This window comes from Bradyrhizobium sp. WSM1743, from assembly GCF_000473065.1.
GTDB lineage: Bacteria > Pseudomonadota > Alphaproteobacteria > Rhizobiales > Xanthobacteraceae > Bradyrhizobium.
In genome coordinates, this window is the sequence record NZ_AXAZ01000024.1 from 57,672 (window position 1) to 102,540 (window position 44,869).

Sequence of the window (44,869 nt, forward strand, 5' to 3'; positions counted from 1 at the left end):
GGCGATCACCTCCCTGCAGCTGATGATCGACACGGGGAAGGCGTATGGCTTCGCGCCGCGCTATGCGGGACGGCTCTACCGTGGCCAGGACACCCAGGCCAAGGTACCGCATCCCGGACTCGTGCAATTGCCCTGGGCGGTGTCCGGGTTCTTCGACGAAGCCTTGATCCGTCTCTACGGAACAACGCCATTCAAGCCGCACCTTCAGGCGCCGTTTTTTCTCGGCGGCAGCGCAGCCTTGTTCCCGTATCGGGCAGGGGCAGAGCAGTGCGCCGTTACGGCGGTCGTGCCTTGGGCGGGTCTCGACGCGACCTTGCTCGGCGCATTTGGGTCGCTCACCCAAGCCGATGGGCAATGGGAAGTTGCCGCGCCCGATTTGTGGGGCGGCAATGCCCAGGTCGGACCGCCGGCACCGCGCACGATGGTCATTGCAAGCGGGTCGGAGGCCGCGCAGGTCCTGTCCGCCATCGGCGGCGCCGGCCTCGCGCCACTCGCGGAGACTGCAGCGCTCGCGCGCGTCATGCCGGTCGAGCAGTTGTTCTTCGAGAACCTCCGGCAAGGCAGCAAGGGGCAGCTCGAGAGCAGCGCCGATATCAAGGCTGCGCCGTTCTTCCTGCGTGCTCTGATGGCGATCGAGGCCCGGTGGAACGCGACGCCGGCCGCGAATGGCCAGGCCACCTGGCGGGCGCTGTCGCTCCATCCGGCTCGAGGCGAGAAGGGTGGCACGAAGGTCGGTCCGGTTGTCGGCATCGAGATCAAGCCGTCGCCGTCGCAAGCCGCTGACAGCCGCGACTTGGTGCCGGCGGACCTCGTCGCATTGTCCGCGCGGCGCGCGGTGCACGAGTCCGCCTACCGCCTGGTGCAGGCCGACCGCGCCGATGACGCCGGCGAAATGGCGCCGCGCGCCGAGCTCGTCGCCCGGGCGCGCGATCTCGACCGCTCCGCCGAATGTGCGATCCGGGAAGTGGATCGCGAGGGCCGGATGCCAGGCGTCACGGTCGTCGAGATCCCGAGTCCGCGGATCCTCCGAGGTCGCCGGGACGGGATCGCAACCGATCATCCGGTGCTCGCGCCGTCGCCATCGCTTGGCTGGCCGAGCCCGGAGGCGATCGACGGGCTCGACAAGCTCGCGCCGCGGCTCGGCGCCGAGCGTCCGGTGCAGTCGGCGGAGGCGGGCTTTGCGGCGCGCTTCTGGCAGATCGGGCTCCCGGGCCACACCACCAGGGCCATGAACTATCTCGGCTTCAACCATCGCGGCGCCTATCAACGCGACTTGCACGTGCCGTTCGAAGGACCGGCCGCGCGACATCTTTCGCCCGTCAACACGAGGCTGCGCGCTCCCATCGACGAGGCACTCGGTGCCCCGTCTGACACGGGGCCGATCCTGCCTCCTTATTTCGAGCTTGCCACGGTCGGGCGGCGCCCGGGTGTGTTCGAGGTCGTCACCGCGGCGGTGATCGTTGCGGTCGACGAGAACGCATTCGATCCGGAGCATGCCCGGTTCGGACGACCCGCGAGTTCAGGGCCGGTGGTCGCGCATCAACTGCGCACGCCGCGCTCGCCTGCGCTCCCGCGCGACATCGCCGATATCAGGGTCGCCGGTCGCGAGAGCGACGCTCTCAAATTCAGGCGGCGTACCTATCTGTCGCTCGCCGATGGAGGACGTGCCGATCCGAAAGCGGCCTTTATCCTTGACAGGTTCGGCGTCTTCGCGGAGAGCGCTGATGTGGTGCGCCAAAAGAAGGGCGACGAGCACCTGCGGGTCGCCCTGTCGCTGACCGTCGTGCCGGACGCGCCGCCGGCCGCCAACGGACTGCTTGGTCCGAACTGGGATGGCCTGCTGGCGATCAAGGTCGATGCGGTCGCAGCGAACATCAGCGATCCCAAGGCCGAGCTCAATGGGTTGATCGCGATCCGCACGGTACGCCTGGAAATCGGCGCGGCGTCGTTCGACATGAAGGATAAGACGGCGCCGGTCGTGGCCTGGCCCACCTTCACCTGGACCCTCTCGGTGACGGACCAGTTGCCGGCGGCGCGTGACGCGGTGCGCCGCGCGACCGTCGATGTACCGATCAGGCTGGTGATCACGTTCGGTCACATCGACCCGTTGTCGCCCGCGCCTCGCCTGAAGGCGATTTTGCCGCTGGCGCTCGATCCAGGTGACCGGCGCGTTCTGCGCAGCCGGACACGTACCATCGCGTTCGGCGATCCATCCTATGACCGGCAACTTGGCAGCACTGCCGAAGGAGACATCAAGCCGGTCGGCGGCGCCCGCGCGCTGCTGTCGGTCGACCGGGAGGAGTACGATCCGGGCGCGACGCTGTACTTTGCTTGCGACACAATCGATCCGGTGAGCGGACTGTTTGCGAGCGATTCGCCGGTTCCGAAGTTTACGGCGCGTTTCCGCCGGTTCGGGCGGCCGAATCCGGACGGAAGCGCGCGCGCGCCCGAGAAGCTGTTTGTTGCCCGCGGGCCGCAGGCTGGCGAGAGCGGTGACGGCTATCAGCTCCCACGATACGTGCCTTACGAGCTCTCGCTGCGCCTGCTGCGCCGCGTCGGCACCGGCGTCGACGACGTGTCGCCCCTCGAGCCCGGAGACCGGCTCGAGGTCAGTGCCGATCTGGAAAACGGCGGCGAGACCAGGACGCTCGCGGTGTTCGTCAACATCATCGCGGCGCCCGTGATCGCGCCGCCGCCCTGCGTCTATTCGGTGATCGAGTCGGCGGCCGGCGCGCAGGACGCCTCGCGCGTCGTGTTACATGCGGCCGCGCCGTTGCCGCAGCACATCGAGCACCCGGAGCTGCGTAAGGATCTGGCGAAAGGCTACGTCAACCGGCGCGCGCTGTTCGTCTGGCGCTTCGCGCGCGTCGGCGGTGGCGACGGCGAGATCGAGCTCGTGAAATACGATCGATCGGGCGGCGCGCAGCTTCCCGAAGGGGCTGACGGCGCGACCGATCAAAGCTGAGGGGGATGGAAACATGGTGACGATCGCGGTGGCCGCGAGTGGAAGTCCCGCCGACTCCGGGCTCGACCGGCGCGCTAGACGGGTCGGGCGGATGGTGGCCGAGCTGGGATGCGACCTCCTCACCGGAGGTGGACATGGCGCGATGGAAATCGTGGCTCGGTCGTTTTGCGAGACGCCGGGACGATCGGGCCGTTCGATCGGCGTGATACCAGGCGAGGGCACCGGCTTTGCCGGCGCGACGGTGGGAACGATCACGGAGTATTCGCTAGCGCCGAAGGACCATTATCCCAATCAATATATCGAAGTGCCGATTTATACACACCTGCCCGGTACCAGTCCCAAGGGGGCCAACTCACGCAACTTTCTGAACATGGCGTCGGGGGACGTGATCGTCATCCTGCGGGGCGGACCCGGCACGCAAGCCGAGTTCGAGATCGCGGCCGGTCTCCGCAAGCCGGTCGTCGCCTTTGTCGGGCGCGGCGATCGCGTCGGCGGCTATTCGTTCGATGGGCTCGCGCCGCACGCCGAGGTCGTAGACGACGACGACGCCTTGTGGGAGACGCTTCGCGAAAAGCTCCTGCCGCTCTCGTTGCCGAGACCGACCTACACCAAACTGCGCGGCGTGTACAAGACGGATCCGACACAGATCCATTCCTGCTCCATGCAGTTCCCCAACACATGTGCGATCCGGATGAGCGAGGCGCTCACGCAGGTCGTCACCGGGATCAAGGACAAGTTCAAGACCGGCGGAGTCAATCTCTGCCCGCACGACTACGTCCGGGGCGCCGAGGATCTCGCACGCGTGCTGCGCAAGGCGGAGGTGTTCGGACTTTACGATTACGGATTCTCGAATCCGGGATCGGCACCGTCATCGGTCAATGGCAAGAAGGGGCTCGTCGCCTATATCAACGTGCCCGGCTTTCTGGGCCAGGGTCATATCGACCTGTGGGACGGTACGGCGCCCGCCGGAGATGCGTATTGGAACGCTGATCCGATCTGGTTCTGGAATCTGGCCCCCTGATCATCACTCGTTTGCACCACGCACGGACGGATCGAGAAAGGATACAGCAATGGCCTACTGGACAGTGATCGGCACGGGAATCGAGGGCGATGTTCAAGGCAAGACCTTCGGCGTGACGCTCGATACCGACACCGGCAAATGGACCGTCGGCGGCGCCAGCGTCGACAAGTTCTTCATCACCAAGAACGGGACATTCAAGTTCGTCGGCGTTCCCGAGAACGGCACGCAGTTGCTCAGTCCCCAGGTGGCGGAAGTGGCATTCTTCAAGGCGCTCAATGGAAGCTCTGCGGTCGGCAGCACCGGTACGGGCCGGGCGTCAGAGAAGGGCGTCAATTTTAATTGGAAGCTGGAAAGCAAGTAACGCAGACAAGGAAATACCACAGCTATTGAATTTGTCTGGAACAGGTTGTAGTGTAGGTCAACCGCTACCGATATCAAGACAATATTTGGTTCAGGTCATATTTCTAGGCTGCGACGCGTGTCGCCCGGTTGTCGCTCGTTGATCATGCAAAGTCCGAAGTGCGCTTAGATCGATAGTCCGCGACAGCAGCGTACCCGTTAAGCAAGCCGAAAGTATCGAACAAGCTTCACTAAGATGAACTTCGAGGACAAATCCTGTTCTTCGTCATCAGCGGTGCGGGAGAAGCAGATTTTGGCAAACTCATAAGACGCAATTAGGAATATAATGCCGAGAATGCAAGTTCGCTGGTCTGTCCGAAAACGGAAGCAGAGATGTGCATTGTGGTGGCTGTCTGTCTTCCACACTGCGACAGGGTGCGTCACCAAAAACTGTTGACGCTGTTGAAGAAAATGCGAAGCTAAGTTTTACAACCTTGCGGGGATTGTCGGCTTCGAAGCAGGCTGGTCGACCAGGAACACCTGCTGATCCAGGAAAGCGCTAGCATCGCCAATTTAAGCGTGGGGTGCATCAAGCGATTGATGCGAGCATCGCAGAGATGAGTAGCTAAAGAGCTGTATTAGTAAAAGCATTTTCCCAGCGTCACGAGTTTGTTCAAGCAAGAGGGAAATGCCCTCAATCATTTCTTGAATGGCTCGCGCGCGAACACCGGGCCTTAAACGATATCTATTCAGATGCTGAGTTCGGAGAGCCCCACATGGGCCACAACGCAAATTTGAGGTTCTGGAAAGCCTGGGAAGACCGCCGTGAACCGGGAAGTGATCTCGATACGAACAAGCGGACGCTCATTGTCGCCGGCGAGGTGGAAGTGGACACCCCTACATTGCCCATACTGGAAGAAGATACAGGACGAAGTGCCGGGTCAAAAACACTTTACTTGAGTTTCAATTTTGGCCGCTTCACGGGCGCGATTCCTGGAAACCGGTCTGGTTTAAAAGAGAGATCAAATCGAGGGAATACGAGAGGATCCAGCTGCTGATAGACGGACATCCGGCAACTGGAGGTCACCTCGAGATTGAACCGAGCCCTGCAATCTCCTCGCAAGATGGGTAGAGGTCATTACTTGGTGAGGGAAAGCATCCAGAGCGTCAACTCAACATCTGCTCCAGTGGGCGACCGTTCTGAGCTTGCGGGAGGACGATCTCATCGAAATGGGGCTCGCCCCGATTTGTGCCTGGCGAAGGGATGAGCCGATGCATGGCTCAAGCATCATTGCGGCTATCATGCCGGCTTTGGGGGCTGCATCGGTCGGCGCTGTCGTGGCTCTGATCGTCGCAGACCGGATCGTTCGCGCCCGGCCGGTCGAAACACGGACACGACTTGTTTCCGCGGCCTGGGCGCTGGCGCTCGTGGTTGGTGTAACGGCGCAGGCGGCTTGGCTCGCCGGCCCGGGCGTGCTGCCGTGGCTGGCCGCCGGCATGGCGATGGGCGGATCGACGCGGCTGACGGTGCTGAAAGCCTGGCACCGGCTGCCGTAAAACGGAACGAACGCGTTAAGGGGAGAGCATGGACTGGAAAATCGCAGGTGCCCTGGCATTCGGCCTGGTGCTGGGCTGGAACGTCTATTTCGTCAACCGCTACCGGCGCGGCGACATCAGCTTCGGCGACCTGACGACGCTTATCGGCGTCGTGGGCGGCGCGGCCGTCCTGGCGCTCTTTCCCAACGACACAAACCTGTTCGGCGCCTATGGCGTCGGCCTCGGCATCGGCTTCTTCGCCTATTTCCTCCTACTGCTCGGCTTCGTGAAGATCTCGCCCAACTTCGATTCCGACTGGTTCCTCGACGGCCGGCGCAAGAACCCGCAGGAAGGTTTTGGATACGGCGCGGATACCCGCCCGACGCTGGCGCCGATGTATCCTGAGCCGCCGCGCCTGCCGCAGCCCAAGCCCGAGGCGTCGAACGTCAACATAAACTTCCATGGCACCAATCCAGGCGAGGGCTCGATGGTGGCGCCGAGCTCGGCGGCGCCACGCACGCTTTCGGCACCCAACCCGGATGCGACGCGGGTGCAGCGGGCCTGCGCCGAGGTCTGGTCGAAAACCGGCCCCTCCGGTCCGTTCAAGGGGGCAAGCTACCTCTTCGTTATAGAGGTGGCGCATCGCCTGGGCATCAGCCTGTCGGGCACCTCGGACCAGATTATCGACGCCATCACCGGCAGCGCGTCATGGACAGCACTGGCCGACGGCTCGGCGGCGCGCGAAGCGGCCGCGCAGGGCAAGCTGGTTATCGCCGGCGTCAGGTCGGATGCTGGCTCGCCGCCGCAAATGGACGGGCAACTCGCCATAGTGACCGCCGGCTCGATGAATGCCGGCGGCTGGGCGCCGTCAGGCTACTGGGGCAGCACCGATCCCGAGATTGCTGACCTTGGTGGGGCCGCAGCGCCAATCAGCGACCGCTTCAGGGCGGAGCTGAAGGACAAGATCATCTACCGCTGCCGCGACATTTGAGGGCTGATACGATGTCCGACACAAACATTCACGACCATCGGTTCTGCTCGTGCATGGAAGACGCAGGCTTCCAGCCGCCCAGCGCCAACGGCCTCAACGCGCGTGCCGCATTGCTGAATGCCGCCTTCTGGGGGCGTGGCGTGAAGCTGCGCGTCTCCTTCATGGAGGGCGCGACCGACCTGAAGCGGCGCGTCGCCGCAATCGCCAGGGCTTGGCCCGACGAGACCGGGGCGAACTTCGGCCTTGAGTTCTGGATCGACAACCACCTCGATCCTGCGGCGGCCGATATCCGGATCACCTTCACGCCGGGCATCGGCAGCTTTTCCAGGCTCGGCCGCTTCGCCCAGGCGGTCGACCGCACGCAGCGCACGATGAACCTGGGATGGATGACGATGGCGCTGCCCGAGCCCGATGCGCGGGCCGTCGTCCTGCACGAATTCGGCCATGCGCTCGGTCTGGTGCATGAGCATATGAACCCGGCCAAGGCCATCCAATGGAACAAGGAAAGGGTGCGGGCCGACATGCGGGCCTCGCAGGGCTGGTCCGATGAAAAGATCGACGCGAACATGTTTCACCGCTACGACAAAAGCGAAGTGTTCAACACCGACGTCGATCCGACATCGATCATGATGTATCCGATCCCTCCCGAATGGACGCAGGACGGGTTCACGGTCGGCGAAAACACGCAGCTTAGCGCGATGGACAAGGCCCTGATTGTCAAGGCATACGGCAAGCGTCCGGTGTTTGGCGGGTAGTAGCCATGGCTGCTAGCGCGATCGTGGTGGGCATTGGCAGCTACCCGAAATTCGGGAAGGACGGGGCTTCGCCGAATGACCTGCACGGGGCCGTGGAGGATGCCAAGGCGGTAACGAAATGGCTGCTCGAAGTCGCCAAGGCCGAGGTGACCCTGATTACATCTGACGGTTTCAACGGAAAGGCCTGGACGTTCGACCACATCCTGCCCATCCGGCCGATCGGTGCGGATCTGAATGCGGCCTTCGACCCCTTCGCGAAGTCGAATGCGCCGGCCATGGGCGACCGACTCTACGTCTATGTGGCCGGGCACGGCCTGGCGCCGAATCCACGCACGCGCTGCCTGATCACGGCGGAAGCGCAGCTCCCCTTGGTGCCCAATCTCGAGGTGCCGGCATGGATCGACTGGTTTACCACCCAGACCCGCTTCGATGAGCTGGTGTTGTGGATGGATTGCTGCGGCACGCAGGCGCTGGACTATACGCCGACCAAGCCGACGGGCCTGGCCAATGTCGCCAGCCGCGCGGGGCAGCCGGCCAGAGTGTTCATGGCGTTCGCCTCCGGCTTCGGGCGCGACTCCTATGAAGGGCCGATCGGACCGGGCGGCGAGATGCGTGGCCTCTTCACCGCCCGCCTGCTCAAGGGCCTCGAGGGCGGGGCCGCCGACGACAATGGCGAGGTGCGTTCCGCCTTGCTCGCCAATTTCCTGCGCAACGGCTCGCTCAACGCTGCGGGCGGCGAGGCGCAGTTCGCCATGGTGCCCCACGAAGACGACATGGTTTTTGCGGCCAACCAGCCTCACCCGATCTACCGGATCCGGGTGCAAGTGGCGGACGGCACTGATATGCTGCTGACCAGCCCGCCGGGGCCGCTTTCAAAAGCGGCCAAGGTTAAGGACGGATGGGTCAGCTTCGCGCTCGGTGTCGGCCTTTACAAGCTCAAGGGAGGCGGGCTGGAGCGTATTTTCGAGATCGGCGCCACCACGCCGGCCGATATCGAATAGGGAAGGCTGCACCATGCCGCAGCTCGATGTCTACACGAACGACGACGCCGAAGTGTTCGTCATGAACGCCGCGCTCAGCCGGGTGGCGCGATCGGTCGGGGGGTTCAGCGACAGCCTGAGTGCTGGGCTCTACAAGATCCGGGTAGTCAGGGCAGGCACTGTGAAGGAGCAGCTGATCGAGCTCACAGCCAAGCCTCAGCAGCTCCATCTGTTCGTCAGCCAGTTTTCCGCGATCGCGCCGATCGGACCGATGCTGACGGATGTTGCCGCCGTCCAAACGCTGGCGCAGAAGGCACTGGGCAAACAGAGCAAACCCTGCATCCTGGTGCTTGCGCATCAGCGCGCCGAGACGGCCGATCGCGAGAAGCCCTTTGGCGGCGCTTCGATCTTCCCTTGGCGCAGCACAAGGCGCGCCGTCAGGCTGGACAATCGGCGCCGAAACGCAAGCATCGGCGATGAACTCTGGTCGGCGGTGGCCGTCAGGGCCGATCCGGCGGACGGGCCTTTCGTGCTGGAGCTCAACCAGGGCGCGCAGGTTTCGCGGCAGGCCGTATTGGTGGCCGAGGGCTGGCAGACGCGCATCTTCCTGCGGGCCGGCAATGCCGACACGGCGGTCGGCGCAGCAGCATCCGCGACCGAAATGCACGGAGCTCGCGCGAAACAAGGAGACACGCCGCAGTTCGATGTTTCGATCCAGATGGCGCGGCCGGGTGCCAGTGTCGTCTATTCCGACCATTGGGAAACCGTGGAAGTGGCAAGAAACGCGCTTGAGCGGGGTAGGGCGATCTTCACCGGGGAAACGCTGGTGTCTCAGCTCCTCTACGAGAAGTTCGACAATCCGATCACCGGCTTGACCGGCCTGCACCTTTTCCTGGACGCCAAGGAAAGATCCGAGGCGGGCGACGCAACTTACGAGCTGAAATCTACTACGAAAAAGGCACTTAGCCGAGAGGGACAAGAAATTGCGGACGAGGTGTTGGCGAACCTGACGAAGCTGCTGCATCCTGATCGCGCCGCGGCTGCGGAGAAGCAATTGAAGGACGACGGCACCCGACGGGAATATTGGGAAATCGAGGCAGCGCTGCAGGAGGTGCTGCTTTATCCGGACCCCGACTGGCCGGAATCTCCCGACCTCACTGCGCTGCGGCTGCGTGCCGGGCGCTGCAAGCAGCAAGTGTTTGTGCCGAGCCCGGCAATGTTTCGGGTGAGTTGGGACGTGTTGAAGGCGAATGCGGCACGCGACGGGCTGACCTGGATCAGTCGGGAGCTGTGGAGCAGCACCGGCGCGGCGGGCTCTCGTGGGCCATATCTTGCCTGGGCGCGCGGCCGTCATTCGGTGGAGCGCACGCTGCAGCGTGTCCGCGACCAGATTGAAAAGCAGTCGTATGCGCAAGTATTCATTCAACAGGTTCTGGCGGAGGGGAGGACGGACACTGCCCACCCCGGAGCAGCTCTGGAGGCGGTTATAGCCGATCACGGGGGGCTTCCCCTGGAGTCGGCAGCGATCCGGCCGGATCTGGAGGCGATCCTCGACAGCGGGGAAGATATGGCTACCGAGACCGCCAAGCATGAACTGGCCGCCAGTTTCAGCCTCCCGCTTTCCATCCTGCAAAAGGCACCACGTAACAAGTTGTGAGGTTGCGCCATTGGCAGCCGCGGCGAACGCTTGCCCCACATGACTGGTGCGGAGGCGCTGGGAGAGGAGAAAGCCGATGGCACGCAAACCGGAAACCTGACAATGGGCATGGCGAGATCGATGCCGGCCAGCGACGAGAGCGAACGAAAAGTCACGGTCCCTGAGCAACAGCATGGGCCTTCCGCCGTTCGCTCTCAGCGTGCAGGGCACTTCGTTTGATCTTGTCCGTGAATTCGCCGATAAGTAGAGCCTGGATGAGGGCTTGCAAATGCAAGTGCGATCACTCGCTGACCCCTGCTTCGTTGGCGCAGATCTCGAAACTTGAGGCTACGCATTGATTTGCGTGATGGGAGAGTTGGGCAAGATTTCAGAGCGTTTCTACTGGCGCGAGGGGCGGGCCCACTCAGACCTTGACAGGAAGACGCGCCGTGCGATCACTAAACCGTTCTACCTTGGGCGATCCTCTGCAATCGCCCGATCGACGGCGCGAATGATATCGGGCATGGCCGCAAAAGAATGCGCGTAGTTTCGGCCCCGATACTCTATTTCATCCGGGCCATAGCGGACTTCGTAGCCGCTGAAATGAAGGCCGGCGACCTTAGGCTCGCCCATGCTGTCGAAACCGAGCAAGACCGAACCGGAGCTGCCGCCCAGCGTCGTCGCATCGTGCCCGATCGTTCGTTTCGTGCCGTTGTCAACGCCTTCCAATCCCAGCACGATCTCTCCGGGCGATAATCGCTTGACGCCCAGCTTGTCGTTAAAGAGCCGAAGCAGCGTTGACTGTGGCAACCGCGAGCTGGCGGTCGTTCCGGGATAGCCGATCGCATACAGATCGCTGCCGACAGTCATTTCTTCCGATGGCACGAGGACCGAAGGGAGCGGCGACGGGAGATCATTCTCATTTGTGTGCTTCAGTTTCAGGATCGCCAGATCCAGAAGCGTCAGATCCACATTCCGACGATCGATATGTTTGTCGCCGCAGTAGACGATCTTGCTGATGGCATGTTGTGGACGCTGCTTCGGTTCATCGGCTTCGAAGCCGAAGCAGATTGTTGCCTTGCGCAGGGGGCTAAGCTCCAATAGCGGCGCGGTTGGATCGTTGGACAATTCCTGGGCGACATGTCGGTTGGTGACGACATAACCCGGTCGAATCATCCAGCCGGTTCCGAGCTGACGGCCATGGTTGTCGATCCGGCCGACACGCGGTGAAATCTCGGCGATCGCCTTTGCGTAGGACTTCAACTCGTCCGCCCAAGCTCCCGCCATCGGGTCGTCGGGCGCGATCGCATTTTCCTTGATGAGGAGAGGCGGGCGGGTTCCGTCAGCGATCGCAATCGCCTCCAGCGCCGTCTCGTCAGCCGGGCTGAGCCCCGCGGTAACGCCTTCGGCGAGAAGTTTTTCGCCAACCTTCCCGCATTGCGAGATAACGAGGCGATCGGCATCAGTCAGCCGGTCGCGCCCGCCTGCTGCCTTCGTGAGTTTCTCTTCCAGCGTTGAAATCGCCTGCTCAACGGTCTCTCGGCTGGGCGCATCGCTTCCGTCAACGGCCTCGATGGCGGTGGCGTTTTCGGTGTTTGCCTTCCTGTTGCGGATCGCGGCGTTGACGTAGCGCCGAAGCGGTCCAGACATATGCTCCCCCGTTCGATACGCATCGGACAGCTGTGTTGCCCCAGCATGCATCAGATTGCATTCCGGATTGTCTTGCAACCGGAAATATGTTCCGATGCGAGGATTGGAATTTTGAAATTATTTATTTTGGGGCGATGACTGTGACGAACGATGCAGGATCAACGTCTGTTGCCCGGGTCTTGGCCAATCTTGAAGCCTCTGAACCAGTGGTCGTCCTCGAAGGGGCAAGCGTCATCGCTTCGCCCTTCAGCAAGGCGCAGCTTGAGGCGGAAACCGGTCACGAGCCCGAATTTTTAGGATCCGGGGCGTTGGCACCGCTTCCGGACCTCAAGCACCCCGAGGACATTGCTGCTCGTCGCGACAAGCTGATTCGCTGGCTCGATTACCGGCACTTCTCAATTCTGTTCGACGCCCGCAAGAAGCAGGCGCTGGCGACGATCGTTGATATCGACGGTGAGAAATTTGAACCGATCAAGCGGACGAAAGGCGACAAGTGGTATCATGATCCTCGCCTTGCGACAGAAGACCAGCCGCAGGCGCGTCACTTCTCGAAGCCGGACCCGCGCATCGATCCGGACAAGAACCACTTTGCCTTCGGCCATCTCGTGCGCCGCTTGGATCCTTGCTGGAATCCGAAAAGAGCCAAAGGCGCCGCCAAGATCGGTGAGCTGCAATCATTCTTCCTGACCAATGCCTCGCCGCAGGCGGAGGACCTGAATGAGGGCATCTGGAACAATCTCGAAGACCTGGTGCTGAATGATCTGACCCAACGGTTGAAGGTGCGCGCTGTCGTGATCTCCGGACCGCTGTTCGACGATGTCGAGCGTCGGCGAATTCATGACGAAATGCCGGTGGCCAGCCAGTACTTCAAGATCGTCGCCTGGAAATCTGACGATCGCCTCGTTTCCGTCGGATGGGTTCAGCGCCAACCCCCGGACCTGTTGCCGCCCATCGTAGCTGAGGCGCTCCCCTTCGAGGAGCCCGACAAGAAAGGTAAGACGAAGGCCAGCCTGATGTGGCTGCGACCGATCTCCGAAATTGCGGCCATGGCCAATCTCGACCTTTCAGCATACGAGGCTGGCGACACGTATTCGCTGCGCAAGCCCCGGGTATCGCTCGAAACGGTCGTTGCGAGCGAGTCAGCCGACATCTTCAACGCGGATGATTTGTTGCTCACTGGCGTGTTGCCCCTGGACGACGCGGAGGCCAGGTCGCCGATCGTCGGGGTTACTCGCCCGATGCTCGCGTATCGGGAGCAGGAGGAGGGGGATCCGCGGTCTGGCACCGCGCCATCAGCGAGTGCCGTGCTTGAATCGATTTCGGCCTCGCGCGCTTCGGAGAAGGCCTGCAATCTGATTGTCGAGTACGAAACCGGCGGGCGTGCGTATTACGAGAACCACTACAAGAAGCGCCCGGTCTGGCCGAAGGAAGCATCCGGCATCACGATCGGTTTCGGGTATGACCTTGGCTATGTCAGCAAAGACGAGTTCGAGCGCGACTGGGCGCAACTGCCTTCCGACGACCTTGCACTGCTGGCGACTACGCTTGGAATGCGAGGCAAGAAAAACTCCGACGACGACATGAAGGCTGCGCTTGCGAAGGTGAAGCGCGTTGTCATCGAGTGGGAGCTTGCTGAGACCGTGTTCAGGAAGGCCACCCTGCCAAAGTTCGAGACGCTCACGAGCGAAGCGCTTCCCAACGTCGCCATGTTGTCCGGCGACAGCTTCGGCGCGCTGGTCTCGCTCACGTTCAATCGCGGGGCTGCCTATTCACGTCAACCCAAGCATGAAGAGCAGGACCGCTGGGTGCAGATGCGCGCAATTCGCCAGGCGATGCACGACCGGCGCTTTGAGAAAATTCCTGCGCTGATCATCGCCATGATTCCGTTGTGGAAGGGGACGGATATCGAAAAAGGAATGACCCGGCGGCGGACCGACGAAGCGGCGCTATTCCTGGGAGGCTTGTCCGCCTCACCGCTTCCCGAAAGCTTAGAAGCGCGTATCGAGGCGGAGAGCGCTGAACCCCTCGACGATGCGGAGCGCTGGCCGGATCAGACTGAGGAGGATATTGCCCAAGCGGAAGCGGCCGGACCGGTCATCACGCTGGAGGCTTCGGGCGTCAGCTGGGGTGCGGATGTGGAGTCAGCTGACTATGCGCATTTGAAGCAGCCGCCGGGCATCGGCCTGTCGTTTTCGCTTGTAGCGGCGGACCTCGAGCTGCTTGCGAAGCTCAATGACTTCGCGCTCGATCAGGCGGGCGAGCGTGTCCTTTTCGGACTGCGCGGTGCAATGATCGTCACCGACCACACCAGTGCGTCGGGCATAACGCTGAAAGACCTGCGACCGGATCACGAGACGCCGCGCTGCGTCCTCGGAGTCTGGGATCGTGCGGCGGGGACCGTCTCGGTCTTTCCGGGGTCGACTGTTCCAAACTCTGCAGCCGTACGGCGCTGGCGCGCATCGCGTGACATGGGGAACCTGCTTGCGACAGGGTGCTACGGTTACGTAGCAGGAACGCATAACGGCAAGCCTGGCTGCCTGCTTCTTCGGGAGACGATCGCGAAGAGGCGCAAGGTCGTCGTCAGGCGCTCCAGCGAGGATCTGACGTACGATCTCTCTGACCTCGCCGATCCATGCGCACCGGGCGACAACATCCATCCGACGTTCCGCCTCAACATGTCGAGTTTTTCGTCGGTCGGCTGTCAAACCGTGGTCGGCATGGCAACGGTGGGCGGCGACCACAGCGGTCCGTGGGCGAAGTTCAGGATGGCCGCCGGCTTGCCGAAAAGCGACGGAACGCCGTTCGTGTACATGCTCCTGACCGGCGCCGAGGCAAGGCTCGCATCCGGCTTGAGGCGCAACGGACTTGCGGATGACCCAGTCTCGCTCGCGGGACTGAGTCGGTTGCGGTTCGGCTCGAACGGCGAAGCAGTCAAGCGCCTGCAGCGAAAACTCGGGATCGAATCGCCCGACGGCGATTTCGGACCGACGACTGCGATGCGTTTGCACGAGCGACAGCGCAGCTTTCCCGGTGCGTCGGGAAGTGACGGGATCTACACGCGCGAACTGGACGTTGCGCTGGGCTGGGCGGTGCTGCAGGCATGACAATGGAAGTCGTCCGTAATCGTTGAGGAGCCGTCTGAGCGTGAACAACCAGGCGCGGAACGGATTCGAAGTCTCAAGTCCGGCGTCGAACGAGGATGCGCTGCAGGCCCTTGGGAGTGGGCGCATTCTGCCGGCCAGGCAGCAGTGGGTGCTTGAGATGAGGCGGTATGCCTGCGCCTGCTCCGTCGTCGTCGGCGGGCAAGGTAACGGTTCCGGACTTCTGGTCGGACCGGATCTGGTCCTCACCAATTATCATGTCGTCATGACTGACAACGGAGATTTGCACGCGGCAAGCAACATCAAGTGTCGATTTGGGTACTTCGAAACTGGAGAGTTCGCCGATGGCCAGCATAACTGGGCAGACGTGATGGGGATTGTGACCTTCAGCGGCGTTGCACCGGGAGACAAGGAGCTCAAGACCGCTGCTTCGGACTTTGTCGACGCTGCAAGCGACGATTTGTACGACTACGCGCTGCTACGATTAGCCAAACCTGTCGGCGCATCCGCCGGAAAGGCATTGACGGGCAATCTCGACCCGCTCGGATGGGTGCTGTTGGTCCCGGACCAGGAATTGCCCGCGCAGGGCCAGCCGGTTTCTGTCGTCCAGTTTCCGGAGAGAACAGGGGCCGCGGGCCGAGGCTACGCGCAGGAGGCCAGCAGTATCGGCTCCGGCAAGCTCATCGCCCTGATCGCGGACGGTGTCCGTGTAGAGCATAGCGCGCCTACCCGCAAGGGCGCATCTGGAGGAGGTGTCTTCGATTCCGAGGCCAGACTCATCGGCCTGCATGTCGCTGGCAAGGATCGGGCGGACAAGACCGCCGAAAATCGTTTCATTCCGATCAGCCGGATTCTCAGCGACATCAAGCGCAAGAACGAGGCCGTTTTCAAGGAAATGGTTGCTGCCAATCCGCCTGATCCGACTGTCTTCGGGCTCTCGCGAAAGATGAAGAACGCAATCGAAGAACGCGTCGCTGCGGCCAAGGTCGTCCTCGGACGCCAACTGGAGCACGCAAGGATATTGCAGGCGTTTGCGAAAGAGACGGTCGTCAATCAGGTTCTCTACCAATACAAGCTCGACGGGTTCGACTACTTCGTGAGGCGCATCAGGGAGATCAGCACAGCCCGCCTCGAGAACCGCACGATCGCGGATGTCCAATCCGAATTTCTGCAGGGTAAGTCCGGCAAGGGCGACGCCTTCATTGCTTGGGAGAATGGATCGTTCACCTGGCCCAGATTCGACGCCAGCGAGGATGAAGCCAGGTCCGATATGCAGCTCATGCTTGAAAATTATGGATACAAGCCGCGGACTCTGCTTGTGATTGACGTTGGCGATCTCGAATGCAGGAATCCTGCGACAGAACGGCAATTCATCAAACTGTTCGGTGAGGTGTTATGGGAATACGCTAGCCGGCAGGCGGGTGGTGCGACCTCAAGGCCGATGTATCAGGCCCTCGTTGCCTATCGGCGTCCTGCCAGCGCGTTTGACATCAAGCCTTTTTCACCGCTTTGGAAAGACACTGCCGCACCCCAACGATGTGGTGTCAGCGTTACTCTGACCAAGCTGCAACTCAATGACGTTCTGGCGTGGGCGCAGGCGTTGAATTCTGCGTGGTCTCCCGAACAGGTTGACGTTCAGGAAGACGATTTCGGGCTTGAACTGGACATGTCTGCGGCCCTGGAGATTCTCAACAAGACGATCAGCACGGCTGCGACAAAGCTCGTCGAAAGGACACTGGAGGCCGCGGGATGACGCTCTTCAATGTTTTCAGTTCGACCTCCGGCATGCTCGCGGAGTCTGAACTCGCCGAGAACGATGAGCCTACGGGGAAGGGGTCGATCTATCGCTTCAATCCTACGATCGAAGCCGCCGTCGACGTGGCCATCGGATTGGGCAAGCCTTTGCTGGTAGCCGGCGAGCCGGGATGCGGCAAGACCGAGCTCGGTTATGCCATCGCGCGGCGCATGCGAATCAAGAATCTTTACTTCTTCGCAGTGAAATCATCATCGGAGGCGACCGACCTTTTTTATACCTATGATGCCATACGCCGCTTCCGGGAAGCGCAGCTCGCGGAGATAAGAGCCAGGGCGGCGTCCTCAACCGGCGGCGGATTCAGAGAGCCGGAAGTCGGCGACTTCATCAAGTATCGTGCGCTCGGACGTGCCATTCTCGATGCTCACCCGCACGAAAAAGTCGCATCCTTGTTGCGAGGGCGCAGCGCCCCGAAGCAGCCGAGTGAACCGCGGCGCTCCGTAGTCATTATCGACGAGATCGACAAGGCGCCGCGCGACTTCACTAATGATCTCTTGCGGGAGATTGAAGACGTCAGCTTTCGTGTGCCGGAGCTGCAGAACGAGGCCGGTTTACCTGATGCGACGCCCTCCGGCAGCACCATACCCGGCGGGCTGAAGCCGATCATCGTCATCACCTCAAACGAAGAGAGCCAGCTTCCCGACGCGTTCCTGCGCCGCTGCGTGTTTCTTGCGATCGACTTTCCTGACGACAAGTTGCTGCAGGATATTCTGGAGATGCACCTTGGCAACAAGCTGAAAGGGGCCGGGCCCAGCCTCTCGGGAGACGACCGCGCCATCCTGCTCAAATTCTTCGGCCGCTTGCGCGCACAGAACATGCAGAAGAACCCCGGCATTGCCGAACTGGTCGACGCGGGCCGCGTCCTTGCCGCGCGGCCGAATGGCAAGCTGGCGGAAGAGTGGTTGCCGCAGCTCGCCCCCGCGCTTGTGAAGCTAAAGTCCGATCTTGCGACATTCAAGGCGGTGCTCGGTGAGCGGGCCGCATCGAGGCCGACACAGGAGGGTGACACTTGGCCGTCACCACCGATCAGCTAAGTATCGATCCGGAGGAATTGATCCGAGATTACGAAGGCGCTCGGCGTGCAGCCGGCATCGGCCACCGGGAGTGGCGTCTGACGCCCGGACAGCACCTCGATCTCCACCGACTTGTTGCAGCGATGCGCGCACAAGGAGGGGTTGCCGCCGGCGGAGCCTCGGTTGATGTTTGGGTGAATTACCTTGCGCCGATCATCGCTGAGAGCGGGCCTGCAAGGCGCTTGTTGCAAGACGTTCTACAGTCGCAGCTCGCTCAACCCAATAGCGAGATTTCTGGAGGCGGGACCGGTTCGACATCGGAAGGAGCTGGTCTGCTCGCCAAGACGCGGCAAATGATGCGTGGAAGATCCAATGCCGCATGGCTGGCGCTGTTTCTTGCAGCCGCTGTCCTGATCAGCGCCGCGATCGCCCTCTATCCCCACATCTTTTTGCGCACGCCTAGCCGAATAGTGACCACCGTTCCTCCAAGCCGCGGCAATGTGCCGACGCCGCCGACGCCAGCTCCCCCGGCTCAGGAGGCCGCCGCAGCCGCGTTTAATCAGGCATGGAACGTGACGCTTGCGGTGGTCAGAGATCGAGACTTCATGGCGCAGGGGCTAACGCCGAGGCGTTTCGCGGCGGTTCACGCCGGTTTGGACCCGCGCCTTGGTACTCCTGACGTTCTGCTCGCGAACCTGCTTCGTACCTGGCCGTGGCCGCCTGACAAGTCCCTTGTCCTGTCAACGTCCAACGATCCATCCCAGCAAAATCCGATCAGGCCCCGCATCGATGGGCCGGCATTTGCCGCGTTGCGCCGCTTGACGGCCGAGGTTGCGGTCCTGCGCTCCGGGCTTCCGCGCGTGTTGTTTGAAGATCTCCGTCCGGAACTGTTGACATCGACCGACGTTGCAGAGACGGCGGCCGGTGCTGTGGCGAGTGTTCGGCCCAACAGGTGGAGCAATGCCTGGCTGCTGCTTTCTGGTGTACCGCTTTTGATCTATTGCCTGTTCGCCGCTGCGACGCATCGCAAGAAGGTCCAGCTGCTGGTTGACCGGTGGCTCGTCAGCGAACGACGGTCGATGCGCTGGCCCCGCGCGCTCGAAGGCATCAAGCAGACGAGCGCGCCACTTATGGAGGCTTCGCTCCCTCCGTTCGTCGACAGGCGCTCCTTGCGCGGCCTCATACGTTATGAACCGGCGCCCGGTAGGCGGCTCGATGCCCCGCGAAGCATCGCGGCCCTGATTCGCCAGGAAGGTATGGCTGCGCCTGTCATGCGTCCGGTGCGGCGCGCCGTCAGCTACGTTGTCATCGTCCAGCGTCGTCAGCCGCACGATCATGAACGGTTGCGTGTACGCCAACTGTTCGCCTATCTCGCCGATCGTGGCCTTCCCTTCTTTGCGTACGACTATGACTTTGACCCGCTGACGGTCAAACGCGCAGCGGCTGCTGCCGGCGACCAGCGCTCGGACGGTGTCAACGGTCGCGAGGAGCTGGTGCATCTGTCAGCTCTGCGCGACCTTCATCCGAAATCTCGCATGGTGCTGGTGACCGATGGGCGCGATCTGGTCGACCGCTTCAGCGGACGCGTCCGAGCCGATATTGCTCGCGCATTCGCGTTCTGGCGCGATCGCATGGTCCTGACGCCGGTGCCGATCGGCGACTGGGGCGAGGTGGAGCTGGCGCTCTCGCGCGATATCGGTGCGCCTCTTGGCCGGACCGGTGAGGAAGCTGTTGCCGATCTCGAGCAGGGCTTCCGTGCAGCCACGGACACGCCGCCCTACCGGCTGGCGCTGTTGCAGTCTCGCTCAGTGCCAAACGCCAGCGGCCGGCTGGATGCCTGGTGGCAAGCCGTCTCCGAACGCTTTGGCTCCTCCGCATTCCTGTCGCGGGGCGACGCGTTATCCTTCGACCAGCGCATGCTTACGACGGATATTCCGCCGCCCAACGAAACGATCGAGGCGATGGTTGACGATCTCTATCGCTGGCTCGGCGATCGCGGGTTTTACTGGCATGCCGCTTGCGCGATCTATCCACAGCTGCGGTTTGACCTGACCGTGCATATCGGTCGCGTCCTGCAGGCGGGACCGCAGCATGACGCGCCAGTGCTTCTGCAGGACACGGCGGAGGATCGTCGCGCATTCGAACGGATGACGGCTTTGCCTTGGTTCCGTTCGGGGCGCATGCCGGAGTGGCTTCGCCGAAGAGTTCTAGCTGCACTCTCTCGCGAAGATCTCGATCGCGCAACGGCCGTCATCGCCGACCTGTTCCGGAATGCGCCTGCGCGCGAAGGACCGTTGGCCGTATGGTGGCCGCGAACCGGCGCGCTTGCGATTCCGCCGGACGCCGTCATGAGTGAGGCGTTCCAAGGCGACATCAAGCACGAAGCGGAGCCCATCATCGTTTCCGAGGCGCGCAAGGCAGAACTTCTTCGAGCTGCTCGGCGCATGCAGCTGAAGCGCGAACTCACGACAGGGACGTTCTTTCTTCTTGCGTGCATTGGCCTTTGGCTGCTGATGCCTGACTTGACCCAAGCGCCGCATGTGCGCGGTGCGTGGTTTCCTGCGCTGGGTTTCGCAGTTTCTTGTGTCGCGGTGCTCACCACCTTCGTCTTAGTGCGGCGGGTATTTCGGACCGAGCCGCCACTTCCGCAGCCCCGGCCAGTGTCGCTACCACCTTCTGGTTCGCCGACGGTCGAACAGCATTCCAACGATTCGGAGTCGCAAAGAACAACGGGGGGGACGACGAATGCCGCGCCTGGCTAACGGGTTTGCAGGCGTCTGGAAGATGGCAACGGCATTCGTGCTGGCGGATGCCGTTGGCCGCCTCATTGTGATTGGCGGCGCCTTCCTAGCGGTACTGAGCGCGCTATGGTCTCAATCATACATCAATTCGGTGGCACCGCTGATTTCGCAAGAAATGTGGGACTCGGGGCCGATGGCGGGAGAAGTGAACCTGCCTGGTGTTGATTGGAGCAGAAGTGAGGCTGCTGTGACGGGCATCTTCTGGACCCCCGACGGCGCTATCGCTGTGGGCCGCAGAAGGTCCGGTACGCCGGCTTTTTTCAATGTTGACGGACAGCGCAGCACTCCTCCCGGCGCCCGCGGATTTAAAATCTGGTCGACCGGCCTCGCTGCTCCTGACGGAGAATTCTATTCAGCCAACGGATCAACTCAGATACTGACGCCAGGTGGTCTCTTCGCCGTGGATGCAAGCGGTGCCTTGGTGGTCACAGGCGCGGCCTCCGTCCGCAACCCTGATGGCTCGGCAGCACGTAGAATCGTAGGTCCAGGTCTGGAGAATGACGCCGTGTGGCGCATCGATCCGAACGAACCAGCTGCCGGTGGTGGAGCTCGCGCACGGCAGATCTCCAAAAGCGGATCGCAGATCACGGCACTGGCCGTTGCGCCATTCGAGGTGATTGCGGCTACAGTCGTCGGCCAGCTCGACATCAATCGAAATGAGGAGAAAGGGCCGGCGGTTGCGGCCGGCGTCCCTGGGCACAAAGCGCCAGTGTTTGCACTTGCGGCGGCGGATCCAGGGCGGCAAACCGTATCGGGCGCAACTCTCGCTTCGATTGCCACCGATCGATCAATCAAACTCTGGCGTTGGGGGCCGAATGAGCCGCTCGTGTCTCTCGACGTTTCGCTACCGGAGACCAGTCCTGAACTTGTTCTCGCGCCCGGCGGCCTTGCGCTGTCCCAATCGGGCAACACGTTGATGGTCCGCACGCCGGCAGGCGCGATCTTTGTCGCACGAACGACTGGTGAAAGCCGGGTTTCGCCGTCGCCCGACCCCAAGATCGCCGCTGAACGACGTTACCGGGTACAGTTCGTGGTCGATCATCTGGACCGTCGTGAGGTTACCACCAAGGAACTCGAGCGCGCGATCGCCGGCCAAGTCGTTTCCTTTTCCACCGACGAGGTGCGACGAGTGCGTGAGGCGATCGAGAAGGCAGTACCGGCCGCTGTTCTCTCGGAAGCCAGCGTGGATGAGCCGACCGCACTTTCACTTGCCGCCAGCGGAATTCCGTCCCTGTCGTTCATCCCGACGCCGCTTCGGCTTCGCGAAGTCGTCCTGCCCGCGCGCGTTACGGCAGCCACGTTATCGGGCGATGGGCGATGGCTCTATGCCGCCGGCGTCGATTGCAACATACGTGAGGTCGACGTTGAGGCCGTACTTGCATCGACTGAGGCGGCTCGCGAGACGCTCGTAGTCTCCGAATTTTCGGGACACGGCGGGATCGTGAATTACCTCGCGTTGTCGCCGGACGCGAAGTCGCTGGCGGCCGCCAGCATCGACGGCCGGGTCCGTATTCACCGGATCGGACATGGGCGGATCATATACGGCCTCCCACTGTCGGACGTTCCGACCGGACCGCATTGCCCGTCAACGGTTCCGATCACGGTCAACGTGCCGCCAATACAGCCTGCGCAGCAACAGCAACGGCAACAACAACAGCAGCAGCAACAACTCGCGGCGAGGGCGCCTGCGAGGGTCTCTATCAATTTCGCCGGAGATGTCGATCGCAAGAATGTGGTCGCGTTCGCCAACATGCTGCGCGATGGAGGTTTTGACGTGCTTGAAAAATATCCGGACGGACAGCTGGGCGGCAACAGGACAACCGGCGCCATCAATCTGAACGTCGTGCGCTACGGATCGGCCGACGATGAAGCTGACGCGCAACGGCTCGCAGCACTGGTCAGCGACAGGAGCCCGGCCGGCCGGCCTGTGAGAATTGAAAGGGTACCGACGGTGCAGCCACGCACGCTTGAGGTTTGGGTGAGTAACTGAGGATGTGACGGGGTCAATGGTATCGGGGTTACACGCTCAGTCGCGGCCGATGCCCTCGCCTGGAACGCTCTCTAAAGCGTTGCAACGAAGGCGATCGCCTCCGCAGTTGCTTGCACGTCATTTGGTAGAAATTCGCACTGATGACCAATCGATGTGTTAAGATGCGGCATATCTAAGACGACTAGAGGCACGACAATGGGCACAATCGAGGCAGTCGGGCGCGCCTGTATTGGAGCAATTTCGAATTCGGAGAGATGTAATCGACAAATCACTCTTCCGATTCCCCCTCAGCCAGTCAGGATGATTATTTACCTGATCTGTGCGTTCACCATTGCTTCGAATACGATGATAGGGCCAGCTTTGGCTGCTGATACCCCACCATATGTACAAATTTCGTTGGCCCTTATGACCGGCCTCTTAGGATTCATAGGCTCATGGATTGGCGCACAAGTAGCACTTGGCAATTTCAGAAAGCAGCGCGCATTCGATAAACAATTGGATTGGTACGAGCGGGCTGTGACCGCCATTCATGCGATGGCGGAGAAAATCATCATAGCTGTAAATTACGAGGATGAGCAAAGGTCCTCAAAGGTATTAGCCGCACAGTGGCGCGAGGTACAGCTGGCTCACAGAGCGATCGACCGCGTGGCGCAGGAGGCTCCTCTTTATGCGACGGATAACGCCTTGGCTGTTATTGCGGAAATTCAAAAGAAGGTTCAGGACGTCGCAGATAAGACAACGGCGTTCGATCCACCAAAATTTCCCGAAGGGGCCGACAAATACAAGCTGTTGAAAAAGATATACGCACTTGGCGAATTTCTCGAAGGAGCATCGCCCCCTTTGCTTCGCGAGGGTCGTCTTCACCTTGGGATTGGACGGACGAATTTCTGGCAGCGCATATCAGGACGCTCCAACGCGCTGGCAGCACCCGTAAGTGACCCGCCGGCGAAGGTTCGCAAGAACGATGGAAGCGCGTAGGAAGGATCCGGGCAGGGAGAACCCGCACTCGAAACTCGCGACGTCATGGCTGCACGGTGACGGCACCATCGGCGGAGCATCATCGGCAGCGAGCGGCAGCTTCTGGCGCGCAGCGGACCTACACGTCTAGGGTGGGTGGTCGAGTGAGTGGCGCGAGCGATCATCGTACAAAATAGGCGAGCGCACTCCCGATGATTGACGGTACCGGAAGCTACGCCGCGCGAGTATGAGCGGGTGTCTCGGCCTAGCACGCGGCCGTTCAGTCGATTGACTCCGATAGTTACCGAAGTCGCCGTCCGTTCTGGCGCCGTGAATTTTCCTGTGAATTCAAGATCAAAAAGCTGGCGCGGATATGCGGATATATTGTCGGGATCTGTCCGCCAGCTTTGAAAGTTTGTGCGTGCAGATCAACGCCGTAATGTCGTCCTAAATGATTGAGTGGGAGTAGTGCGGCCGGCTGGCATCGCGCAGTTTGGCGTAGTTTGGTCGAGTTGTTCTCGCTTCCTTCGCGTTGAGGATTCTGACCGTAGTAGTGAGCTTGGCTTATCCCAGCAGGGGTCCGAGATCCATTGCGTCTTCACTGATGGAGTATCGTAGCGCGAGCGATCGTAGAGAAGGGGCGGACGCTCAAAGCTAGCTGGGAGCACCTGCAGGTTGTGGCGCAAAACGGACCACTCATTATCCGCCCCGATCGCGTTGGCCGGAACTAGCTCAAATTGCCCCATGATGGATTCGAGCGAAAGCTAAAATCTTCAATAGATTAGAGGGCGGCGCGTGCACCGACATATCAAGAAAGATCTCCTCACAGCCAACGTGAGGAGGTTCGTGGCGCATGTGCAGGTCTGGGCTTCCGAGGGCAGGTGGCCGGCGAGTGCTTACGAGCAGTGTTCAGGTGTTCGGAAGTGGGACAATCGACAATCGTGGGTTTGACTTCCACTCTCTCCGCCATTTCTACGCCACAGCTCTCCCCAGTATCCGATTGTTCGAGTCTACCGCGAAATCAGCGAACAACCTCGCTATCTTGCGCTAATTCTCCGCGAAGGCTGTAGTTTTTCGCTGTGCTTTTCTTGAGATGCGCGGGCCGTTGTAGCCGATCGGCCGCGACGCCCAACGCCTCGCGCCGACCGGCAGCAAACGGGAAGCTGTAAACCATTCGATCGTGCGCGACCACTGAGCAGAAGCGACACGCTCCCGGACGCGGAGAGGACAGCTCTCTGCTCAGAAGGGATCGTCGCCCCGTTGATGATCACCACTCCCACATTTCGCGACAAATCCAGTGACGGGATGTCACTGGCGAGATCTGCCTGTTCGAGGCGCTCGATCCGAGCGTCATCGCCGCCTCCAGCGGCGTCGCGACCCGAACGAAGCATGCGATCAACTCAAGCACCGGCGCGCCAGCGGTGAAGAGTTGCGATGGATTCGAGCTTCCTGGCTGGCACCATTGCTAAAGCATTGGGTGGCTCTGCTCCGACACGAACGAGATGTCCTACACTCGATAAGTGTAAGGCCAGTTTGGTCTGGTCGCCGTCAAGCGTCTGTTCGATACCTTCCTGTTGAACCGGAGAAATCCAATGAACCCAGTTGCAAGGCTTGCGCTTGTCATAAGCCTGCTTGGTGCACTTGCGACGTGGCTCTTTCTGGGGCCCCTTGCTGCGTTGGGTCTCCAGATCTGGGCTGCATTCATCATGTGGGGCTGCTTCTATCATTGCGGAGGAGGGCTCTCAGGTTTGAAGGCGGCCGTGGCCGGCGGCGTTTGGGGAGCGACAATGGCCGCTGTGGCGCTTGCATTGATCGCGAAAGTTGGCGGAGGTCCGTTGGGAGCCGCCATTTGCGTGGGTGTGACGGTCGCTATCTTTATCCTTGGCGCGAATATCTCTTTGCTATCGGTGATTCCGGCCGCCGTGTACGGCTATTCAGCGGTCGCAGCATTGGCTCTGCTCAAGCCTGGCGAGGACATTTTCTCAGTCGACATCGTGAGCAATCCCGCCGTCAACATTATTGTTTCCATGATTATCGGATGCTTGTTTGCCTTTGTGTCCGAGAGGATCGTCGAGATGCTGCGAACACCATCCGGCGCGCCGATGAAGATCTGAATTAATGTAGCGAACTGCCGCCAGCGGGGAGCTCGGTGCTGATCGCAGCGCAAAGCGACCATCGACTTGGATGGTCTTTCGGAAGGCGCCGCAACTGCCGGAGGATCGACGTATGAAATCCTAGATAAAAATAGTGCCCGGTTCAGGACTGTCGTGGTCACGAATGGCCGGCCACGACCTGAATTGCTGTTGTGATAGAATGAAGCTTTCATTCTACACTCGGGTCGGCAGCATCGCCGGCCGAACGAATCGGGTAATTTCCATTGATGCATATCGCGCTTCACCTTGATCCCAAGAGCACGATCAGTCTGCAGATGCAGATCTACGAGCAACTTGCGGCCCTGATCCGTAAGGGCCGGCTCAAGCCGGGTGGTGTTCTTCCAAGCTCGCGAGACCTCAGCACACAGTTAGGCGTCTCCCGGAATACGGTCTCGGAAGCTTACGAAAAACTGGTAGCTGACGGTTACATCAACACGGCGCCTAAACGGGGTACCTTCGTAAGCAAGACGATGCCTGAGGACGCGATGTCGACGGGCGCGAGACCGCTGCTCGAAAGGTCGAATTCGATGACCTCGATCAATCTGCCGCTTCCATATACGGGCCGGGGCTCGCCGGGATTATATGCGCCTCCCGACACGCAAATCCGCATTGACTTCCGATACGGGCGCTCCGATGCGCATTCCTTTCCCGAGAAGACATGGCGCCGTCTTCTGCTGGAATGCCTTGGCGGCGCGTCCGAACGCATCACCCAGTACAACGATCCCGCTGGCCTACCTGAACTTCGAGAGCTTATCGCAAGCTATCTCGGACCCTCGCGCGGAATGTCGGTCACTGCCGAGCACGTCATCATCGTGGGAGGTTTCCAGCAAGGTATAAACTTGGCCGCGCACCTCATGGTCGGGGTCAAGACGCCTGTCGTCATGGAGGCGCCTTGCTACCGCGGGGCAGCGTTCCTGTTCGAGACATATGGCGGCAAGGTCATTCCGGTACCCGTCGATCAATTTGGTATCGATGTGACGCGGCTGCCGGATCATCGGGTCAAGCTCATCTACGTCACGCCGTCGCATCAGTTTCCGACCGGAGGGACGATGTCGCTGGAACGGAGAACGGCGCTGCTCGACTGGGCCGCCCGGACCGGCGCATATATCCTGGAAGTCGACTACGATTCCGATTTCCGATACGAAGGATCGTTGCTTCCATCGCTGCAGTCATTGGATCGCAATGGGTGCGTCATCTACCTGAACTCCTTCTCGCGCTCGCTCGGTCCCGGATTGCGACTGGGCTATATGGTTGTTCCGCGTGATCTTCTCCGGGCTGCGACGACGCTCAAGGCTCTGATCGACAACGGTTCGCCGTGGTTGGAGCAGGCTACGCTGGCTCAGTTCATCCGGAACGGGAGCCTGACGAACCATCTGAAGCGTCTTCGAAACACCTACCAAGGCCGCCGAGACGCCGTGAGGTCTTCCTTGAAGAAGCACTTCGGAGAAGCCAACGTATCCGGCGATGCTGCCGGGACCCATATGCTTTGGGAAGTGCCTGGGCACTGTCCACCCGCTATCGAGCTCCAGCAACTGGCACGAGGCGTCGGAGTCGGTATCCACCCGCTTCATTCCGGAACCGTTTTGCACGGCGATTCGCTACCCGGTTTCGAACGCCACGTACTCCTCGGCTACGTGCACCTGACGCCGGCCCAGATCGATGAAGGCTTCGCGCGAATGGCGACCGGCTTGGCGAAGAATCGCTGATCGTCCCGGCGACACGACGAGCTGATTTATCAAGCACATTGCTGCAACAGCAGGCATCAATGAACGCTTTTGAGGGCAGCGAAATACCCTTTGGCGTGAACAACTTGCTGGCGCCAAGCCTCTGTTAGCGACTGGCCCTACATGCCTCATGGCCCGGCCCTAATGTTGCATAGTTCTCGGCACGGATGCGCAGGGGAATGTGTCCCTTCAGCGTTTCACCGCCAAGGTGAGATCCGGGCTCAAACTGGCGCCGATAGGAGTGTCGCGATGTCCGTTCAATCAGCCGAAGCGAAAACCGTACGTGGCGCGTGCCCGCAAGACTGCCCCGACACGTGCGCTTTCATCTATCATGTCGAGGACGGAAAGTTGGTCGAGGTGACGGGCGACCCGGCTCATCCAATGACCCGCGGGGGCCTTTGCGTGAAATTGAAGGACTTCGCCGAGCATCACTACAACCCGGACCGTCTTCTCTATCCAATGAAGCGGGTCGGGCCGAAGGGATCGGGAAAGTATGAGCGCATCAGTTGGGATGAGGCGCTCTCCACGATCAAGAGCAAATGGACCGACATCATCGACCAGTATGGAAGCCAGGCGATCATGCCGCATGCCTATCTGGGCAACCAGGGCACGGCAAACGGCCTCACGGCGGGCGACGCGTTCTTTAACCGCCTCGGATCGACCGTTGCCGAGAAGACCTACTGCGAATCCGGGTCTTCGACGGCGTGGGTCATGACGGTAGGGCCGACCGGCGGCCTCGACGTCGAAAGCCTTGCCTACGCGAAATACATCATCGTGTGGGGCATGAACATGGTCTCGACGAATCTCCATGCATGGCCCTTCGTGCTAGAGGCCAAAAGCAAGGGCGCCAAGATCGTCGTCATCGACCCCTACAAGTCGCGAACGGCCAAGCAGGCCGATTGGCATATCGCCATCAAGCCCGGCACCGATGCTGCTTTGGCGCTCGGGATGATGAACGTGATCATCCAGGAAGGGCATGTCGACTACGACTACGTCGAGAAATACACGCTGGGCTACGAAGAGCTTAAAGCGCGCGCCGCAGAATTTCCTGTGGAGCGGGTGTCCGAGATTACCGGTATTCCGGCGACCGATATCGTGAAACTCGCGCGCGAGTATGCCACGACACCGCCCGCCGCAATCCGCGAAGGCGTGGCCGTCGAGCGTTGTCCTGGCGGAGGCGATGCAGTCCGTGCGATCACCTGCCTGCCCGCGTTGATCGGCGCCTGGCGCCATGTCGGTGGCGGCGCGGTAGAGATGCCCATCTACGAATTCCCGATGAGCGTCGCCCATGTCTCGAGGCCCAACTGGATCCGGCCCGGGACGCGGGTCATCAACGAGCTCGATCTCGGGGCCGCACTCACCGGCAAGATGAAACTCGATCCGCCGATCAAGTCGGTGTTCGTCTACAACTCAAACCCGGTTTCGCAGGCCCCGGACGCCGGCGAACTGGTCAGGGGTCTTCAACGCGAGGATCTCTTCACGGTGTGTAGCGAGCTCTTCATCACCGACACCGCGAAATACGCCGACATTCTGCTACCCTCGACCATGCAGGCGGAGCAGTACGACATCATGGTGACCTGGGGTCACCTCTATATCATGTTGAATCAGCCAGCGATTCCGGCTCCAGGGGAGTGCGTTGCCAATATCGATCTCTTCCGCAGGCTGGCAAAGACCATGGGGTTCGACGACGATTATTGGGATCTGACTGACGATGAATGGTTGACTCTCGCCTATGACTGGAAGTCGCCGGCGCTTGAAGGCATCACGCTCGATATCCTGAAGAAGGATGGCTGGAAGCGCCTCAACGTCGGCATGCCAGAAGTCCGCGCGCCACATGCCGAGGGCAACTTCAAGACGCCCTCGGGCAAGTGCGAGTTCAAGTCGAGCATGGCCGAGGGCGGAAACATGGTGCTCGACGTCTGGCGATCGGGCTATACGGAGATGCAGGTGGGCGGCTACGTCGATCCCGTTCCGAACTACATAGCTCCGGTCGAGGTTATCGACGGCGCACCGGAGAAGTCAGCGCAATTCCCGCTGAACCTGCTTTCTCCGAAACCCCACGCCTTCCTGAATACGCAATACGGCAATGAGGCCCCGCAGATGAAACGGCAGGGCGAGCAGAGGATCATGATCAATCCATCCGATGCGGCAAGCCGATCGATAACGAATGGAGCCTACGTCCGAGTCTTCAACCAGCGAGGTACCTTCGAAGCAAAGGCCGATCTCACTGATGATGTCGGGGCAGGGCTCATCGTGACGAACGTTGGCCATTGGCCAGGACTTAACCGGACCGGGACGGCGGTGAACTCGACGACCGCGCCTCGCCACGCCAATCTCGGGCAGGCCGGTGTCTATTCGGACAATCGCGTCGAGGTCGAGCGGATCTGACAATCTCACTTCTGTTACGTCGACCGGCCGTGCCGGCCGACGTAACACCTGTGAATTTCAGCTAGAGGGACGCCACAGACTATGCCACACGTCGTAACTGACAATTGCCGGCTCTGTCTTTTTACAGATTGTGTCGAACACTGCCCTGTCCAATGTTTTCACGCCGACGATGAGCGCAGTTATATTGACCCCGACGTATGCATCGATTGCGGAGCCTGCATTCCGGCATGCCCAGTGCAGGCAATCCATGAAGTCTTCGAGCCGGATGATGAACGAGAGCTCCTGGACTTGAACAAACAGCGTTCGCACGCGCTCCCGGTGATTTCGGTCAAGCGGTCTCCGCTATCCTCCGCGGCCGCCCGCCGGGCCGAACTTGGCTTTTAACCCGGGTCAACATGACCGCCATCAGACATGCCGCAATCGTTGGAAGCGGTCCGAGCGGCTTCTACGCCGCCGAGGCGCTGCTGAACGCCTTGCCCGACATTGTCATCGATATGTTCGAGCGGTTGCCGACGCCATATGGGCTGGTACGTAGCGGCGTAGCTCCCGATCATCCGAAACTCAAGCAGGTCACGCTCGTCTTCGACAAGATCATGCAGTCGAAGCGTCTCAATTTTCTAGGAAATGTAGAGATAGGGACTGACCTGTCGCTCGACGCGCTCCGGGACGCCTACGATGTCGTCGTTCTGGCTTACGGGGCGAGTACAGACCGTAAAATGGGGATCCGAGGCGAGGAGCTCGAGAACAGTCACTCCGCCACCGAGTTCGTGGGATGGTACAACGGACACCCCGATTTTCGCGACTGCAAGTTCGATCTCAGTCAGGAAGTTGCAGTCGTGGTCGGACACGGCAACGTCGCGGCCGATGTTTCGCGGATACTTCTGCAACCATGTGACAACCTCCGTCACACCGACATCGCTGCGCATGCGTTGGAAGTTCTCGCCGAAAGCAGGATCCGTGAGGTCCACTTGGTGGGCCGCCGGGGGCCGGTGCAAGCAAAATTCACATCGCGCGAGCTTCGGGGCTTGGGGTCGATTCCACAGTGCGTCGTCGTCGCTCACGGCGACGCCGTACCAGTGAACCCTGCCTGCGAGGCCGAGCTCGCCGACCGCACGAACCTCAACGCATTGCAGAACGTGGAATTCTTTCGTGGTCTGCGCGGTACCGTATCGAAAGACGCTTCGCGGAAGCTGGTCTTTCACTTTTGCGTCAGTCCGGAACGGCTTGATGGCGAGGCGGGTCGTGTGAAGCGGGCGGTCTTTCGAAGGACCACGCTGCATGGACAGCCCTTCGAGCAGGCCGCTGTTCCAACAGAGGAGTTGTTTGCCATCGACTGCGGTCTGGTCTTGAGCAGCATCGGTTACTGGGGCCAGCCGCTGGAGGGCCTTCCGTTCGATTTTCGCCGCGGCATCGTTCCAAATCGCAAGGGACGTGTGGAATGTAGCGGCGCGCCCGTTGATGGACTCTATGTGACGGGATGGCTCAAGCGCGGCCCAACCGGCATCATCGGGACCAATCGAGCCGACAGCATTGAGACCGTCCAGCAGATATTGGACGATCTGCCTCGCCGCGCTCCGAGAGTGCGGGGGAGGAGGCAACTGCTTCTCGATTCACTTTCGCTTCGGAACATCAGAGCCGTCGGATTGCATGATTGGCTTGCGATCGATGTGGCTGAGCGCGCCGGAGGAATGAAAGCGGGCAAGCCCCGGGAGAAATTGACGCGCGTCACGGAGATGATCGATCTCGTAACGCGGAACGTTCGCGAAGCCCCGGATTGTTGCTGCGCAAGTGCCGGATAACGGCTGAATTCGTGGCTCATAGCTCGATCTAACAAACTTCAACTGCTCTCGCGCTGGCACCATGGGATGTTTGGCAACTGGCCCTGCTCATTGGTGTCGCGGAATTGGAAATAGTTGATGGGATGGCCTGGCGGAATCGTCGCCATGGCAGTCTTCCAACCGCCTCGCTCGCCTGATTTGGCGTGCACAATACTCGAGAGGGAGTGTCGCGTGGCAAACGATAAGGTAACGAAACTTGGTCTCAAGGCGGCAGCGCCGATCGAGACGGATCTTGATGGATGGAAGAAGGTCGATGGCAATCCGACCATGAAAACGTGGGTCGAATACACCGCAGATGATGGTTCGTCGATCTCGGGTTGGTGGAGCGCGACACCCGGCACCTATCGCGCCACCTATGGGGCGCCGGAATTCGTTCACATGATCCAGGGAGAGATCATCATTACGCCTGATGGCGGGAAACCCGTGACCGTCAAGGCTGGCGACGCTTTCGTGGTCGAGAAGGACTTTGTGGGAACATGGAAGATCCAACAAGAGGTCTTCAAGCATTTCACGATCAAGCTGAAGTGACGTGTCGGTCGACAATGAAGGGCGCTTGGGCGTTGTGATCGTCGACCGCTTTCATGTCTCATTTGCTGAGTTGCATTGAGAGGGGCCATTGAATGAGCGTGCCGATTTCCGCGGTCGATCAGCCTGGCAAGAGGGCGCTCGTCGATGGCTTCTTTCGTGTCGTGACTTACCTGAGAGTGTCGGTCACGGACCGCTGCGACCTTCGCTGCGTCTACTGCATGTCACCTAGTATGACATTTCTTCCAAAGAAGGACCTTTTGACCCTGGAAGAATTGGATCGGATCTGTTCGGCTTTCATTGCGCGGGGTGTGCGCAAATTGCGCTTGACGGGTGGCGAGCCGCTGATGCGTCGGGGCTTTCTCGACCTGGTTCGGGGCCTCTCACGGCACCTCAAGTCCGAGGATCTTCAGGAGCTCACGCTAACGACCAATGGCACTCAGCTCGCGAGATACGCGGCTGACCTCGCGAAGTTCGGCGTGAGGCGGATCAACGTTTCGCTTGATACGCTCGATCCCGGTACTTTCAGGGGGATCACGCGCGGCGGCGACATCACCGGTGTGCTCGAAGGCATAGAGGCGGCACGCGACGCCGGCCTCAACGTGAAGATCAACACGGTGGCGCTGAGGGACATCAACGAAGCGTCTCTCCAAGATCTGGTCGAATGGTCGCACGCAAAGGGCATGGACATTACACTTATCGAAACCATGCCTCTGGGCGATACAGGCGAGGATCGGACGGATCAGTACGTGCCGCTGTCAGAGGTCCGATCTCAGTTTGAGAAGCGTTACACTCTTGTCGATCTGCCCGATTCGACCGGCGGCCCGGCGCGATATGTCCGCGTATCCGAGACCGGAGGCCGCCTTGGCTTCATCACACCGCTTACCCATAATTTCTGCGAGGCTTGCAATCGAGTCAGGGTCTCGTGCGACGGGACGCTCTTCATGTGTCTTGGGAAGGATGACCGGGTTGACCTGCGACAGACGGTCCGGGCATCGCTGTCTGATGCGCTTTTGAACGAAGCGATCGACGGCGCGATGCGCGTAAAGCCTCGCGGCCATGAATTTGTCATCGACCGCCGTAGACAATCGCCGACGATCGGCCGCCACATGTCAGTGACCGGTGGTTGATGTCGGCATCCGTTGCACTGTTCGAATCTGACCGTGAGGCGCCCGCTCGCGCTCGCGAGTCGCGCCACCAAATCCTGGCCGCTCTCGTCTACAATGAGCAGTCTTATCCGGACGAAATTTTTAAGCGGGTCGTTGATCGCTGCCGATTGCAAGGGACCCGCATGGCAGGGGTCATTCAACATCGTGCCCGCGATCCCGGCCATAGCTGCGATATGCTGCTCGAGGATCTGGCGACCGGACGGCAAACATCGATTTTCGCGGATCGCGGCCATGGGGCTAAGGGCTGTCAGCTGGACGAAGATGCCATGCTGCAGATCGTGTCAGCGATCGAGTTGGCGCTTAAGAACGGCTCGGATCTTGTGGTCCTGAACAAGTTTGGCAAGGTGGAAGCGGAAGGCGGGGGCATGCGTGATCTTATCGCGCAAGCGGTCTGTTTGGATACTCCCTTGATCGTTGGCGTTCCCACGCGCAACTTGCAGGCCTGGAGAGAGTTTGCGAGAGGATTTTCAGTTGAGCTGAACAGTTCAGACGACGTCGACGAGTGGCTCGGACGCCATTTGGCAAAGCACGGGTGATCGAGACACCGTCAAGGAACGGAACATTAAAGTGGTTCCCTTCGGGCTGACGGTGAGTTGGAGTTTCTCGGCTGATGAGCAGAGCCTTCGTCAGGGAATTGGATGCTGACGATCTCGAAGAGCTCCCGGAGCGACCGCTTTCCAAGCATCCGAACGACGTCACCGCGGCTGGCCTGGCGCAGATCGAACAGGCCCTCGCGGCGGCCGGCGAAGTCTACGCCGCGGCGAGGGCCTCAGCCGACCGCGCGGCGCTTGCCGCCGCGAGCCGCGACTTCCGCTACTGGTTCGCTCGGCGCGCTACGGTACGCGTGGTACCCGCCGCAGTCGATTGCTCGGAAGTGCGCTTCGGAACGTCAGTGACGATCCTGCGCGACGATGGCCGGGAGCAGACGTTCCGGATCGTCGGTGAGGACGAAGCGATCCTACCCAAGGCTCGATCTCGCATGTCTCGCCGCTGGCGAGATCGACGTTTGGGAAACGCGTAGGAGATGTTGTTCAAGCCGGTGTCGGCGAAGCCGAGATCATCCGGATCGAATGACCAATACCTGCGCTATCGATCTATCGCGCTTGGGTTCGTTACTTGCGCCGCGCTCTCGGCGGTTAGCGCCGAACGGTGACCGCTACGCGCGATGCCGATGGCGACGGCTCAACGGATCAGATTCAAACGGCGGTCACGGCCATCGACGGCAGCCAGATCGACACGATTACGAACCTTGGACGGTTGGGAGCCGTCGAGGATCAGTCCATCACCACGACCAGCGCCGATGGCCTGACCAGGACCACGCAGTGGGATTTCGTCGGCAGCGGCACGGTCGATCGCACGCGCAGCGACGTCATCGTCAAGAATCTCGACGGCAGCGTGACTGAGACCGTCACTGACACGGATGCCAGCGGCGCGCTGTACCAGAAGGCAATTCTCACCACGAGTGCGGATGGACGAACGAAGACGGTCAAGAAGCAGACTCCGGGTCAGTCGTATTTCGACTACAGCGAGGTCACGACGACCGCCGTGGACGGAAGCTCGAAGACCGTTGCCGAGTACGTGACCACAGCGGGGGTAGTGCTGGACCAGGCCATCACGACCGTCAGTGCCGACGGCCTCAGCGAGACCGTGCAGCAGGACAGCAGTGGTTCCGGCACCTACGACTACACTGCGACAACGAACAAGAACATCGACGGCAGCACGGTTACCAACGCCACGTATCTGAACGCCAGCGGTCAGACCATCGAGCGGGTCGTGACGACGGTCAGCCCGGATGGCCTCGTCACCACGATCGACAAGGACAGCACCAACGCAGGCTGGTTCGACAGCATCAACACCATCGTGGCGCGGCCGGATGGCAGTACGGTGTCGACGACGCGCTATCTGAATTCCAGCGGCGCGACGACGAGCGAGCTGGTCACCGTCACGAGCGCGGACGGCAATATCGTGACACAGTCGGTGCCGCCGACGATTTCCGGGACCGTGGCGGGACAGACCACGACGTCGGAGCATCCGGTTCACCCGTTCAGCGGAACGACTATCAGCGACCAGAATCCCGGCGCGACCGACGTGCTGACCATCACGCTGAGCGGAGCCGGCGGCACGCTGTCCGGAGCGGGTCTGATCGGATCCGGCAATACCTATACCCTGTCGGGATCGGCTTCTACGATCACGAGCGAGCTCCAGGCGCTGGTCTTTACCCCAAACGCCGGCCAACCCAACACCAGCAGCACCACGACGTTCCGCCTGTCGGACGCCAGCACGGGCTATACGCCGAAGGTCCTGACGTCGTTCGACGGCACCCTCAGCAAGCAACCCGCAGGCGGCCTGATTGAAGACGCGGCCGGCAATCTGTTCGGAACCACGCAATTCGGCGGCGACGGCAGAGGCGACGTGTTCGTCCTTCCCAAGATCGGCGACGGCTACGCCAGCACGCCGATCGATCTTTTCAACCTGGGGAATGGCCAGTCCGACCCGACGAGTACCCTGACGATGGATTCGGCGGGCAATTTGTTCACCGCCACGGCCGGTGGCGCCGCCGGCTACGGCTCCGTCATCGAGCTAGTCAGGTCCGGCGGGAGCTTCACGGGGACGACGATTGCAACATTCAACGGAACGAACGGAAATGGTCCGCAAGGCAAGCTGATCGGGGATGCGTCGGGCAATCTCTTCGGCGTGACCGCGGCCGGCGGCAACAGCAACAAGGGCACCCTGTTCGAGATCGCCAAGAGCGGCAGTACCTACAGCGGACCGATTGTGCTGGCCTCGTTCAGCGGAATCAATGGCAATGAGCCGTCGGCCGGTGGACTGGTGATGGATGCGGCCGGCGATCTGTTCGGAACCACCACTAGCGGCGGAGCCAACGGCGACGGCACCATCTTCGAGCTTGCCAAGAGTAGCGGGGCGATCACGACGCTGTACTCATTCGCCGGGACGAACGGCTTGGGGGCCTTTGACAGCGGCCTGATCATGGATGCGGCCGGCGATCTGTTTGGAATGACGGCCCAGGCGGTCAACGGCGGTGGCACTGCGGTGGTCGAGCTCGCCAAGACCGCCAGCGGCTACAGCACGACGCTGACAACGCTTGCTTACCTGACCGACGGTGCAGGCCCGCGCGGAAACCTGGTGATGGACTCGGCCGGGAATCTGTTTGGTGCCACAGGAGGCGGTGGCGCTAACGGCGACGGCACCGTGTTCGAGATTGTCAAGACCGCCAGCGGATACAGCAACACGGCGATCACGCTCACCTCGTTCGACCTTGCCAATGGCGCCATTCCGACGGGCGACCTGATCATCGATCCCGACGGCAATCTGATCGGGATGACCGAGGTCGGCGGAACCAACGAGGCTGGTGTCATCTTCGAGATTCCAGCCCGTCCGCCGCAGGCGATCACGACGACCGACATTACGACGACGGTGACCAATACCGATCCGCCGGCACCTCCGGTCGTGACCATCACCAGCGTGGCGGAAGCGAGCGTGACCGCGGTCCAGACCATCACGGGCATGGCCACCTCGGCCGATGCCACCGTTACCGGTCGGACCGTGACGTTGACGGACAACGGCACGGTGGTGGGAACGGCAATTGTCCAGTCGGACGGCTCGTTCAGTGCCAGCGTGACGCTCTCGGACTTCGGCGCCAACTCCATCGTAGCCAGCGTGACCGATAGCCTCGGTGTCACTGGCACCAGTGCGCCCGTCGTCGATACGCTCGAGCATCCCGCGCCGCCGACCGTGCAGATAACGAGCGCGGCGGAAGCTGGCCGCACGGTAGTCCAGACCATCACCGGCACGGTGACATCCGTCGATGCGGTCGTCGCCGGCCAGACCGTCACCGTGACCGACAACGGCACGTTGGTGGGCACGGGGACGGTGCAGGCGAACGGCTCCTTCAGCGTCGACGTGACGCTGACGAGCCAGGGTACCAACTCCATCGTCGCCAGCGTGACCGACAGCCTCGGCGTGACTGGCAGCAGCGCGGCCGTCGTCGACCTGCTCGACACCATCCCGCCGACGGTGACGATCACCAGCGCGGCGGAAGGCAGCCGGAACCCGGGGCAGACGATCACTGGCACCGTCGTGTCGGGCGGCACGGCGGCCGTCGCAGGCCAGACCGTGACGCTCACTGACAACGGCATCACCATCGGCACGGCGACGGTGCAGGCAAACGGAAGCTTCAGCGCGAACGTGACCCTGCCGAACCAGGGCACGAATTCCATCGTTGCGACGGTCACGGACAGCTATGGCAACACCGGCAGCAGTGCGGCCGTGGTGGATACGCTGGACAACATTCCCCCGACGGTGACGATCACCAGCGCCGCGGAAGCCAGCAACATCGCCGCCCAGACGATCACCGGCACGGTCGTATCCGGCGGCGCAGCCGCAGTCGTCGGCCAGACCGTGACCGTGACGGACAACGGCGTGACGCTGGGCACTGCAATGGTGCAGTCTGACGGAACCTTCAGCCTGAACGCCACGCTGCCGAACCAGGGGGCGAACTCAATTGTCGCGACGGTCGCGGACAGCTATGGCAACACCGGCAGCAGCGCGGGCGTCGTCGACCTGCTCGACACCATCCCGCCGACGGTGACGATCACCAGCGCGGCGGAAGGCAGCCGGAACCCGGGGCAGACGATCACCGGCACCGTCGTGTCGGGCGGCACGGCGGCCGTGGTCGGCCAGACCGTGACCTTGACCGACAACGGCGTGCTGCTGGGGACCGCGACAGTGCAATCCGACGGCAGCTCGGCTACACGCTGTCGACCCTGTATACGTTTGCCTCCGGCGTGTCCGATCCAACGAGCACGCTGACCCTGGACGCTAACGGAAATCTCCTGGGCACGGCAGCCGGCGGTCCTTCCGACGACGGCGTCGTGTTCGAGCTCGTCAACACGAAATCTGTTTGGAACGACAGCCAGCGGCGGGGCCAACAATGTCGGCACCATTTTTGAGCTCGCCAAGGGTAGCGGGACGATCACCACGCTCTATTCGTTCGCCGGAACGAACGGCTTTGGAGCCTTCTCCACCGGTCTGATCATGGATGCGGCTGGCGACCTGTTCGGAATGACGGCCCAGACGGTCAACGGCGGGGGCGGCGCCGTGGTCGAGCTCGCCAAGAACGGCGGCAGCTACAGCACGACGCTGACAACGCTTGCCTACTTCAGCGACGGCTTTGGCCCCAGCGGAAACCTGGTGATGGACTCGGCCGGGAATCTGTTTGGTGCGACAGGAGGAGGTGGCACGAACAGCGACGGCACCCTGTTTGAGATTGTCAAGACCGCCAGCGGATACAGCAGCACAGTGACGACGCTCACCTCGTTCAATGGGTCGAATGGCGCCGATCCGACGGGCGGCCTGATCATCGATCCCTACGGCAATATGTTTGGAATGACGGAAGTCGGCGGTGGCAGCAACGACGGTGTCGTCTTTACGCTCGCGAAGCCGGTCGTCACTGCTGACAGCACCACGACGGTGATAGACAGCGACCCGCCGGCTCCGCCGAAGGTCACGATCACGAGCGCCGTCGTGGCGGACCGGATCGCGGCACAGACCATCACCGGCACGGTGACATCCGTCGATGCGGTCGTCGCCGGCCAGACTGTCACCTTGACCGACAACGGCACAGTGCTGGGAACGGGAACGGTGCAGTTGAACGGAAGCTTCAGCATAAGCGTGACGCTGCCGAACCAGGGGGCCAACTCCATCGTCGCCAGCGTGACCGATAGCCTCGGCGTGACCGGAACCAGTGTGGCGGTGGTGGACACGCTCGACAACGTCGCCCCGACCGTCACGATCACCAGTGCCGCGGAAGCTGGCAATGTCGCGACGCAGACCATCACCGGCACCGTCGTCTCCGGCGGCGCGGCTGCGGTGGTCGGCCAGACCGTGACCTTGACCGACAACGGCGTGACGATCGGCACCGCGACGGTGCAGTCGAACGGCAGCTTCAGCGCCAATGTGACGCTGTCGAGCGAGGGCAGCAATTCGATCGTCGCGACGGTTGCGGACAGCTATGGCAACACCGGCAGCAGCGCAGCCGTGGTCGATACGCTGGACAATGTCGCGCCGACGGTGACGATCACCAGCGCGGCGGAGGCCGGCAATGTTGCGGCACAGACCATCACCGGCACCGTCGTTTCGGGGGGCGTGGCAATCGTGGTCGGCCGGACCGTGACGTTGACCGACAACGGCGTAACGATCGGCACTGCGACCGTGCAGGCGTACGGTGGCTTCAGCGCCAACGTGACGCTGCCGAACCAGGGCGCAAACTCCATCGTCGCGGCGGTAACGGACAGCTATGGCAACACCGGCAGCAGTGCGGCCGTGGTGGATACGCTGGACAACGTCGCGCCAACGGTGACGATCACCAGTGCCGCGGAGACCAGCAACGCGGCGGCACAGACCATCACCGGCACGGTCGTCTCCGGCGGCGCCGCTGCGGTGGTCGGTCAAACCGTGACCCTGACGGACAACGGCGTGACGATCGGCACTGCGACGGTTCAGGCGAACGGCAGCTTCAGCGCGAATGTCACGCTGCCGAATCAGGGCGCCAATTCCATCATGGCGACGGTGACGGACAGCTACGGCAACGCCGGCAGCAGTGCTGCGGTCGTGGATACGCTGGACAGTATGTCCCCGACGGTCACGATCACCAGCGCGGCGGAGGCGAGCAAGATCGCTACGCAGACCATCACGGGCACGGTCGTCTCCGGCGGCGCAGCAGCGGTCGCCGGCCAGACCGTGACGCTGGTGGACAACGGCACGACTCTGGCTACAGCAATTGTGCAGTCGGATGGTTCTTTCAGCGTCAACGTGACATTGCCGAACCAGGGAAGCAATTCGATTGTTGCAATCGTCACCGACAGTCTCGGCAACACCGGCACCAGTGCGGCGGTCGTCGACACGCTGGACAACGTCGCGCCGACGGTGACGATCACGAGCGCCGCTGAGGCAAGCAAGACGGCTGCGCAGACCATCACCGGCACCGTCGTTTCCGGCGGCACGGCGGCCGTTGTCGGCCAGACCGTGACCCTGACCGACAACGGCGTGGCGCTGGCGACCGCGACGGTCCAGGCCAACGGGACCTTCAGCGCCAATGTGACGCTGCCGAACCAGGGCTCGAACTCCATCGTCGCGACAGTGACGGACAGCTATGGCAACACCGGCACAAGCGCGGCGGTGGTCGACACGCTTGGCAGCGTCGCACCGACCATCACCGGCACCCATGGCGGACAGACCACCACGTCGCAGGCTCCGGTCAATCCGTTTACCGGCGTGACCGTCGGCGATCTCAATGTCGGTGCGATCGACACGCTGACGATTACGTTGAGCGGAGCAGGGGGCACGTTGTCGGGTACTGGCCTGAGCGGCTCGGGCACGACGTATACCTTGTCCGGCACGGCGTCCGTGATCACCAGCGAGCTGGACGCGCTTGTCTTCACCCCCGCGGCCGGCGCGCCGAATAGCAGTGGGACGACCACCTTCAAGCTGTCGGACGGCAGTTCGGGCTACACCACCGCCGCAATCTACGCCGCCGCGACGACGCTCATGGCATCGTTCAACGCCGGCAGCAATGGCAATGACCCGATCGCCGGCGTGATCATGGACGCTGCCGGCAACCTGTTCGGGACGACGCCAAGTGGCGGAGCAAACAACGGCGGCGAAGTGTTTGAGATAGTCAAAACCGGAAGCAGCTATAGCAGCACACCATCGGTTCTGGTCTCGTTCAACAACACCAACGGCCAAGCCCCGTACGGTGGCCTCATCATGGATGCCGCTGGCAACCTGTTCGGAACCACGGAAGGGGGTGGGGCAAACCGCGACGGCACTGTTTTTGAAATCGTCAAGAGCGGTAGCACCCATAGCAGTTCGCCGACCACGATCGCCACGTTAAGCAGTACCACCGGCATTTACCCCGTCGGCAGCCTGATCATGGATGCTGCGGGCAATCTCATCGGAACGACGTCGAGCGGGGGTGCCAACAGCGATGGCACGATTTTCGAGATCGTCAAGAATGGAAGTTCCTATAGCAACACGCCCACCGTACTGGTCACATTCAACGGCACCAATGGTGCGGGACCCGTCGATAGCCTGCTGACGGACGCTGCCGGAAACCTGTTCGGAACGACGTCAAGCGGGGGAGCGAACAACGACGGCGTAGTGTTTGAAATCGTCAAGAGCGGTGGCAGCTATAGCAGCACGCCGACCATCCTGGCGTCGTTCAGCGGCACGAACGGCGCGAATCCCCATGGCAATTTGGTGGCGGATGCGGTCGGTGATCTGTTCGGAACGACATTGAACGGCGGAGCCAATAACAAAGGGACCGTGTTCGAACTGGTCAAGAGCGGCAGCAGCTACGGCGCGCCGACGGTACTCGCCTCGTTCAATGGCACGAATGGTGCAAACCCGCAGAACGGCCTGATCATCGATGCGGCAGGTAATCTTTTCGGGGCAGCATCCGGCGGAGGCGCCAACAATTACGGCACCCTGTTCGAAATCGCCAACACCGGCGGCAGCTACGGCGCATTGACTGTTCTGTCGTTCTTGACCTATGCGGGCGGCGGCTATCCGGACGGCAACCTGTCTCTCGACGCGGCGGGCGACCTCATCGGCACGACCTCGAGCGGCGGTGCCGGCGGTGGTGGCGGTGCCGTAATTGAGCTTGTGGGCACTCAGGCAACATTCATCCCGACGGGCGACAGCACCACGACGGTGACCAACACAATTCCTCCCGTGCCGCCGACGGTCACCATCACCAGCACCGCGGGAGGCGTCAACACAGCGGCTCAGACGATCACGGGCACCGTCACCACTGACGCGGTTGTCGCCGGTCAAACCGTCACCCTGACCGATAACGGGACGGTGCTCGGTTCGGGAACGGTCCAGTCCAACGGGACCTTCAGCATCAACGTAACACTGCCGAATGTGGGCGCGAATTCGATCGTTGCCAGCGTCACGGACAGCCCTCGGCATTACCGGCAACAGTGCGGCGATCGTGGACACGCTTCGTGTCGCGCCGACCATCACCGGCGCTCATGCCGGGCAGACCACCACGTCGCAGGCGCCGGTCAACCCGTTCACCGGCGTGACCATCGGCGATGCGAATTCCGGGGCGACCGATACGCTGACCATTACTTTGAGTGGAGCAGGGGGAACGCTGTCGGGCACGGGACTGAGCGGTTCGGGCACGACCTACACCTTGTCAGGTACGGCCTCCGTGATCACGAGCGAGCTGGATGCGCTCGTCTTCACCCCCACCGCAGGCGCGCCGAACACCAGCGGGACAACCACGTTCAAGCTGTCGGATGGCAGCAGCGCCTATCTGACCCCATTGACCTATGCCAGCACACCGGCGGTGCTGACGTCGTTCAACAATACCAACGGGTTGCATCCTTATGCGTGGCCGGCGCGAGCGCTGCTGTCGTCGACACGCTCGACACCATCGCGCCCAGCCTAGTGATCGGCACCGCGCCGGTGCCTGGTAACACCTCGGCGCAGACCGCGTCCGGCAACGTCGTCTCGGGCGGCGCCGCCGCGGTTGCGGGGCGGACGGTGATATGGACGGACAACGGCGTGTCGGTCGGCACGGCCACAGTGCAGTCGAACGGCTCGTTCTCGGGCACGGTGACACTGCCGAGCCAGGCCAACAACGCGATTCTCGCCAGCGTGTCGGACCCTACGGCAACACCAACAACACGTACCTTGCGACGACGGGCAGCGGTCACGTCGCCATTACCGCGGCGCAGAGCGTAGGCACCGAAAACGATCTCGATTTCACCGGAGGCCTCACCGACCAAAACCTCTGGTTCCTGCAATCTGGCAACAACCTGCAGATCGATGTTCTGGGCTCCAGCACCAATGTCACGGTGAACAACTGGTTCGCCGGTAGCGCCAACCAGCTTCAGGAGATCGTCGCGGGCGGATTGAAGCTCGACAGCCAAGTGTCACAGCTCGTGCAAGCCATGGCGACCTATTCGGCCGGACATCCCGGTTTCGATCCGACGTCGTCGGGCAACAATACGCTCCCGAACGATACGAGCCTGCAAAACGCGATCGGGCAGGCATGGCACTCCTAGCCGAGCTCCGAGCTTCGTGGCGAGGACTGTAGATGACGCGCGATAGAAGAAAAGAGCATGTTATATCAACGGTGTCGACAGGACACCCGTTCCGCCGAAAAGGGCGTCCCCACTAACGTAAACCAGGACCTTCATTCCAGAGATGCGGGTGCGAGCTACGGTTCACGGTCCTCAGCATGAGAACTTGGAGGTAGCTCACACTCGTCGCGTCCGGTCGGGTGATCGTGGCGACGGTACGTGAGGGCCCATCGGACCACCGACTAGCGCGCTTCTGATCCCTGACGGTATTTGAACATGCGCCCAACCGTGGCGGTAATGGCACTCTTGTCCACGCAGGCCGCGCTGATCAGTCGATTGACTCCGATAGGTGGCGAAATCGCCGAGAATGCGAACGGCCCAAATTTTTCTGTGAATTCAAGACCGGAAAATTGCGACGGGTATACCGTCGGCAGTTGTCCGTCAGACTTGAAGATTTGTGCTTGTAGATCAACGATGAAAAGTCGTCCGAAATGATTGAGTGGGAGTAGGGGTAGCTCTCCAAGCTTAACATCGCTGAGCTAGTCGTTACTTCCCGGACAGGCGGCGCGACGAATTATGGGATTTGGGGTATTCATCCATCGATCGGACTCGATCTACGATGACAGCCCCGCTGAACGATACCAGTTTCCAAGCCAGTATCTGCGTCGCGTTGAAGCCTGCCTCGGTGATTGGATCATCTATTATGAACCGAGCCCGTAGGATGGGTAGAGCGCAGCGAAACCCGTCGCGGCGAAAAAAACTTGGTTGATGGGTTTTGCTTCCGCTCTACCCACTCCTTGTATTAGCGCAATCCATTACATTGGGTCGTTCTGTGAGGAATGGCCCAGTCCGCGTGGCCGCCCGAGCTACAACCATCAGAGAGGCCGGCCGTGCGCGAAGTTCAACTCCGTGATGCAAAGACTAATCTCTCAGCGATCGTCGATGATGCGATCGACGGCAAGCCCGTGGTGATCATGCGTCACGGCAAGAAGCAGGCGGTGGTCCTAAGTTATGACGAATGGCTACGGCTGTCGAAAGTCCCGAGCATCGGGCGCTTGCTCATGTCGTCGCCTTTGAGCGCAGGCGATATTCCCGCTCGCGATCGAGCAAGGTTGCGCAAGATTAAGTTCTGTGAGCTGCTGCCGGTTTGATGGACACCAGGTTAAGCTAATCCCACCTTGCGCTCGAACTCAACCGGGCTGAGATAGCCGATGGTCGAGTGCCTGCGGATCGTGTTGTAAAATCTTTCGATATAGTCGAACACGTCGGCTCGTGCCTCGTCTCTGGTTCGGTAGATCTTGTTGGCGGTCCGTTCGGTCTTGAGCGACGAGAAGAAGCTCTCCATCGCCGCGTTGTCCCACACGTTGCCGGAACGGCTCATGCTGCAGAGAATGCCGTGGTCGGCCATCAAG

At 61.4% G+C, this 44,869-nt stretch carries 31 protein-coding genes and 2 pseudogenes (1 of these 33 running past the window's edge); 31 read left to right on the forward strand and 2 right to left on the reverse strand.

Features of this window, described 5'->3' with window-relative positions:
- The 9 genes from YU9_RS0116970 to YU9_RS0117010 all read left to right on the forward strand — a co-directional run.
- Positions 1-2,965, forward strand: the end of a protein-coding gene (locus tag YU9_RS0116970) for a hypothetical protein (RefSeq protein ID WP_027573933.1). The gene continues 4,220 nt to the left of window position 1, outside the view; the window shows 2,965 of its 7,185 coding nt (coding positions 4,221-7,185); the start codon falls outside the window, past its left edge; its stop codon occupies positions 2,963-2,965.
- Between the two features lie 13 nt (positions 2,966-2,978).
- On the forward strand, positions 2,979-3,986 hold the full coding sequence (locus tag YU9_RS44620; RefSeq protein ID WP_084298971.1) for a T6SS effector amidase Tae4 family protein: 1,008 nt from the start codon (positions 2,979-2,981) through the stop codon (positions 3,984-3,986).
- Between the two features lie 49 nt (positions 3,987-4,035).
- On the forward strand, positions 4,036-4,347 hold the full coding sequence (locus YU9_RS0116980) for a hypothetical protein (protein WP_027573934.1): 312 nt from the start codon (positions 4,036-4,038) through the stop codon (positions 4,345-4,347).
- 754 nt (positions 4,348-5,101) lie between these two features.
- The gene (locus YU9_RS47775; protein WP_156951943.1) at positions 5,102-5,383 is read left to right on the forward strand and encodes a hypothetical protein; all 282 of its coding nucleotides are present in this window, start codon (positions 5,102-5,104) and stop codon (positions 5,381-5,383) included.
- A 214-nt stretch (positions 5,384-5,597) separates the two neighbouring features.
- Positions 5,598-5,882 carry a hypothetical protein gene (locus YU9_RS0116985; RefSeq protein ID WP_027573935.1) on the forward strand — a complete coding sequence of 95 codons (285 nt, stop codon included), beginning with the start codon at positions 5,598-5,600 and terminating at the stop codon, positions 5,880-5,882.
- Between the two features lie 28 nt (positions 5,883-5,910).
- Positions 5,911-6,852, forward strand: coding sequence for a DUF2304 domain-containing protein (locus YU9_RS49040; protein ID WP_063623717.1), 942 nt, complete (start codon positions 5,911-5,913; stop codon positions 6,850-6,852).
- Positions 6,853-6,905: 53 nt separating this feature from the next.
- Positions 6,906-7,607, forward strand: a complete 702-nt coding sequence (locus YU9_RS0117000; RefSeq protein WP_051380411.1) for a M12 family metallopeptidase — start codon at positions 6,906-6,908, stop codon at positions 7,605-7,607.
- Positions 7,608-7,612: 5 nt separating this feature from the next.
- Positions 7,613-8,608 carry a caspase family protein gene (locus YU9_RS0117005; RefSeq protein ID WP_027573937.1) on the forward strand — a complete coding sequence of 332 codons (996 nt, stop codon included), beginning with the start codon at positions 7,613-7,615 and terminating at the stop codon, positions 8,606-8,608.
- Positions 8,609-8,621: 13 nt separating this feature from the next.
- Complete coding sequence (locus YU9_RS0117010; RefSeq protein WP_027573938.1) at positions 8,622-10,244, forward strand: hypothetical protein; 1,623 nt, start codon at positions 8,622-8,624, stop codon at positions 10,242-10,244.
- A 447-nt stretch (positions 10,245-10,691) separates the two neighbouring features.
- Here the strand turns inward: YU9_RS0117010 and YU9_RS0117020 are convergent, their stop codons facing one another.
- A complete protein-coding gene (locus YU9_RS0117020) occupies positions 10,692-11,873 on the reverse strand; it encodes a serine protease (RefSeq protein WP_027573940.1) in 1,182 nt (393 codons plus the stop codon).
- 35 nt (positions 11,874-11,908) lie between these two features.
- Here YU9_RS0117020 and YU9_RS0117025 point away from each other — a divergent pair, with 35 nt between their 5' ends.
- The 22 genes and pseudogenes from YU9_RS0117025 to YU9_RS0117120 all read left to right on the forward strand — a co-directional run bounded on the left by YU9_RS0117025 (position 11,909) and on the right by YU9_RS0117120 (position 44,608).
- Positions 11,909-14,977 (forward strand): DNA/RNA non-specific endonuclease, encoded by a 3,069-nt coding sequence (locus YU9_RS0117025; RefSeq protein ID WP_156951945.1) that lies wholly within the window; start codon positions 11,909-11,911, stop codon positions 14,975-14,977.
- A gap of 40 nt (positions 14,978-15,017) precedes the next feature.
- On the forward strand, positions 15,018-16,727 hold the full coding sequence (locus tag YU9_RS0117030; protein WP_036017361.1) for a serine protease: 1,710 nt from the start codon (positions 15,018-15,020) through the stop codon (positions 16,725-16,727).
- Positions 16,724-17,821, forward strand: a complete 1,098-nt coding sequence (locus YU9_RS41625; RefSeq protein ID WP_051380412.1) for a MoxR family ATPase — start codon at positions 16,724-16,726, stop codon at positions 17,819-17,821. The genes YU9_RS0117030 and YU9_RS41625 overlap by 4 nt, the downstream gene beginning before the upstream one ends.
- On the forward strand, positions 17,797-20,562 hold the full coding sequence (locus YU9_RS0117045; protein ID WP_156951946.1) for a hypothetical protein: 2,766 nt from the start codon (positions 17,797-17,799) through the stop codon (positions 20,560-20,562). Before YU9_RS41625 ends, YU9_RS0117045 begins: the two co-directional genes overlap by 25 nt.
- Positions 20,546-22,591, forward strand: a complete 2,046-nt coding sequence (locus tag YU9_RS0117050; protein ID WP_027573944.1) for a WD40 repeat domain-containing protein — start codon at positions 20,546-20,548, stop codon at positions 22,589-22,591. The genes YU9_RS0117045 and YU9_RS0117050 overlap by 17 nt, the downstream gene beginning before the upstream one ends.
- 300 nt (positions 22,592-22,891) lie before the next feature.
- Positions 22,892-23,569, forward strand: a complete 678-nt coding sequence (locus YU9_RS0117055; protein ID WP_027573945.1) for a hypothetical protein — start codon at positions 22,892-22,894, stop codon at positions 23,567-23,569.
- A gap of 1,571 nt (positions 23,570-25,140) precedes the next feature.
- Entirely contained in the window at positions 25,141-25,662 is a 522-nt protein-coding gene (locus YU9_RS0117060) for a DUF1097 domain-containing protein (RefSeq protein WP_027573946.1), read from the forward strand.
- 314 nt (positions 25,663-25,976) lie between these two features.
- Entirely contained in the window at positions 25,977-27,407 is a 1,431-nt protein-coding gene (locus tag YU9_RS0117065; protein WP_198028252.1) for a PLP-dependent aminotransferase family protein, read from the forward strand.
- Positions 27,408-27,674: 267 nt separating this feature from the next.
- Positions 27,675-29,813, forward strand: coding sequence for a molybdopterin-dependent oxidoreductase (locus tag YU9_RS0117070; protein ID WP_027573948.1), 2,139 nt, complete (start codon positions 27,675-27,677; stop codon positions 29,811-29,813).
- A gap of 81 nt (positions 29,814-29,894) precedes the next feature.
- Positions 29,895-30,197, forward strand: a complete 303-nt coding sequence (locus YU9_RS45785) for a DUF362 domain-containing protein (RefSeq protein WP_084298974.1) — start codon at positions 29,895-29,897, stop codon at positions 30,195-30,197.
- Between the two features lie 11 nt (positions 30,198-30,208).
- A complete protein-coding gene (locus YU9_RS41630) occupies positions 30,209-31,612 on the forward strand; it encodes a hypothetical protein (RefSeq protein ID WP_036017362.1) in 1,404 nt (467 codons plus the stop codon).
- Between the two features lie 210 nt (positions 31,613-31,822).
- On the forward strand, positions 31,823-32,179 hold the full coding sequence (locus YU9_RS0117085) for a cupin domain-containing protein (protein ID WP_027573950.1): 357 nt from the start codon (positions 31,823-31,825) through the stop codon (positions 32,177-32,179).
- A 92-nt stretch (positions 32,180-32,271) separates the two neighbouring features.
- On the forward strand, positions 32,272-33,306 hold the full coding sequence (gene moaA / locus YU9_RS0117090) for a GTP 3',8-cyclase MoaA (protein ID WP_027573951.1): 1,035 nt from the start codon (positions 32,272-32,274) through the stop codon (positions 33,304-33,306).
- Positions 33,306-33,881, forward strand: a complete 576-nt coding sequence (locus tag YU9_RS0117095; protein WP_027573952.1) for a DUF2478 domain-containing protein — start codon at positions 33,306-33,308, stop codon at positions 33,879-33,881. Before moaA ends, YU9_RS0117095 begins: the two co-directional genes overlap by 1 nt.
- 74 nt (positions 33,882-33,955) lie before the next feature.
- Complete coding sequence (locus tag YU9_RS41635; RefSeq protein WP_371259160.1) at positions 33,956-34,366, forward strand: transcription elongation factor; 411 nt, start codon at positions 33,956-33,958, stop codon at positions 34,364-34,366.
- On the forward strand, positions 34,336-34,419 hold the full coding sequence (locus tag YU9_RS51070; protein ID WP_371259161.1) for a hypothetical protein: 84 nt from the start codon (positions 34,336-34,338) through the stop codon (positions 34,417-34,419). The genes YU9_RS41635 and YU9_RS51070 overlap by 31 nt, the downstream gene beginning before the upstream one ends.
- Positions 34,420-34,494: 75 nt before the next feature.
- On the forward strand, positions 34,495-38,175 hold the full coding sequence (locus YU9_RS44625; protein ID WP_027573953.1) for an S-layer family protein: 3,681 nt from the start codon (positions 34,495-34,497) through the stop codon (positions 38,173-38,175).
- Between the two features lie 87 nt (positions 38,176-38,262).
- Positions 38,263-38,358: pseudogene (locus YU9_RS51075) on the forward strand (hypothetical protein); the annotation flags it as partial.
- Positions 38,359-38,400: 42 nt separating this feature from the next.
- Positions 38,401-43,116 carry a choice-of-anchor tandem repeat GloVer-containing protein gene (locus tag YU9_RS44630; protein ID WP_027573954.1) on the forward strand — a complete coding sequence of 1,572 codons (4,716 nt, stop codon included), beginning with the start codon at positions 38,401-38,403 and terminating at the stop codon, positions 43,114-43,116.
- Between the two features lie 113 nt (positions 43,117-43,229).
- Positions 43,230-43,439 carry a hypothetical protein gene (locus tag YU9_RS44635; RefSeq protein WP_051380413.1) on the forward strand — a complete coding sequence of 70 codons (210 nt, stop codon included), beginning with the start codon at positions 43,230-43,232 and terminating at the stop codon, positions 43,437-43,439.
- A gap of 594 nt (positions 43,440-44,033) precedes the next feature.
- Positions 44,034-44,168: pseudogene (locus tag YU9_RS49950) on the forward strand (restriction endonuclease); the annotation flags it as partial.
- Between the two features lie 179 nt (positions 44,169-44,347).
- Positions 44,348-44,608: a type II toxin-antitoxin system Phd/YefM family antitoxin gene (locus tag YU9_RS0117120; protein WP_027573955.1), complete on the forward strand. Its 261-nt coding sequence runs from the start codon at positions 44,348-44,350 to the stop codon at positions 44,606-44,608.
- An 11-nt stretch (positions 44,609-44,619) separates the two neighbouring features.
- Here YU9_RS0117120 and YU9_RS0117125 read toward each other — a convergent pair.
- Positions 44,620-44,869 (reverse strand): IS3 family transposase (locus YU9_RS0117125; RefSeq protein ID WP_027573956.1); only part of this gene is annotated, 250 nt, incomplete at its 5' end.

What these genes read in the sequence shown, in the direction of transcription:
- YU9_RS44620 (WP_084298971.1), top strand. Translation starts at nt 2,979, where the DNA reads ATGGTGACGATCGCGGTGGCCGCGAGTGGAAGTCCCGCCGACTCCGGG.
- YU9_RS0116980 (WP_027573934.1), top strand. Translation starts at nt 4,036, where the DNA reads ATGGCCTACTGGACAGTGATCGGCACGGGAATCGAGGGCGATGTTCAA.
- YU9_RS47775 (WP_156951943.1), top strand. Translation starts at nt 5,102, where the DNA reads ATGGGCCACAACGCAAATTTGAGGTTCTGGAAAGCCTGGGAAGACCGC.
- YU9_RS0116985 (WP_027573935.1), top strand. Translation starts at nt 5,598, where the DNA reads ATGCATGGCTCAAGCATCATTGCGGCTATCATGCCGGCTTTGGGGGCT.
- YU9_RS49040 (WP_063623717.1), top strand. Translation starts at nt 5,911, where the DNA reads ATGGACTGGAAAATCGCAGGTGCCCTGGCATTCGGCCTGGTGCTGGGC.
- YU9_RS0117000 (WP_051380411.1), top strand. Translation starts at nt 6,906, where the DNA reads ATGGAAGACGCAGGCTTCCAGCCGCCCAGCGCCAACGGCCTCAACGCG.
- YU9_RS0117005 (WP_027573937.1), top strand. Translation starts at nt 7,613, where the DNA reads ATGGCTGCTAGCGCGATCGTGGTGGGCATTGGCAGCTACCCGAAATTC.
- YU9_RS0117010 (WP_027573938.1), top strand. Translation starts at nt 8,622, where the DNA reads ATGCCGCAGCTCGATGTCTACACGAACGACGACGCCGAAGTGTTCGTC.
- YU9_RS0117020 (WP_027573940.1), bottom strand. Translation starts at nt 11,873, where the DNA reads ATGTCTGGACCGCTTCGGCGCTACGTCAACGCCGCGATCCGCAACAGG.
- YU9_RS41625 (WP_051380412.1), top strand. Translation starts at nt 16,724, where the DNA reads ATGACGCTCTTCAATGTTTTCAGTTCGACCTCCGGCATGCTCGCGGAG.
- YU9_RS0117050 (WP_027573944.1), top strand. Translation starts at nt 20,546, where the DNA reads ATGCCGCGCCTGGCTAACGGGTTTGCAGGCGTCTGGAAGATGGCAACG.
- YU9_RS0117055 (WP_027573945.1), top strand. Translation starts at nt 22,892, where the DNA reads ATGATTATTTACCTGATCTGTGCGTTCACCATTGCTTCGAATACGATG.
- YU9_RS0117060 (WP_027573946.1), top strand. Translation starts at nt 25,141, where the DNA reads ATGAACCCAGTTGCAAGGCTTGCGCTTGTCATAAGCCTGCTTGGTGCA.
- YU9_RS0117065 (WP_198028252.1), top strand. Translation starts at nt 25,977, where the DNA reads ATGCAGATCTACGAGCAACTTGCGGCCCTGATCCGTAAGGGCCGGCTC.
- YU9_RS0117070 (WP_027573948.1), top strand. Translation starts at nt 27,675, where the DNA reads ATGTCCGTTCAATCAGCCGAAGCGAAAACCGTACGTGGCGCGTGCCCG.
- YU9_RS45785 (WP_084298974.1), top strand. Translation starts at nt 29,895, where the DNA reads ATGCCACACGTCGTAACTGACAATTGCCGGCTCTGTCTTTTTACAGAT.
- YU9_RS41630 (WP_036017362.1), top strand. Translation starts at nt 30,209, where the DNA reads ATGACCGCCATCAGACATGCCGCAATCGTTGGAAGCGGTCCGAGCGGC.
- moaA (WP_027573951.1), top strand. Translation starts at nt 32,272, where the DNA reads ATGAGCGTGCCGATTTCCGCGGTCGATCAGCCTGGCAAGAGGGCGCTC.
- YU9_RS0117095 (WP_027573952.1), top strand. Translation starts at nt 33,306, where the DNA reads ATGTCGGCATCCGTTGCACTGTTCGAATCTGACCGTGAGGCGCCCGCT.
- YU9_RS41635 (WP_371259160.1), top strand. Translation starts at nt 33,956, where the DNA reads ATGAGCAGAGCCTTCGTCAGGGAATTGGATGCTGACGATCTCGAAGAG.
- YU9_RS44630 (WP_027573954.1), top strand. Translation starts at nt 38,401, where the DNA reads ATGGATGCGGCTGGCGACCTGTTCGGAATGACGGCCCAGACGGTCAAC.